We start from the raw sequence: 56017 nt of genomic DNA, 5'->3' as shown, positions 1-56017 counted from the left end.
ACCGCCTATCGCCATGCCGGAATCGAGGCATTCCTCTATGCGGGCTGCGATATAACCGACTATCCGGCCCAGATACTTGACCGGATCGAGACCTCCAAATGACCCGGATTCCGGATTTCACGACCGTATCCTTCGCGAACGCGCCGCTCGAAGCACCGGGCGATGGCGCGCTTTGGCTGACGCCGGAGGAAATCGCGGTCAAGCCGGTCTATACCGCCGCCGACCGCGAGGGGCTGGAGGCGATCGACAGTTTTCCCGGCACCGCGCCGTTCCTGCGCGGGCCGTATCCGACCATGTATGTCAACCAGCCCTGGACGATCCGCCAATATGCGGGCTTCTCCACGGCCGAGGATTCGAACGCCTTCTACCGGCGCAATCTCGCCGCCGGCCAGAAAGGGCTTTCTGTTGCCTTCGATCTCGCCACCCATCGCGGCTATGACAGCGACCATCCGCGCGTCGCCGGCGATGTCGGCATGGCGGGCGTGGCGATCGACTCGATCTACGACATGCGCACGCTGTTCTCCGGCATCCCGCTCGACAGGATGAGCGTGTCGATGACGATGAACGGGGCGGTGCTGCCGATCCTGGCGCTCTATATCGTCGCCGCCGAGGAACAGGGCGTGCCGCCCGAAAAGCTCTCCGGCACGATCCAGAACGACATCCTCAAGGAGTTCATGGTCCGGAACACGTACATTTACCCGCCGGAACCGTCGATGCGGATCATCTCCGACATCTTCGCCTATACCTCGCAGCATATGCCGAAGTTCAATTCGATCTCGATTTCCGGCTATCACATGCAGGAAGCGGGCGCGACGCAGGATCTCGAGCTTGCCTATACACTCGCCGATGGTGTCGAATATATTCGCGCCGGTCTGGCGGCGGGCCTCGACATCGACCAGTTCGCGCCGCGTCTTTCGTTTTTCTGGGCGATCGGCATGAACTTCTTCATGGAAGTCGCCAAGATGCGCGCGGCGCGGCTGATCTGGGCAAAGCTGGTGCGCGAGTTCCATCCGAAGAACGAGAAGTCCCTCGCGCTGCGTACCCATTGCCAGACCTCCGGCTGGTCGCTGGCGGCGCAGGATGTCTACAACAACGTTGTCCGCACCACGGTCGAGGCGATGGCGGCGACGCAGGGCCATACCCAGTCGCTGCACACCAATGCGCTCGATGAAGCGCTGGCGCTACCGACCGATTTTTCCGCCCGCATCGCCCGCAACACCCAGCTTTTCCTGCAACAAGAGAGCGGTACGACGCGGATCATCGATCCCTGGGGCGGCTCCTATTATGTCGAGGCGCTGACCGCGCAACTGGCGGAGCGCGCCATGGCGCATATCGAGGAAGTCGAAAAGCTCGGCGGCATGGCCAGGGCGATCGAGGCCGGCATCCCGAAACTGCGCATCGAGGAAGCGGCGGCGAAGACGCAGGCGCGCATTGATTCAGGCCGGCAGACGGTGGTCGGGGTCAACAAATATCGCCTCGACGACGAGGCTGATATCGATGTGCTGAAGGTCGACAATTCCTCCGTCCGCGCCCAGCAGATCGAGAAACTTCGCCAGCTAAAAGCCGAGCGGGATTCGACAGCCGTGGCCGCCAGCCTTGAGGCGCTCGCGAGTTCGGCCCGCTCCGGAGAGGGCAATCTTCTGGCGCTCGCGGTCGACGCTGCCCGCGCCAAGGCGACGGTGGGCGAGATCTCGTCGGCGCTGGAAACGGCCTGGAAGCGCCACAAGGCGGTGATCCAGGTCAATTCCGGCGTCTATCGCGAGGGTTTTGGCGAGCACAATGCGCCGATCGAGCGGCTTTCCGCGCTGGTTTCCGAATTCACGCATGACGAGGGCAGGGCCCCGCGCATCCTCGTCGCCAAGATGGGCCAGGACGGCCATGACCGTGGCCAGAAGGTGATCGCCACCGCCTTTGCCGATATCGGTTTTGACGTCGTCATCGGCCCGCTTTTCGCGACGCCGGAAGAGGTTGCAACGCATGCGATCTCGGAGAAGGTGCATGTCGTCGGCGTCTCGTCGCTGGCCGCCGGCCATTTGACGCTCGTTCCCGAGTTGAAGGCCGAGCTGGCGCGGCAGGGGCGCCCCGACATCATGATCGTCGTCGGCGGCGTTATTCCGCCGGGCGATTTCGAGGCGCTGATGCAGGCCGGCGCGGCGGCAATCTTCCCCCCCGGCACGCCGGTGACGGAAGCGGCGGCCGATCTTCTGGAAAAACTGCGCGACCATCTCGGCTTCGCGCAAAAGCATCCTTCCGCCTATGTCTAACCAGGCGGGGAGAGCGGCTTGATGCGTTTTCCTCCCTCCTGCCTCGCGGGACTGTTCCTCGTTGGCTCGATGCTCCTGCCGTCCTCCGTGCGAGCGGAAGAGACGACGGTGCAGACGATCTGTCGGCTGATCGAAACATCGGCCGACGCGCAGGGCCTGCCGCGTGATTTCTTCACGCGGCTGATCTGGCGCGAGAGCAGTTTTCGCCCGCATGTGGTTAGCAGTGCCGGCGCACAGGGCATCGCACAATTCATGCCCGGCACCGCCGACGAACAAGGGCTCGATGACCCGTTCGATCCGGAATTCGCCATTCCCGCCTCAGCTAAGTATCTGAGAGGTCTAAAAGATCGGTTTGGAAATCTCGGTCTCGCAGCTGCAGCATATAATGCCGGGCCGACCCGGCTGGCGCGCTGGATCGAACGCGGCGGCTATCTGCCGGCAGAGACGGAGGACTATGTCGCCTTCGTCACCGGCCGCAGCGTGCAGGAGTGGAATACGGGCAAGATCGAGCTTCTGGATCCGCCGAAGCTGGCCGATAAGGCGGACGCCGATGCCCCGGAGCCGCGACCATGGGATGCGCGCCCGGCAGAGGCGCGAAACGCGGATCCGAATCCGGCTAAGAAAATGATTGCCGCCGCCAAGGCGGGGCCAAAGACGAAGGATTGCGTCACGCTGGTGGCGATGATCCGCAGCTATCGGCCGTCGCTGATCGAGGGCGCCTATGCGCCGTTCGGCGTCCAGCTTTCCGGCAATTTCTCCAAGAGCCGGGCCATCAACGCCTATCACCGTCAGGTAGCCCGCTATCCGTCCTTGCTGGAAGGCAAGCCGACTTTGATCCTCGGCTCGCGCATCGCCGGCCGGGGCCGGCGCGCCTTTTACCGGGTGCGCCTGCCGGCCGATACGCTCGCCAAGGCCAACCAGATCTGTAACTCGCTGCAGAAGCTCGGCGGCGCCTGCGTGGTGCTGCGGAACTGAGGACTTCATGCGCTATGGCCGAAAGACCGCGGAACGCGTGATTGGATAGTAGACAGCAAGAAGCCCGCCGAAGGGCGGGCTTCTCTTTGATTTCGAACGGTTCGCCTAGTAGTAGGGCGAGACGCAGGCCCGGCGCGGCCCTTCGTTCGGCTGGAAGGTGTTGTCCGAGGCGCGGAACGACCGATAGCGATCCTCGCACCAGCGCAGGTGCTCGAACGACAGGCTGGGCGGGGCGACTTCGCGCGGCTGGTTGGCGATGGCGCCGCCGATCAGTGCGCCGACGCCAAAGGCCGCCAGCGGATACCAGAAGCCATCGTTACCGCGACGATAGCCGTTGCGCGGACCGTTGTAGCCGCGATGGCCATTCCAGTAGCCCGGGCGGTTGTTGGGTCGGTTCCAGTTCGGGCCGCCGTGACCGGGACCGCCGTTGCCACCCCAGCCGGGGCCGCCGTGGTTCGGACCGCCATTACCGGGACGGTTCGGGCCGCCATGGTTCGGACGACCCGGCCGATCACCCGGTCGGCAACCCTGCGGCGGACAGCGCCGGTCCTGGATCTGGATGACATTGGACGACTGGTTCGCGCCCGGATCGACGCGCAGCAACGGCGCTGCCTGTGCCGGCAATGCCGTGGCGGCAAATACCAGCGCCATGGCGGCAGAACTGATTCGGCTCAAACCCATTTGACTTCCTTCTCGAATGACGCCGCCTGGCGCGCTTGAAGCTCTGTTCGCGCCGATCGGCAACGACTCTGCTCCAAGACTGCGCTCAAGACCCAGATCCAACAGATGGATAAGGAGCTTAGATTTAGACTAACTGATGATCAGTATGACGGATAAAACTGCCCGTGGTGGTGTCCAACGTCACAGGCAGAGATCCGTTCCCCGGGCCCGTCTGCATTGCGTGCCACCGGCGAGGCTTCCTCGACTTCATCGTGGCGCGATTAGCGCGCTCCGTCCGAAGGGCGTCTGGTCCTGGCCCAGCCGCGCCTATTTCGCGGCGGCGCGGACGATGTCGCAGAGTCCGGCGCGAACGATGTTCTTGTCGGTAACCTGCCGCGCCTGGATGTTGAAGACAGCGTCCACGCGCGTGCCCGTGCCCCGCGCACGCGCGACGGCCCGCAACGTCTGGACCCGGCCCGAACCGGTCGTTTCCTGATGGGCGTCGACACTGGACAATTGCTTGTTGATCCGGACACCCGAAAAACCCTGGGCGGCCATCTCCTGGGCGATCCGCTTCAGGGCAACATCCACCTTGAGCTTCGGAAATTCCTGCCAAGTCTTGTAGCTGACGGCGGTCACCAACGGCACGCCACTCACCTTGAAGTTCTGCTCGCAGCTGGCGGCATGAGCGGTGGCCGAAGTGATGGCGATCGTCGATGCGATCAGGAGAAGTCGCGCTAGCATTCCCGTCTGGCTTTCATGCTGGTTGAAGAGGCCTGCCCCGGTCCGGCGTAGCAAACAATGCCGACGACGAGAAGGGCTCGGCCAGGATCGATCCCGGTTTGCTGGGCACTATCCCCGCTCACGCCAAGGAGGCGCTGCGAGTTCTTGTTTTGTTGGAAAATTGGAGCGGGCGATGGGAATTGAACCCACGACATTCAGCTTGGGAAGCTGACGTTCTACCTCTGAACTACACCCGCATTTTAAGTGACTGAGATCACTTATCTTTTCGCGTTAAAGTCCAACTGGAACGACGATTTCGCGGAAAGTTGGACACTTTGTACCCGCTTTATCCCATCTTGATCAACCATTGCCTTGCCGGCCTGCTTCTTTCGGTTGGCCTTTTTTGTGTACATTGAGGCCTGCTTCGCCGAGGTCCATCCAAAGATGGCCATGAGCTGCGCCTCGGTCGCACCGTTCTCTGCGGCGATGGTTGCGCCAGCCTTCCGGGGGCCATTGGCGGAACACTGCGGCAGCCCGGCTTCGTCGCACCAATCTCGCATTCGGTTGGACAGGCCCTGCGCTGAATAGGGCTTGTGTTCGAAACCCTGCCAGGCGGGGCGGGGGGTACGCGCATTTTCGACGAGACGGAATTGACGGATGTGCTGGCGGCCTACGGCCTTCCAGGACCGGTCCCCTGCGTCCCGGCCTCAGTATCGGCCGCTCAGGCGAAGCTCGCGCTGGATGCCGTCATTACTGTTCCGGGGGAAGAGGTCGAAGAGGGCGTTTTCGTCGGCAGGGTAAAGCTGCTCGATGCCGTCGAGGCGATGACAGCCGCGCACCCTGTCCGCGCTGTTCGCATCTGGTTCGCTGACGCCAACGTATGGGAACGGACGCAACCCTACGTCTCCGCGCTGGGCCTCGAGATGTCACTCGATGACGACGCTATCGACACGCTGTTCGTCGCGGCGGACCTTTACTAGTCTCACATCACCGGGGGCAGGACATATCCTGCTGGCTTGGCGCCCGCCGGCAGCCCTGCAAGGCAGGGGCCAGCGGGCTGTAGCAGCTACCCTACGTGAGGCACGCCGCTGATCGCGATCGGCTCAGCGGCAATGCGCTGCAACAGAGCGGACTTGTCGAGCGTCGGCTTTTCGTAAGTCTTCTTCATATCAGGCCCCCTTGGCATGTTGACGCCCGTAACCTGACATCGCCGCCCCTCGCCGTCGATGGCGACGGGGCAACACTGTTTGCGAATCGATCATCATCACTGGAGACAAGGCATGACCCGCGTAGTTTCGGGCGATGGCATTGCCATGGTCAAACGGTTCGAGGCTTTCGCGCGAAGGCCTATTTCGACGCCGGCAAGGTTCTCACCATCGCTTCCGGCCAACCGTTTTCTGCGGAACCGGCGCGGGTCGATGGCTGTTCGCTTCGCGGCGACCCATCCGAAATTGGCCTTAGCGGGAGGGATCTTCCTCGGGCTTCGGCACATCGGGAATCGGCGGCACAAAGGGGGCTGCGTCGGACTGGGGAAGGCCGTTCGAGCCGACATCCGGCTGGCGCGGATCATCGGGCTGCTTGATGTCATGCGATTTCGACGAAATCGCCGTCTTGTCGTCGCCGGGGAGATGGTCGGGTTGCGGTGCACCGGGTCCGCTGCCATGGAGCTTCGTGTCGCGATGCGCCGTATTCCGCCGGGCGGTATCCTTGTCCTCCGAATTCTTGTGCTTCGTATCGCGATCCGCGGAATGGGAGCTTGCGCGCCGCCTGGCGTCGGGCGTCCTGGCACGAGCCGATGTGGGATTGCGTTTCGCGCCGGGACCGCGCGCGTCCGGCGGATTGGAAAGGGTGGCGCTCGCCGCGTCGAGTTGGTCCGCGATCCAGTTCACATGGGCGACGACCGGGATGCGCTGCATGGTGTCCTTGGCCTGTGAAAGCTCCAGAATGTCCGATCGAAGCAACCCCATCAGGGCGGAGATTTTCTGCAGCTTGCCGTTCAGATCGCTCGATGCGTCCATTTCCGGATCCTCCTTTACGAACGGAGGATAACGCCGTCGCGCAAGGCTCGTTCCCGTTCGCGACACGCTTCCTTGCTGTCATCGCGGATACGGCCCGTGTTCGCTCCGTCTCAGAGGCCGTTCATGTCGCTGCCAGGCAGGCGACCGCGGACGAAACCGAACGAGATGCGGGAGGCTCGCGCGTCGATTGCCATCAGAAGCGTCTCGATGACGGCGTGCGCATCGCCCTGATGCGCCGCCAGGAGACTATCGACGCGCTGGTCCAGCGCGCTCTGCGCTGGGTCGACGGGGTGGGCTGGTTCGGCCATCACGCTGAAACTCCATAGGTCTATGTTCCTATTTTGTTCTCATGGCGGCAGGAGTCAATCCACGCTGGCGACTCTGTCCACGCCAATCATCAGGCCGGGTGTCGGCCGGGGCATGCCGTCCCTTCCGGAGTCGTTCCTCGCCAACAAAAAAAGCCCCCGTCGAGCGTTCGGCGGGGGCTTTCCAAGTATCCTGCATGGATCAGCAGCGGCAGTTCACGCCGACGGTGGCGGTCTGCGACGTCAGGCCGAGATCCTGCGTGCCGGGAGCTTTGGAGGACGTGCAGGTCCTGGACGCCATCGGGGCAAGCGTCAGCCTTCCGCGGCCTTTTCGAACACTTCGGCGGCGGCTTCCGTCAGCTCTTCGGCGAAGAGCGAGGCGGCGACCTTGGGCGAGAAGGTGAAGGTGTCGAGGCCGAGCCGGCCGAGCCGGACCAGGTCGTCGGCGGCGCGCAGGCTGGCAACCAGCACGCGGGTCTCGCTGCCGGAGGCGCGGATGATCTCCTGCATGGCGGCGATCTCGCCATAGCCGTCGCGGCCGGCATCGTTCATGCGGCCGAGATAGGGCGCGACGTAATCGGCGCCGATGGCGGCGGCGGAGAGCGCCTGGTGTGCGGCGTAGACGGCGGTCATGGTGATGCGGACACCTTCCGCCTTCAGCGTCGCGGCGGCGATGGCGCCTTCCCGCGTGATCGGCACCTTGACCACCATGCGCGGGTCGAGCGCAGCGATGACGCGGCCATTGTCGATCAGCGCTTCGCTGCTGCGGCCCCAGGTCTGGGCCTGGAATTCGGCGACATCGGCCTCGAAGGCGATGTGCGACAGCCGGCTCAACTCGGCCAGCGTGTTGGCGACGCCGGCATTGGCGAGGATGGTCGGGTTGGTGGTGATGCCGTGGAAGAGGCCGGTCGGCAGCCATTCGTCCCAGGCGGCCCTGTCGGCGCTGTCGAGGAAGAGGCGCGGGCGGATCGTCTGGATCATTTCGGTCATCATGGGCCTGCCGGAGGTTCGATTGGACCGGCATAGTATGGATCGCGTCGTGGATGCGAAAGCGTCAGATTGCTGCGCCGCCTTCGAAACCGTCGAAAAGCCGATCAAGCACCGTCTTCTCCAGGCTCGCGAAGGCCGGTGTGCCGCGCTGGCGCGGCCAGGCGAGCGGCACGTCGATATCGAGCGCGATGCGGCCATCCTCGATCAGCAGGATGCGATCAGCCAGCGCGATCGCCTCGGAGACGTCGTGGGTGACGAGGATCGAGGTGAAACGCTGCGCCCGCCAGACCCGCTCGACCAGCCCCTGCATCGAGATCCGCGTCAGGGCATCGAGCGCGCCGAGCGGTTCGTCGAGGGCGAGCAGGCGCGGCCGCGAGACCAGGGCGCGCGCAAGCGCGACGCGCTGCTTCTGGCCGCCCGAAAGCACGGAGGGCCAGGCGTCGCCGCGCCCGTCGAGCCCGACGTCGGCCAGCGCCTTCAGCGCTGCCTCGCGGCGCGCTTTCGCCGTGCCGGCGCGGCCAAGGCCGACGGCGACATTGCCGGCGACGCTGGCCCAGGGCAGCAAGCGCGGCTCCTGGAAGATGAAGCGGGCGGACGTCGCCGCGTTTTCGCCGACGCGGGTGATCGAGCCGCTTGTCGGCGTTTCCAACCCCATGATCAGGCGGAGCAGCGTGCTCTTGCCGCAACCGCTCTTGCCGACAATGGCAACGGATTGGCCGGCGGGGATCTCTAGGTCGATGCCATCGATCACCGGCGGGCCGTCGAACGCCTTGACCAGGCCGCGAATGGAAAGGCCCATGCCGCGTGTCCCGACATCGGCTTCATCCGTGACCTCGAAGGGGATTTGCCGGGAAGAGGGCAAATCGCGCGGCGGCGTGCGGCTGGCGGTCTCGATGAAGGCGAGTGTATCGGCGAACATGGCGTTGCTTCCCTCAAACATTCTGGAACGCCGGGTTCCAGGCCAGAGTCCGCCGCTCCAGGATCCGTGCCGTGGTGTCTGCGAGCTTGCCGAGCAGCGCGTAGATCAGGATCGTCAGCACGACGACGTCGGTCATCATGAACTCGCGCGCCTGCATCGCCATGTAGCCGATGCCGGAGGAAGCGGCGATCGTCTCGGCGACGATCAGCGTCAGCCACATGATGCCGAGACCGAAGCGCACGCCGACGAAGATCGAGGGCAGGGCGCCGGGCAGGATCACCTTCCAGAACAGATCGTTGCCGTTCATGCCATAGGTCTTGCCCATCTCGACCAGCTGCGGGTCGACGGAACGGATGCCGGCCAGCGTGTTGATGTAGATCGGGAAGAACACGCCGAGCGCGACGAGGAGGAGTTTTGCCTGCTCGTCGATGCCGAACCACAGGATGACGAGCGGGATCAGCGCCAGATGCGGCACGTTGCGCACCATCTGCAGCGTTGTGTCGGTCAGCGCCTCGCTGAAGCGCGACAGGCCATTGGCGAGCCCGAAGGCGAAGCCAACTGCGCCGCCGATGAGAAAGCCGATGCTGGCGCGCCAGAAGCTGACGCGGATGTTCTCGACCAGCTCGCCCGATTGCAGCACCCGCCAGAGCGCGATGGCGACGGCGGTCGGCGCCGGCAACACATTGGCCGGGATGAAGCCGATCCGGGCCAGCAGCTCCCAAAGAAGGAGGGCGGCGACGGGCAGGATCCAGCCGATGAGCGCGCGGGGGATCTTCATCAAGAGGCCGAGGCGAGCTTGCGCGCCGTCTCGTCGACGCCGAACTCGTTCTGGATCGCCCGGCTGACGCCGCGCCGTGCCACGTTGATGCCGAGCTCGGGGAACAGAAGCTCGGCGACGCGGTAGGATTCTTCCAGATGCGGATAGCCGGAGCCGATCACCGTATCGATGCCGAGCGCCTGGTATTCGCGCAGCCGGTCCGCCACCTGCTTCGGGGTGCCGACCAGGGCTGTGCCGGCACCACCGCGCACCAGACCGACGCCGGCCCAGAGGTTCGGCGCCACCAGCAGCTTGTCGCGGCGGCCGCCATGCAGTTCCGCCATGCGGCGCTGGCCGACCGAATCCATCTCCTTGGTGAAGCGCTTGTAGGCGATCTCGATCTGTTCGTCGGAAATGCGGCTGATCAGCTTGTCGGCCGCGGCCCAGGCCTCATCCTCGGTCTCGCGGACGATGAAATGCAGGCGGATGCCGAAGCGCAATTTGCGGGCGCGGGCCGCCGCGCGGGCGCGGGCCGCCTCGATCTTTCCGGCGACCGCTTCCAGCGGCTCGCCCCAGGTGAGGTAAAGTTCGCATTGCTCGGCGGCGAGATCGATGCCGGCCTCCGACGAGCCGCCGAAATAGAGCGGCGGCGGGTTCTGCACCGGCGGGAAATCGAGCCGGCCCTTTTCGACGCGATAATGCTTGCCGGAAAAGTCGACGCGCTCGCCGGCGACAAGACCGCTCCAGATCTTGAGGAATTCTGCCGCCTGCTCATAGCGCTGGTCATGCGGCAGGAACACGCCATCACCGGCAAGCTCGACCGGGTTGCCGCCGACCACGACGTTGAGCAGCAGCCGGCCGTTCGAAAGCCGGTCCAGCGCTGCCGTCTGCCGCGCCGCATAGGCGGGCTGGACGACGCCGGGACGCAGCGCCACGAGGAATTTGAGCTTCTCCGTCACCGTCGCAAGGCCGGCGGCCGTGACCCAGCTTTCCTCGCAGGCCTGGCCGGTCGGCAACAGCACGCCGCCGAAGCCGAGGCGATCGACCGCCTGGGCGATTTCCTTGAAATAGCCGAACTCGGGCGGGCGCTGCTGCGTCTCGGAGCCGAGATAGGTGCCATCGCCATAGGTCGGGATGAACCAGAAGAAATTGAGCGGATCGGTGGTGGTGGTGACGGTCATGGCGGCGGCCTTGTGACACGGATTCAGGAACGGAACTGCGCCGTTCGCGCCATGGCCCGAAGGTCCGGCTCGAACGGCGCCTGGTGGGAGGCCCTAGGCCTTCGGCGCGGCCCAGACCGCATCGGTCACGACAATCTGCTTGGGGATCAGGCCGAGCTTGAAGAAGCGGTCGGCCGTCACCTGCTGGCCGGCGATGATCGCGTCCGTCAGCGGCTCGATGCCATAGACGGTGCGCTCGACGGCAACGGTCTGCGGGCCGATCGGCACGCCGGTGATCTCCGACAGCGCCTTCGCGATCTCGGAACGATTGGCGTTGGCCCAGTCGGCCGTGTCCGTCAGGCCGGCAATGGTCTTGGTGACGATGGCCGGGTTGGCGTTGGCAAAGGTCTTGTTGGCGAGCAGGTAGGTGTTGACCGCGACCGTGTCGGCCGTGGTGGTCAGCTGGCGCACCGGCTGGCGGGCTTCGGCCAGCGCCAGGAAGGGATCCCAGATCGACCAGGCATCGACGCTGTCGCTGGCAAAGGCGGCGGCGGCGTCGGCCGGCGAGAGATAGACCGGGGTGATGTCTGCGAAGGCGACGCCCGCCTTTTCCAACGCGGCGACCAGCAGATTATGCGCGCTGGAGCCCTTGGTGACGGCGATCTTCTTGCCCTTTAGGTCGGCGACGGTCTTGGCCGGCGAGCCGTCCTTGACGATGATTGCCTCGCCTTTGCCGTTAGAGGGGGCGGCGCCGACATAGACGAGATTGGCGCCGGCGGCCTGTGCGAAGATCGGCGGCGCGTCGCCGGTCCAGCCGAAGTCGATGGCGCCGACATTGAGAGCTTCCAGCAGCGGCGGCCCCGCTGCGAACTCGACCCATGTGACGGTCGTGCCGTCGGCCTCGAGCCGCTTCTCGATCGATTTTTCGCGACGCGCGACGGCGAGAAGGCCGGCCTTCTGGTAGCCGATCCGCAGCGCCTTCGCTTCGGTCGCGGCGGCCGGGCGGCCTGTGAGGGTAATGGCGGCGATGCCGGCAAGGCCGGTTCCTGCCAAAAGTCCGAAATGGCGACGTGTAATCATGGTTGTCTCCGAAGCTCAGGCAGGTTGCCGGGTGCTCCCATTGGACAGAATGACGACTAGTTTGATCAAGAAAATCGATGTTGTAGATGCCGTGTTTGTTGGAAAGGAAAACCCCGCCGGGCGTCCCGCGCGCGATGGGCGTTGTTGTGTCGGTCTGAGCGGGTTTTGTGATGGTCATCACTGACGTTTCCCCAGCGTCATGATGAAAGAAGGCCATGGCAGCCGGCGTTGGGCTCGCAGCGGAAACCAGGGGGCGTCCAAGGGGACGCGGATCGAAATGGCCAAGTTCAATGCGCGTACCATCATCAGCCTTTTGGCCGCGGCAGTGATCGTCACCCTCGGCATCACGGCCTATGGCGACGAGGCGATGAGCCTCACCAGCGGCGCCAAGGACCCGACGGCCCTGACCCTGTTCGACAAGGTTTCAGTCGGTGGCCGTCAAGGCTGCGAGGTTCAGTCCTGGCCCGATATCGCGCCGGAATGCCTGCTGCCAGGCGATGGATCGGATGTGTCGGCGAAGCCGGTCCGCAGGATTTGATCGAGGCTTGAATCGGGACGCGCATGCGCACTTGCGGAAACCCGACTTTGAGGGATGGATACCCTCCTGTTAGGGGAGTACCTGATGTCCTTCGAACACTGGCTGGCCTTCGCCGCCGCCTCGGCCGTGATCCTCGCCATCCCCGGCCCGACCGTCCTGCTCGTCATCTCCTATGCGCTGAGCCATGGCCGTAAATCGGCCGGTGCGACCGTCGCCGGCGTGGCGCTGGGCGATTTCACCGCCATGACCGCATCGATGCTCGGCCTCGGTGCGCTGCTCGCCGCCTCGGCGGCGCTGTTCACGGTGCTGAAATGGGTCGGCGGCGCCTATCTCATCTATCTCGGCATCAAGCTCTGGCGCGCGCCGGTCGGCGAGCAGGCAGAAGCGCAGACGAACGAGGCGCGACCGCTGCGCATCTTCCTGCATGCCTATGCCGTGACGGCGTTGAATCCGAAGAGCCTCGTTTTCTTCGTCGCCTTCCTGCCGCAGTTCCTCATCTCCAGTGAGCCGCTGCTGCCGCAGATGATCCTGTTCGAGGTGACCTTCCTCGTGCTGGCGACGATCAATGCGGCGAGCTACGCGCTGATTGCGGCGGGCGCCCGGCGCACCATTCGCAAACCGAGCGTCCAGCGCATCGTCAACCGGACCGGCGGCGGGCTGCTGGTCGGCGCGGGCATTCTGGCGGCAGGCTGGCGCAAGGCGGCCTGAGGCTGGCCTAGTTCCGCGGGCAATCGGCGGGAGCGGGATCTTGTTGCCAGATGCCGAGCCGAAGGCAACGGGCTTCGGCCTCGGCCTGCTCGTAGCCCTCCGGCGCTTTCGCCGCCGCTTCGGCCCAGCCTTGCTCGATGAGCCATAGCCCGAGATCGGTCGTGCCGATCCGGCAGGGCGCGATGATCGGGTTGGCAGCGTCGTTGGCGGAAACGTGGCACTCGACGCCAAGCGCCCGGATGCGGCGGCGCAGCGCCGTCAGCGCGAGCTTGGCGCAGGCGACCTCGGCCGCCGGATCGCCAGCCTCGGCCGGATGGCACAGGCGATCGCCGGAAAGCGGGGCCAGACCGGCGAGGCGCACGGTCAGGTCACCGAGATCCAGCAGCCCTGCCTCCCGCACGACAACTGGCGCATAGGTTCTCCAGCGGGGCGGCGCAGGCGGTTTCTTCGGAACCGCTTCGCGTTCGATCGGGCCGTTGATGGCGGGAGCCTGGGTCATGCCGGGGCCCGTGACATTGCGCGGCGCCTGGGCGACCCGTTCGGCCGAGACCTCTGGAAGGGCTGATTCCGACGCTGCTGTCGGCATTTCGGAATCGGGCTCGTTCGATCCGGAGCCTTTTTCCTCTCGGGTCTCGCGACCGCTGAAGCGAGGCAATCCCTCCGGCTCTGCCGGGATGGATACCTGTTCCGGCGCGGGCTCGCCCATCAGTCCGGCGAGTTCGCGGCCATCGAGGCCGCCGATCTGCGAGGTAACGATCACGGCGAGGCCGATCACCGCGACAAGGCAAAGCGCGGCGAGCGCCGTTCTCACTGGCTCGCCCAGATGATCCGCGCCATCCACTCGATTTCTCGCGCGGCGATCTCGCGGTTGGGATGCTCGGGATTGATGGAGAGAAGCTCGACGGTCTTCGCCGTCTTGCGGGCAAGCACCTTGGCCATGACCTCGCCGCCCTGCGTGCGCACGACGACGCGGTCGCCGGGGTGGCAGGTCGCGGTCGGCGAGACGATGATGACGTCGCCGGCGCGATAGAGCGGCATCATCGATTCCCCGGAGACTTCCAGCGCATAGACGCCTTCGGTTGTGGCCGTCTGGGGAATGGCGACCTCGTCCCAGCCCTGTCCGACCGGGAAGCCGCCATCGTCGAAAAAGCCACCGTCGCCGGCCTGCGCAAAGCCGAGCAGGGGGACATGGCGGAACGGCCCGGCCTGCTCGGGCGGCGTCGTCCGCCGCACCATCAGCCCCATGAAGGCATCGAGCTGTTCGCCCGTCGCCTCGAGTATCTTGGAAATGCTTTCCGTCGACGGCCAGCGCGGTCTGCCGTCACTGGCGACCCGCTTCGAACGGTTGAACGTGGTCGGGTCGAGGCCGGCCTTGCGGGCAAGGCCCGAGGCTGTCAACTCATTGCGGGCGGCCAGACGATCGATCGCCGCCCAGATCCGCTCGTGCGACAACATGGCGGAAGTCTCCGCGAATGCGGGCCTGGCCCGCTGTGTGCCGCGCTTCGTTCGAGCACGGTGGAAAGGAATAAATCCCTTTCCACTAGCTTTATCCCCGCCTCCGGGGCCTGTCCAGCGGCATCGATGCATTTTGACGCTTGCGGCAAGCGGGCTCTTGTTCCGAGGCGGCGGCATGACTAGTTTCCCGCGAACTCGTCAAGGAATCCACATGACCGTCATCTTCAAGATCGCCCCCGACGCCCTTTGGAGCGAAGCCAAGGACGCGGGCGTCTTTACCGGCGCGCCGATCGATCTCGCCGATGGCTACATTCATTTCTCCACCGCCGAGCAGGCGCGCGAGACCGCCGACAAGTATTTCAACGGCGAGTCCAATCTGCTGCTGGTCGCGGTCGATGGCGAGATGCTGGGCGACAAGCTGAAATGGGAACCCTCGCGCGGCGGCGCGCTGTTCCCGCATCTCTACGGCCCGCTTGATTTCTCCGCCGTGCTCTGGACCAAGGCGCTGCCGGTCGGCACGGATGGTCAGCACGTTTTCCCTGAGCTGGCCGCGTGAGCGTTTTCGGCAGCCTCGTTCGCCCGCTGCTGTTCCGGATCGATCCGGAAGTGGCGCATGGCCTTTCGATCAAGGTGCTGTCATCGGGGTTGCACCCGAGCGTCCGCCCGGACCGCGACCCGCGCCTGTCGCGAACCCTGTTCGGGCTGAAATTCGCTAATCCGCTCGGCATTGCCGCCGGCCTCGACAAGAATGCCGAGGTGCCGGATCCGCTGCTGGCGCTCGGCTTCGGCTTCGTCGAAATCGGCACGATCACGCCGCTGGCCCAGCCCGGCAATCCGAAGCCGCGCATGTTCCGCCTCGTCGACGATCATGGCGTGATCAACCGCCTCGGCTTCAACAATGAAGGCCACGCGGCGGCGCGACGTCGGCTTGAGGCGCGGCGCGGCAAGCCCGGCCTCGTCGGCGTCAATATCGGCGCCAACAAGGACGCGGTCGATCGCGTGGCCGATTATGTCGCTGGGATCGAGACCTTCTCCGACATCGCTTCCTATTTCACCGTCAATGTCTCGTCGCCCAACACCCCCGGCCTGCGCGACCTGCAGGCGCGCGGCGCGCTCGACGAGCTTCTTTCGCGCGTTCTCGAGGCGCGCGACAGCCAGTCGCGGCGCGTGCCGGTGCTGCTGAAGATCGCGCCCGACATGGACGAGGCCGGCCTTGCCGACGTCGCCGAGGTGGCGCTGGCGCGAAAGATTGACGGCGTCATCGTCTCGAACACGACGATCAGCCGGCCGAAGCTGCTCGATGCCGCGACGGCAGAGGAAATGGGCGGCCTGTCCGGTCGCCCGCTGTTCCGCCTCTCGACCATCCAGTTGGCCCGTTTCCGCAAGCTGGTCGGCCCCGATCTGCCGCTGATCGGCGTCGGCGGCATCGAGTCGGCCGAAACCGCCTTTGCCAAGATCGCGGCCGGTGCCGACCTGGTGCAGATCTATTCCGGCTTCGTCTATGGCGGCCCCGGCCTGCCGGCTGCGATCCTGACCGGCTTGTCGCGCATTCTGGATCGTCGAGGCATTCCCTCGATCGCCGACGCCGTCGGCATCGAGACGGAGAAGTGGGCCAGCGAGACGGCCTGACCGTCTCGCCGCGCCTTTACCGGGTTACGGCTGGATCGCGATGTCGCGCAGCGTACCGGTCAGGCCTTCCAGCTTGCCGGACGACTTGGCCTCGCCGCTGGTGAGATCGACCGTGTAGAGCGTGTCTCCGGCGACCAGATAAGCGGTATTGACCAGATCCTTCGTCGAATGGATGTCGAAGGCGTAGCTCGGCGCGGCATCGATCTTCAGCTTGCCGATCGCCTTCAGCTCGCCGTCATTCGGCTTGGTCTGCTGGATCAGCGCGACGATGGTGGCGTCGATGTCGAACATCGCCGTCTTTTCCGGCTTGCCGACTGAGTTGGTATAGGCGGCGGCGACGATGGCGGGCTTTTCGCCGGCATGCATGTCGCCGGCCTCATAGGCGAGCGAGCCATCGACCGTCACCTTGCCGTCGTCGACATTGACGCGGAGATTGGTGCCGTCCGTGCCCATCAGGCGCAGACGGTCGGCGGCCGGATTGAAATCGACGATCGCCGAGACGCCATCGGGCAGCATCTGCGAAAGCTTGCTCTTGTCGGTCGCCTTGCCGGAAGCCGGGTCGATCGTGACGATGCGGCCGTCCGAGGCGACGCCATACAGCAGGCTGTCGGCGGGGCGGACGTCGATGCCGTGCAGCTTGTCGACGCCGGCGACGTCGACGGAGCCGGAAACCTTGCGCGTCTCGGTATCGAACATCACCAGCGTCTTGTCGCCGGTCAGGCCGATGGCGGGGGCGGCCGAGGCGGCGGACAAGCCGGCGACGGTAACGAAGGCGGTGGCGGCGAGGCGGATGGCGGTCTGGTTCTTGGGCACGATCATCTCCTTTGGAACGACTGCGGGTCGCAGCCCTGCAGGTCCGTTACCCGCCAGCCCCGCGGCTGGATGCAGCGGACGAAAATAATTCTCAGACCTGCATCGCGAAGCCGCTGCCGTGTGTATGAAGGGAATGAGCGCCCTAGCGATGCCGCAGGAAACGATGCTGGATCAGACACCGGACGGATTGATGCTCGCCGTGGCGCGGGGCGACCGAAGCGCCCTCGCCAGGCTGTTCGAGACTGAGGCCGGTCGGCTGATCGCGATCGCGCGCCGCATTGTGCGACGGCAGGATCTGGCCGAGGAAGCCGTGCAGGATGGCTTTGTCTCGGCCTGGCAATCCGCCGCTCGCTTCGATCCGCAGCGCGGAACCGCCCGCGCCTGGCTGACGACCATCGTCCGCAACCGCGCTCTCAACCTGATCCGCAACGATGCCCGTCTCGAATTTCACGACGCCGAGGATGTCGCCGCCATCGGCGACCGCGCGGCTGACGCCATGGCGGCGATGAACCAGCTTTCCGACCGCGACGCGCTCAAATCCTGCCTCGGCGAACTGGATGAGCCGAAGCGTCAGGCGATCCTGCTCTGCTACGTCACCGGCCTCGACCATGGCGAGGTGGCCGCGACGATGAAAGCGCCGCTCGGCACCGTCAAATCCTGGATCCGGCGCGGCGTCATCGCCTTGCAGGAGTGCCTGTCATGAGCCGCGACGAACAGATGGCCAAGGCCGGCCGCTTCGTGCTCGGGCTGATGGAAGGCTTGGAGGCTCAGAGTTTCGAGGCGGAGATGCAGGCCGATCCTGCTCTTGCCGCGATGGTCGGTAAGCTGGCCAAGACGATGCAGGCGCTGGACGACACGGCCGAGCCGGCCGCTATTCCGAAACGAATGTGGGACAAGATCGAGACGCGGATCGCAGCCCTGCCGCAGGAAGCCCCCGTGGCGGCGGGCAATGTCGTCGCTTTCGACCGCGCTGGCGGCAAACCGCGCAGGACCGTCTCGCCCTGGCGCTTCGCGGCGATGGCTGCCACCGCTGTCCTGGCGCTTGGCCTCGGCTATCTCGCCGGCGCAAGGCTCGCAGCGCCGCCCGAACCTGTCGCTTTCGCCGTCCTGCTCAACGAGTCGGATGCGATGCCCGGCGCCATCGTGCAGGCCTATGCCGACGACAGCGTCATGCTGCGGCCATTGCGCGGCTTCGACGTGCCGGACGGCAAGATATTGCAGGTCTGGACGCTGCCCGACCGCGAGACCGGACCCGTCTCGCTCGGCACGCTTTCGCGGCAGGCGGCGACAAGGTTGCAGGGACCGGACCTGCCGCTGCCGCATGAGGGACAGCTCTACGAGATCACGCTGGAACCGAGCCCCGGCTCACCGACCGGCCGGCCGACCGGCCCGATCCTCGTCAAGGGCTATGCCCGCTTCTCGCCGTCGTCCTGACGGCGAGGCTCAGGCGAAGGCGGCCCGCGTCCGGGCCCGGCAGCGCCACGCGAGCGTGAATCCGCGCGCCGACAGGAAGACGATCATGGCCAGCCACAGGCCATGCGCGCCCCAGAGCGGCTCGGCCACCGCCCATACGGCGAGATAAAGTACGACCGACAGCAGCATCATGTTGCGCATGTCGTCCGACCAGGTCGCGCCGATGAAGATGCCGTCCATCTCGAAGGCGAGCACGCCGGCAAGCGGCGTCAGCGCCGTCCAGAACAGATAGTGCCGCGCGGTTTCGCGCACGGCCGGGTTCACCGTCATCGCATCGATCAGATACGGGCCGCCGAACCAGAAGCAGAGCGCGGCGATGGTTGCCAGCACATAGCCCCAGCCGAGCGTCAGCTTCATCGAGCGCAGGAAGGCGGGCTTGTAGCGCGCACCGATGGCCCGGCCGGCATATTGCTCGGCGGCTGCGGCAAAACCGTCGAGGAAATAGCCGCCGACGAGGAAGAAGTTCATCAGGACGGCGTTCGCCGCCAGCACGACATCGCCCATCTTGGCGCCGCGCGAGGCAAAGAAGCCGAAGGCGAACAGCAGCGAGAACGAGCGGATCATGATGTCGCGATTGACCGCGACCATGCGTATGATTTGCGTCCGGTCGAGGATTTGCGCCAGCGACGGGCGATGCGCGCGGTCGAGCCGGCTGACCACCAAAGTCAGGCCGAGGATGGCGGTTACCGCCTCGCCGATCGTCGTGCCCCAGGCCGAACCGGCAATCCCCCAGCCGAGACCGAGCACGAAGACGATGTTCAGGACGATGTTGAGGCCGTTCAAAAAGGTTTGCAGGAACAGGCCGAGCGTCGAGCGGCCGAGCCCGATCAGCCAGCCGAGCATGACGTAGTTCGCCAACGCGAACGGCGTCGAAAAGACGCGCACGGAGTAGTATTCCGTCGTCGCGGCCTGCACGGCGGGACTGCCGCCGAGCGCCGCCAGCGCCACCGTCAGGATCGGGTGGGACAGCAGGATGACGCCAAGTCCGACGACGAAGGCGACGATCAGCGCCCGGTAGAACGTCGCCTGGATCTCGGCGCGGTCATCGGCGCCCAGCGCCTGGGCGACGAGGCCGGTGGTGCCGCTGCGCAGGAAATTGAACGTCGCGAAGACGAAGTCGAAAATCACCGCGCCCAGCGCCACGGCACCCAGCAGCGCCACGTCGCCGAGACGGCCGATCACGCCCATGCCGACCAGGCCGAGCAGCGGCGTTGTCAGATAGGCGAGCGTCATCGGCACGGCGATGGCGAGGATGCCGCGATGGGTGACTTCGAACGGACGGATGGCGGTCATGAATTCGCGCGTGGTGGTGTGGGAAAGAAGCGATAGCCGCTTCCCATGCCGGCGTCGACGCGATCCTTTCGAATCCCTATGTTCGTCCCATGCTGCCACCGATCGTCCATCATCCCGACTACACCGCAGAGATCCCGGCCGATCATCGCTTTCCCATGTTGAAATACAGGCGGCTGGCCGAGATCGTTTCGGCCGACGGATTGGCGCCGGCGGGCTTTGTCGTGCCGGAACCGGCCACGGCGGCGCAGCTTTCGCTGGCGCATGACCGTGCCTATGTCGATGCGGTGTTGTCGCTCAACGTTCCGCCGGCCATCGAGCGCGAGATCGGCCTGCCGATGAACGAAACGGTGGTGCGACGCGCCGCGGCAGCGACCGGCGGCACCATCCTCGCCGCGCGGCTGGCGCTGGCGCATGGGCTTGCCTGCAATACGGCCGGTGGCAGCCATCACGCGCGAAGCGATCAGGGCGCCGGCTTCTGCACCTTCAACGACGTTGCCGTGGCGATCCGCGTGCTGATGGCAGAAGGCTTGATCGGCACGGCTCTGGTGGTCGATTGCGACGTGCACCAGGGCGACGGCACGGCCGAGATCTTTGCCAATGACGCGACGGTGACGACGCTGTCACTGCATGGCGAGAAGAATTATCCGGTTCGAAAACGCCAGTCGACGATCGATATCGGCCTGGCCGACAAGACGGACGACCGCGCCTATCTCTCTGCCCTCGACGAGATACTGGCGCCGCTGCTCGACCGCACCCATCCCGACATCGTCTTCTACAATGCCGGCGTCGATCCGCATGAGGAAGACAGGCTCGGCCGCCTGTCGCTCTCGGATGCCGGGCTTGCCGCGCGCGACAAGCGGGTGATCGACGCGGTGCGCGGGCGGGGTATTCCGCTGGCTGGCGTCATCGGCGGCGGCTATGGCGCGGATGTCGAGCCGATAGCCCGTCGCCACGCGCTGCTGCACCGCGCCGCGGCGGCCTATGCAGGGTAGGGGCTCAGTTCCTGTGGAACGTGAGGTCGGAGAGGGTCGTGACCGGGCCGTTCGGCTGGGGCTGGCTCACCACCTGGATGCGCAGCACGCCATGGCCATTGTTGAATATGGTCATGCGCGCCTTGGTGCTGCCATTGACCGGCTTCGGCCAGGTCATGGTGAAGTTGACCCGGTCGCCGGTCCGTTTGCCGGAAATCGCCGCCGGCCCGGCCCGCGCGCCGACATAGGTGCCGCGATAGCTGCCGGTCGCCGCGTCGTAGCGGACATTGGCGCCGATGTTGCGGGTGAATACGACGGCGCCCCGGCAGCTGCCATCAACCGACATGCGATTGGCGCCCTGATCGCCGGCCACCGAACAACTGGCATTGATGACGGGGGATTGCGCGTTTTTGCGCACCGGCCCGCCACCGGACCAGTCGCCGGCGAAGCGGCTCAGGAAGCCCTGCTCGTCGGCGAACGCCGAAGGCGTCGGACCGACGAGTGCACAAACAAGAACGGGCCATAAACGGGTCATCGCGATCGCTCCTGCCTGCAAACGGGGCAGGGAGGCGACCGTTCCCCGCTCGAGCGGGAAATCCGATCACGATCCGTTCAAGAAAAACGGACCGTGATCTCAGTTCTTGAGGCCTTAGCCGGCCGCGAGTTCGCCCTTGAGCGCCTTGGCGATGCGGTCGCGCGTCTCGGGAATGCCGTAGATCGCCACGAACGAGCCAAAGCGCGGTCCTTGATCCTGGCCGAGCAGCACCTGGTACAGGCCGCGGAACCAATCGAGCGAGACGCCCGGCGGGTTGCCGTCCGGCCCCTTCTTGTTGGGGTCCGGGAAATACTTGCGGCCGATGTCGAAGACGATGGTCTGGATCTCGTCGGCGGTCGAGCCGGCGGGCATCTCGGCCAGCGCCGCGTCGAGGGCGACGAGCGCCTCGCGGATCGCACCTTCCGGGACGACGTAGTGCTTGTTCGACTTCAGCACGTCGTTGAAATAACGGATCGCATAGCCGGCGAGGCGGTCGAGCTTCTCATGCGTCGACGCCGTCAGGTGCGGCATGTAGCGCGAGATATAGGCCCAGAGCACGGCCTTGTCGGTGGCGTCCGAGACGCTGACGAGGTTCAGCAGCATCGCGAACGGGATCGGCGAGGCCTCGGCCGGCGGGCGGCCGGAATGGATGTGCCAGGCGGGATTGCCGAGCTGCTGCTCGACCGGCTGGCGGCCATAGGCATCGACGAAGCCGAAATACTCGTCGACCGTGCGCGGGATGACCTCGAAGGACAGGCGCTTGGCCGTCTTCGGCTTCTGGTACATGTACAGCGCCAGGCTGTCATTGTCGGCATACGTGAGCCACTGCTCGATCGTCAGGCCGTTACCCTTCGACTTCGAGATCTTCTCGCCGTTCTCAGCCAGGAAATGCTCGTAGGTGAAGCTTTCCGGCGGCTCCGAGCCGAGCGCGCGGCAGATCCGGGTCGAGAGCTTGACGCTGTCGATCAAATCCTTGCCGCTCATTTCATAATCGACGCCGAGCGCGAACCAGCGCATCGCCCAGTCGGCCTTCCACTGGCACTTGACCGCGCCGCCGGTAACCGGGACCTCGACGCGCTCGTTCGTGTCCGGGTCGATATAGGTGATCGTGCCCTTCTCGACATTACGGTCGACCATCGGCACCTGCAGCACGATGCCGCTGGTGGGCGAGATCGGCAGGAAGGGCGAATAGGTAGCGCGGCGATCCGGGCCGAGCGTCGGCAGGATGATCGCCATCACCTCATCATAGACCTCGAGCATGCGCAGCAGCGCCTTGTCGAAGCGACCGGAGGTGTAATAGTCGGTCGAACTTGCAAATTCGTATTCGAACTCGAAACCATCGAGGAAGGCGCGCAGGCGCGCATTGTTGGCCGCGCCGAACGAGGGATATTCGTTCGAGAATGGGTCGGGAACACGGGACAGCGGCTTGCCGATAAAGGCCTGCATCATCTCCTGGTTCGGCACGTTGGTCGGAACCTTGCGCAGGCCGTCCAGATCGTCCGAGAAGCAGAGCAGGCGCGTCGGGATCTTGTCTTCGGTCAGGAGGCGGAAGGCGTTGCGCACCATGGTCGTGCGGGCGACTTCGCCGAAGGTGCCGATATGCGGCAGGCCCGACGGGCCGTAGCCGGTCTCGAACAGCACCGGGCCGTCGGGGCGGCCCTGGCGCTTCAGCCGCTCGACGATCCGTCGCGCTTCCTCGAACGGCCACGCTTTCGAGACCTGCGCTGCCTGAACGAGTTCGGGCGCAAGATCGAGAACTGGAAGCGTGCCGGTCGACATCGAAAACCTCTTTGGGGAACCGCGCGGGGACGTTGGAAAGGCGCGTGGGCGCGGACCCTAGGCAGCGCCCCGCGCCGCGTCAATGGTCGCGAGCGACTTCGAACGTCGCAGAACGCCATGCCGCCCGGTTGAATGGGGGCCCAAGAGATCTTACGCTAAGGCTCGTCATTTATGGACGGCAACGCCGTTCGCGTCAGGAGCGTATCGACATGGACAAGGCCACAGGCAGCACGGTCTCCCCGCAGGAGGCTTTGATCTATGCAATGGTGACGCTTTCGGCTGTCGATAAGCAGATGACCGACCGCGAATTGCGCAAGATCGGCGACGTCGTCAACACGCTGCCGATCTTCGGCGGGTTCGATACGGACCGTCTGATCAAGATCGCCGAGGCTTGCGCCGCCATCACCCGCGAGGATGACGGCCTGCACGCCATCCTGGCGACAATTGCCACGTCGCTACCGAAGAAGCTGCACGAGACGGCCTATGCGCTTGCTGTCGAAGTCGCGGCGGCGGACCTGCATGTTGAGCAGGAGGAACTGCGGTTCCTGGAACTTCTCCGCGACGTGCTCGACGTGGATTCGCTGACGGCCGCCGCCATCGAGCGCGGCGCCCGCGCCCGCCACCGCACGCTCTGAGAGAGTTCAGAGCCGCTCCCTGAGCAGACCTTCGCGAAACGCCGAAAGGCAGTTCTGCAGCACCCCATGTCCAACATCCTGAGGAGGCTTTCGAAGAAAGCCGTCTCGAAGGACGCACGACGGAAGGGCAGGTTTCACTTGGGTTTGCACGACGGCTCTGCGGCCTTCGAGACGGCCGTGCGGGCCTCCTCAGGATATTGAGGGCGGGGTTCTGCAAAGGTCTCTGGGGGAGAGGTCGGGCCGAAGGTCCGGGGGAGGGTCGACGCCCTCTCCGGATGGCTCCCTAATCCCTCACCCGCCGTCTGCTCGTCCCTAAAAATATCCGACCGGGAAATAGCGCAGATAGAGTTCGCTGAAGACGCCCTTGTCATAGAGGCTGTCGAGCGCCCAATTCAGCGCAAGGCGAAGGTCGGTGCGGTCTGGCGGTAGCGCGATCGCCAGCCCCTGGCCGAAGAAATGCGGCTCGACATAGGCGCCGCCGACAAAATCGCAGCATCCCGCCGCCGTTTCCGATTGAAGCCAGAAGGCGAGATGCACGCCGTCGCCGAAAACGAGATCGACCGTTCCCGCCTTGAGCGCAGCTTCGGCCGCCTCGAGAGTGTCGACCGCGACGCGCGGGCTCGTCGGGAAGAAGGCGGCGAGGTAGGCCTCATGCGCGCTGCCCTTGGCGACCGCGATCTTCCGGTTGGCCGGGCCTTCGGCGTTGATCCGGGCGGCCGTCTCGCCCTTGCGGCCGATGAAGCGCGCGGCGGAGCGCAGATAGACATCTGAAAAATCAAGCTTTGCGCGGGTTTCCGGCGTGATCGCGATGCCGGCGAGCGCCGCGTCGACGCGGCCGGCTGCGACCGTATCGACGAGCCCGTCCCACGGCCGTGACTGGATCGTGCAGGGAACGCTCAGTTCGCGACAGATGGCGCGGGCGAGATCGACGTTGAAGCCGGTCAGCTTGCCGTCCGGGCCGGTGAAGTTGAAAGGCGGGAAGTCGTCGGTGGTCGTGAACCGGATGCCGGTCAGCGATGTCGTCGCCGGCCGGTCGAGGCGTCGGTTCGGATCCCAGAGATTGGGAATGACGACGGATTCGGGCGCGGCACCGGCTCGCAAACTGGCGGAAGGCTGGCTTTCGGCGCCACCGGCGGCCTTCGCCACAAGGGGCAAGCCGCCAAGTATCGCCAGCATCGTGATGCTCGCCAGAATTGCGATGCTTGCTAATCGCCGCCGCATGCCTGTATCACTCTGGTTTCTTGGTTTCCGTTACGTAAGCCAATCCTCCGTGGCGTAAGTCATGGGAAGTGGCGCGGACGGACTATAGACGAATTGTTTGTGGGCACGAACCCGGACAATCGGGCACCCCGGACAGTCAGGGGCGGGGGTGGAGAACGCAAGAAATCCGCCATACGGTGCGGCGTCGGATGAAAAGCTGCGCTACGCGATCCTCGCCGCGCGCCTTCGGCTGCCATTCGATCCATGGCCAAAGCAAAACGTCGAGACCGTCGTCTGGCATGAGGAAGGCGCTGGCGACGTTGCCAGACTGGCTGCCGCCATTCGGGCCGGCCGGGTCGCCATGCTCGACAATGGCGCATCTCGCCGCCTCCTGATCGCCCCTCGCGCGGAAGATGCCGACAAGCTTGCCCTCGCGCTGGCGCAGGCGCCGGATCTCGCGTCGCGGCTGACAGTGACGACGCCGGCAGCCATCCGCCGCTATCTGACCGAGGCGGGCGCTGCCCAATTGGTCGAGCAGGCGGTGTCGGGCCTGGACCGGGCGCATCCCGACTGGTCGGCGCGCCGTCTGCTGACCCCGGCGCAGTCGATTTTCGGACTTGGCCTGCTGGTGTTGACCGGGATTGCGCTGTGGCAAACGGGCTGGCTGGTCGTGCAGGTGTTCAACATCGTCGCCAGCCTGCTGTTCCTGGCGCTTGTCATGCTCCGGCTGCTCTCGATCAGCGTCGCGCTGGAGCGAACCTTTCGCCCCGCACCGTCGCTCGACGTCGATCGCGACAGCTTGCCGATCTACAGCGTCCTCGTGCCGCTTTACGACGAGGCGCATATGGTGGCGGAACTGGCGCGGGCGCTGGCTCGCCTCGACTGGCCGAAGGATCGGCTCGATATCAAGTTCATCGTCGAGGCACGCGACCGGCCGACGCGACGGGCGCTGGAAGCGCTCGATCTGGCGCCGTGCTTCGAGATCCTCGTGGTGCCCGATCGCGCGCCGCGCACCAAGCCGAAAGCGCTGGATTTCGCGCTGCCTCTGGCGCGAGGTCGCTTCGTCACCGTCTATGACGCCGAGGATCGCCCGGATCCGGGCCAGTTGCTGGAGGCGTATCTCGCGTTTGAGGCGGGCGACAGCCGGCTGGCCTGCATCCAGGCGCCGCTGCTGATCGACAATGACGATGTCAACGGGCTGACCGCCTTCTTCGCCATGGAATATTCCATGCAGTTCGACGGCGTGCTGCCAACCCTGGCGGCGCTCGACATGCCGCTGCCGCTCGGCGGCACATCGAACCACTTCCGTGTCGAGGCGCTGCGCGCGGTCGGCGGCTGGGACCCCTACAATGTGACGGAAGACGCCGATCTCGGCATCCGGTTCACCCGTTTTGGCTATCGCTCCGGCACGATTACCCGTCCGACCTATGAGGAAGCGCCGCGAACGACGTGGCTCTGGCTGAAGCAGCGAACCCGCTGGCTAAAGGGATGGATGCAGACATTCCTTGTCCATACCCGTCATCCGATCCGCCTTTGGCGCGCCATCGGTACGCGGCGGACGATCGGCTTCCTGCTGACCGGCTTCGGCACCCTCGTCGCGGCGGCGATCCATCCGGTTTATATCGTCACCGCCTTCGCCATGGTGCTCGACCCCGGCATCATCTGGCGGGCCGGCAGCCCGCTCGCCGCCGCGGTGATCTTCCTGAATGTCTTCAATTTCGTTGCCGGCTATGTCGCGTTCGCGCTGCTTTCGCGAGCGACATTGCGGCTGCGCCACAAGAAGCGCCGGCCGGGCGTCCTGCCTTTCCTGCCGGGCTATTGGCTGCTGCTGTCGCTCGCCTGCTATCGCGCTTTCTTCCAACTGATCGTTGCGCCGCATCGATGGGAGAAAACCCGGCATCACGGTCAGGAACGGTCGGCGCGCCAGCTTGCCGGCCCGCGCCCTGAACCGCCTCCTGCGCCTCGTCGTCGGCTTGGACCGCCGTTGGCGCAACTTCCCTTGCGCTCACCGTCGAGGTGAATTCCGCGTTGGGATCGTACAAAAAGGACACCTGGCCGGATAGGGACGTCCAACGGGCGACATCCAAACGGCTGCCGGGCCGCCGCTCAAGCGCCCGGCCGGACGGCGATCCAGATGACGTGCTTGGCGCCGCTGCGGCCGCGATGAGCCTTGACCTTAACCTCTTCGACCGTGAAGCCGGCCTTGCCCAGCCTTTGCGTGAAGGCGGCGTTCGGGCCGGATGACCAGACGGCGAGCACGCCACCGGGGCGCAAGGCTGCGAAGGCAGCCCCGAGCCCGCGCATCGTATAGAGCCCGTCATTCGACTCGCGCGTCAGCCCCTCGGGACCATTGTCGACATCGAGTAGGATGGCATCGAAACCCTTGCGGCCGGCGAGGATGAGCTTGCCGACATCGCCCTCATGGATCGCTACCCGCGAATCGTCGAGGCAATCGCCGAACACCGGCTGCATCGGGCCGCGCGCCCAGGCGACGACAGCGGGTACCAGTTCGGCCACCGTGATCGTGGCATCGGCGCCAAATTCGGTGAGCGCCGCGCGCAGCGTAAAGCCCATGCCGAGCCCGCCGATGAGTACGTTCGGCTTCGCGCGGCCGGCGAGCTTCGCCGCCGAAAGCGAGGCGAGCGCTTCTTCCGATCCGCTCAGGCGGCTGTTCATCAGCTCGTTCGAGCCGATCATGATGGAGAACTCGGCGCCGCGCTGCATCAGCCGCAACTCGCCGCCGCCATCGGGAATATTTGCCGTGTCGAGCCGGACCCAGGGTATCAAGCGCGCGCTTCCATGGTTTTGTGAAAATCGCCGGCACCATACACGTTCGGACGCCTGCGGCGCAGGCGGCAAGACGTCGTCGATAGCGGCATCATGGGTAGAAGTTCTTCTTCGCCCATTCCGAGTGCGGCACATGGCGCTTCACATGCACGTCGAGCGCGGTCGTCTGCATGTGGTCCGGCGTGACGGCGCAGCGATAGGAGAACTCGAACCATTCCCCCTTGCGCCGGAACGAGCCGCCATCGCCCTTGGCCACGTCGCCATGGATTTCCGGACGATGCAGCGCGTCGATGAAGGCGCGGTCGGCAACGCCTTCCTTGCCGGACATCTTGTCCATCACGGCGAGATCGCAGACCTGAATCAGGCGCGTCGCGGAATCGAGGTCGTGCAGGCTGGCCTCCAGTCGGGCGTCGGTGGCGAGCGCTGCGCCGGGCAGGGCGGCAATCAGAATGGACAGGATGAGGCCGCATTGGCGCATCGTGGCGTTCCTTTCGTTTTGGGTCGGCGCCGCCCGATCCGCCGCGACATATGTCGTCGGCAAGGGTTCGGCACCGTAGCGACGGACGGGTCAGGCTCCGTGTCGCGCGAGATGTCCGGCTCGGGGAGAGCGCAGCAGAATAGGGGAAAGAAGCGGGAAACCGTCCTTTTGCATTTCAAGAAGACCAGTCAGCCGTCGACGAGACGGCGGCCGGCGATGGCGTGGACGGTGTCGCCCAGCATCCAGGCGTGGAAGGCGCGCCCGTCGAACAGCGGCCGGAAGGCCATGTCGAGAACGTTGAGGCCGCCGGCGAGCGCGCCGAAGGCGGGAAGGATCAGTCGCTTGCCATCGCCAGCGAAGCAACGCCGCCGGATCGAGCGGCCACGGCCGACAAGGCGCGCGGCGGGGTGGAGATGGCCGGCGATCTCGCCCGGCTGGTCACCCGGACGCGGTTCGTGGCGAAAGGTGAGCGGACCGATGGATAGCTCGCTGGTTGCCCATCCGCCAAGTTCGCGCGGTGGATCGGGGTCGTGGTTGCCGGCGATCCAGATCCATTCCGCCGAGGCGGTCATGGCGCGAAGGGTCGCGCGGTCGGCCCCGTTCAGCCGGTCGCCGCCATTTCGGTCATGAAAACTGTCGCCAAGCGCGATCACCCGCGCCGGCGCCAGGAGGGTCATGACGGCGGCGAGCCGCTTCAGCGTGGCGATCGTGTCATAGGGCGGCAGCATCTGGCCGCGCCGCGCGAAGGATGAGCCTTTTTCGAGATGCAGGTCGGCGACGACGAGCGTGGATTCGTCCGGCCACCAGAGCGCGCCCTCGACGAGCGGGATGAGACGAACCGAGGCGACCGAAAGTCCGGCTTGCACCCCTTCCGCTTCGCTCTTTGCCGTTGCCGCGCTTTGCATTCCAGCCTTCGTCTCAAGGGCCGTTTCGCCCGAGCTTCCGATTCAATTGCCAGTTTAGCACCCCAAGCGGCTTCGGAAACCCCGCGCTCACGTTTCCATCGCCGCACCCGGCCCCGGAAAGCGCGATATAATCGTTTCCGCCGGGAACCCTATTGTCGGGCCCGCGTCCAATGGATGCCGTTTCCCTCGCGTCGCGCGCGGGGCAGGCAGCCAGGAGGCAAACCATGGCAGGTCAGGAACTTGCACGCATCGAACTCGGGGAGGCCGACCTGATCCTTCGGGCGCTCCGGCACGAAGAAGAGGCGGTGCGAACGATCATCCGTCAGAACAACCGCCGGCTGTTTCGGCTGGCGCGCGGCCTGATCGGCAGCGATCACGAGGCCGAGGATGTCGTCCAGGCGGCCTATGTCCGCGCCTTCACGAAGCTCGCCAGCTTCCGTCGCGACGCCAGCCTCGGCACCTGGCTTTCCCGGATCGTCATCAACGAGGCGCTCGGCCGTCTTCGCCGCCGCCATCCGACCGTCGAATGGACCGAGGCGGTGGAGGCGGCGGCAACGGTCGCCGACATCATCCCGTTTCCGCAGCAGGGAGCCGGTCCCGATCCGGAGAGAAGCATGGCACAGCGCGAAATCCGCCAATTGGTCGAGGACGCGATTGACGCGCTTCCCGAGCCATTCCGCATCGTCCTGATCGCGCGGCTGGTCGAGGATCTTTCCGTCGAGGAGACGGCGGCGCTGTTCGAGCTCCAGCCGGAGACGGTGAAAACGCGTCTGTACCGGGCACGGCGGCTGCTTCGACAGGCGCTGGAAGCCAAGGTCGGCGACGTTCTTGGCGATGCCTTCCCCTTCGGCGGCGCCCGTTGCGAACGCATGGCGGACCGGGTCGTCGCTATCCTCGCCAGCGCGGGAACCTTTGGGGAGAGGTGACATCTAACGATCGTCACGGCCCGGATGGCCGCGCACCGACAAGGAGACGATCATGAAATCGCTGAACAGATTGGGCATCGCCCTCGCCGGGCTGATGCTGACGACCGGCCTTGGCGTGGCGGCCGAGACGGCGAAGCTGACCGATCCGCAGATCGCGCACATCGCCTACACCGCCGACAACGTCGATATCGAGGCGGCAAAACTCGCCTTGAAGACGTCGAAGACCAAGGCTGTGCAGGATTTCGCCGAGAACATGATCCGCGACCATGAGGCGGTCAACAAGCAGGCGCTCGCGCTGGTGGCCAAGCTCAAGGTGACGCCGGAGGACAACCCCACCAGCCAGGCGCTCACAAAGCAGGCCGCCGCCACCCAGGCCCATCTCGCGACCTTGAAGGGCGCCGCCTTCGACAAGGCCTATGTCGACAACGAGGTCGCCTATCACCACGCCGTCAACGGCGCGCTGGAGACGACCCTGATCCCGGCGACGCAGAGCGCGGAGCTGAAGGATCTTCTCACCACCGGCCTGAAGATCTTCAAGGGCCATGAGGAGCATGCACGCATGGTCGCCGGAAAGTTGAAATGACGGGTGGCGAAGGACGCCGGCGAGCGTGCATGTTGGCGCTCGTCGGCGGGCTGCTGCTGCCGGGCGTCTTTCTGCCTGTCGCGGCATCGGCGGAGACGATCACCGTCAAGGTGAGCAAGCTCGCCTTCGTTCCGGCCAGCGTGACGGCGAAAATCGGCGACACCATCGAATGGGCGAACGCCGATTTCGTCGACCATACCGCGACCGCGACCGACAAGGCTTTCGATGTGAAGCTGCCGGCCGGCAAGACCGGCAGCGTGACGCTGAGCCAAGCGGGGACGTTCCCGTATTTCTGCCGGGTCCACCCGATGATGAAGGGGACGATTGCCGTCACGGAGTAGGGGCGGTCGGTTTCCGCCGGAGATGGCGATCCGCTGATCCTTGCGGGAAGCGAACGGGGATGCCTTGGCTCCGCCGTCCCCAAACCCTCGCCGTCATCCCTGCGAAAGCAGGGATCCATTTAGCCGAAGCACTGGCAGTGCGAGCCTCCCAAAAGCCCGGCTGAATGGATCCCGGGTCAAGCCCGGGGTGACGGCGAGGGTGGGGTGATCAGGGAGCCATGCGGGCGAGGGAAGAGGCCCGCAGACTACGCGCGACCCTCACTCCACGGCTGATTTTTCCACCACCTCGCCCATCGCCTCGCGGACCAGGTCATCCGCATTCTCGCGCAGGATTTCTTCCTGCGCCTGACCGCCGACCGGTTCCTTGCCGATGTCGAGCATCACCGGCACGGCGAGCGGCGAGATGCGCTCGAGCGGCTGGTGGCGGATATGGTCCTTCACCCGCGCCAGCATGTCGGAGAGCCGGCGCACGTCGAGCAGGCCGGTGGCGGCATCGGCCCAGGTCGCCTGCAGCAGGATGTGGTCTGGCTCGTGCGAGCGCAGCACGTCGTAGATCAGGTCGGTCGAGATCGTCACCTGCCGGCCGGTCTTCTCCCTGCCGGGGTGACGGCGCTCGATCAGGCCGGAAATCAGCGCGCAGTTGCGGAACGTCCGCTTCAGCAGGTGGCTTTCGGCCAGCCAGGCGTCGAGGTCGTCGCCGAGCATGTCCTGGTCGAACAGGTCGCCGACCGATGGTTTCTGCTTCGCGAACGCCGCGCCCATGTCGCCGAGGCCCCAGACGGCGAGCGCATAATCGGAGGCGACAAAACCCATCGGCTTCAGCTTGGCCCGTTCCAGCCGCCGCGTCAGCAGCATGCCGAGCGTCTGGTGCGCCAGCCGACCCTCGAAGGGGTAGGCGACCATGTAGAAGCGGTCACCACGCGGAAACGTCTCGACCAGCAACTCGTCGCGCTTCGGCAGCACCGACGCCCATTGCTGTAGCGCGAGCCAGTCCGAGACCTGATGCGGCAGCCGACCCCACGCGCCTTCGTCGGCGAGCAACCCGCGCACGCCATCGGCGAGATAGGTCGAGAGCGGGAACTTGCCGCCCTGGTAGGACGGCACCTTGGGCGCTTCATTGATCGTGCGGCTGACGATCGCCTCGCTGTCGCGGATGCCTTCGAAGCGCAACACCAGGCCGGAGAACAGGAACGTGTCGCCCGGCACTAGCGTCTCGAGGAAATACTCCTCTACCTCGCCGAGCACCCGCCCGCCCATGCCGAGCGGTCCGCCGCGCTTTCGCGAGGCGAGCCGAACCTTCAGCATCGGATCGGCGACGATGGTGCCGACATTCAGCCGGTATTGTTGGGCGACCGAGGGGTGTGTAATGCGCCAGAGATCGTCAGGCCCGCGCCGGATCTTGGCGAAGCGCTCGTAATTCCGCAGCGCATAGCCGCCGGTCGCGACGAAATCGATGACCTGCTCGAACACTTCGCGCGGCAGGTCCGTGTAGGGCGAGGCCGAGGCGACCTCGTCATGCAGGTCGTCGACCGAAAACGGCGCGGCGCATGCCATGCCCAGCACATGCTGCGCCAGCACGTCGAGCGAGCCGGATTTGAGGCGCGGCGTATCCTGCGCGCCAATCGTGCTCGCCTCCAGCGCGACGGTGCATTCCATCACTTCAAAACGGTTGGCCGGCACCAGAAGGGCGCGCGAGGGCTCGTCCATGCGGTGGTTGGCGCGGCCGATGCGCTGCGCCAGCCGACTGGCGCCCTTCGGCGCGCCGATATTGATGACGAGATCGACATTGCCCCAGTCGATGCCGAGATCGAGCGTCGAGGTACAGACGACGCAGCGCAGGCTGCCCGCCGCCATGGCGCTCTCGACTTTGCGTCGCTGGCCGGCATCGAGCGAGCCATGATGCAGCGCGATCGGCAGCGCGTCCTCGTTGATCTGCCAGAGTTCCTGGAAGATGCGCTCGGCCTGGCTGCGCGTGTTGACGAAGACGAGCACCATGCCGTTCTGCTGGATCGCCGCGTAGATCTCGCCCATCGCATGCACGGCCGAATGCCCGGCCCAAGGCAGGCGTTCTTCCGTGTCGAGGATCGAGATTTCCGGCTTGGCGCCGCCGGCAACCGTGACGAGGTCGGCAAGCCGGGGCGGCGCGTCGGCCACCTGCGGCATCAGCCAGGCGCGCAGGTCGTCGGGTTCCGAGACGGTAGCCGAGAGGCCGACGGCGCGCAGGTTCGGCGCCAGCTTCCGCAGCCGGGCGAGGCCGAGCGACAGCAAATCGCCGCGCTTTGCCGTCACCAGAGCGTGCAGTTCGTCGAAGATGACGGTGTCGAGATCGCCGAAGAAGCGGCCGGCATCAGGATTGGAGATCAGCAGCGCCAGCTGTTCCGGCGTCGTCAGCAGGATTTCCGGCGGCTTCAGCTTCTGGCGCTGCCGCTTGTGCGACGGCGTATCGCCGGTGCGGGTCTCGATCGCGATCTTGAGCCCGATCTCGGCGACCGGGGCTTCCAGGTTACGGGCGATGTCGACGGCGAGCGCCTTCAGGGGCGAGATGTAGAGCGTGTGCGGCCCGCGCCCGCCTTTTCCCGCCGGTGGCCGGGTCGCGAGGTCGACGAGGCTCGGCAAAAATCCGGCCAGCGTCTTGCCGGCGCCGGTCGGCGCGATCAGCAGCGCGGATCGGTTGTCCCGTGCCTTTTCCAGCAGCGCGAGCTGATGCGGCCGCGGCGCCCAACCGCGACGGGCGAACCAGTCGAGAAAGGGGGCGGGCAAAAGGTCGGGGGAGGTTCCGGCGTCGAGGCTCTCGGTCACGACGTAGAGGTAGGAGCGACGAGGGCGGAAGTCGAGTGTGCTGACCATCGGGCGCGAACTGGTACGGCCACGCCCTCCGCCATCGGGGTTGTCTGGACCCTCCTTCGAGGCCCGGCTTTGCCGGGCACCTCAGGATGAGGGTGGAGTTTGAACGGCAAAGAGAAGAAGGGCGTTTGAGGCCGATCCACTCCCTCGTTCTCTTTGGAGATCTAGGCGGCCGAGGGGCTTTCATTGCCAGCTTCCATCCCTATCCTAAGGAGATGATCCGCCCCGAAGACCTCCTCTGTCCCATGCCGGATGGTCTCTGGTGCCCGCTCGGCGGGTTCCATATTGATCCCGTGCGACCGGTGGCGCGGGCGCTGATCACGCATGGCCATGCCGATCACGCCCGCCCCGGCCATGAAGCCGTGATGGCAACGCGCGAGACGCTGAAGATCATGGCCGCCCGCTATGGCGAGGGCTTTGCCGGCAGCCAGACGGTGGCGCATTTCGGCGAGGCGGTGCGGATCGGCGATGTCACCGTGCAATTTCATCCGGCTGGCCACGTACTCGGCTCGGCGCAGATCGCCGTAGAGGCGAAGGGAATGCGCATCGTCGCTTCCGGCGACTACAAGCGCCGGCGCGATCCGACCTGCGCGCCGTTCGAGCCGGTGAAATGCGACGTGTTCATCACCGAGGCGACCTTCGGCCTGCCGGTGTTCCGCCATCCCGACGACGGCCACGAGATCCACAAGCTGCTGTCTTCGCTCGCCGCGTTTCCAGAACGGGCGCATCTCGTCGGCGCCTATGCGCTCGGCAAGGCGCAGCGGGTGATCAAGCGGCTGCGCGAAGAAGGCTACGACCGCACGATCTACATCCACGGCGCACTGGAAAAGCTTTGCCGTCTCTATGAGGAAGAAGGCATCGATCTCGGTCCGCTGGAGCAGGCGACGGTCGAGACCGGGCGGAAGTCGAGCGGCGGAGTGGATTTTGCAGGCGCGATCGTCGTCGGGCCGCCTTCCGCCTTTGCCGATCGCTGGGCGCGGCGCTTCCCCGATCCGGTTTCGTGCTTCGCGTCCGGCTGGATGTCGATCCGCCAGCGCGCCAAGCAGCGCGGTGTCGAGCTGCCGTTGATCATCTCGGATCATTGCGACTGGGCCGAGCTGACCGAGACCATCGCCGAGATCGCTCCCGCCGAGGTCTGGGTCACGCATGGCCGCGAGGAAGCGCTGGTGCGCTGGTGCGAACTCGCCGGCATCCGCGCCCGTCCCCTGCACATGGTCGGCTATGAGGACGAGGCGGAATAGGGCGGTTTTCTCACCTCTCCCTCAGGGAGAGATGAAGAATCGCAGTTTCGCTTTCACTGGCGTCGCGTTTCTCGCCAGAGCAGGAACATCGACGCGCCGACGATCAGCGCCGCTCCGAGCCAGAGTTGGCTCGATGGAACCCAGCCGAAGACCAGCCAGCCGGCAAGCACGTTGAGCGGCAGCTTCATATGATCGAAGGGCTGCACATAAGCTGCGTCGGCCTTGGCATAGGCCAGCGCCAGGAAGCCTTGCGCCGCGGCTGTCATGATGCCGACCGCGACGATCGCGATCCATGCATCACCGGAGGGCATGACGATGCCGGACGGCAGCGCCAGCACCAGATTGACCGGCGCGAGCAGCAGGAGCAGCCAGGCGGTGACCGCCTCGGGACTGTCCACGGCCAGCAGCTTCTTCTGGATCAGCGAAACGCCGGCCCAAAGCACCGAAGCTGCCAGCGGATAGAGGATGGAGGTCGTGAATTCGGCCGAGAACGGATCGAGGATGATCAATCCCCCGGCAAAGCCGACGAGGACGGCGAGCCAGCGTTCGAGCGAGACCTTTTCGCCGAGGAACAGCCCGGCGCCGAGCGTGACGATGAAGGGCGAGGTCATGACCAGCGCGATGGCCTGGCCGATTGGCACGGCGTGCGAAAGCCCGAGCACCCAGAACTGCACGCCGACGGCGGCGAGCAGCACGCGCAGCGCCTGCAGGCCCGGTCGGCGGGATTTGAGCGAGGGCAGGCCGCGTCGAGCGGCCCAAGGCAGGATGACGACGAGGGCGACGGCATATTGCAGGAAGGCCGCCGTCGACGCCGGCAGGTGCAGATTGACGGTGGCGATCTGTTCGAGCGTGTTGACGCCGGTGAACGCGACGCCGGCGAGGATCATCCAGAAGGCGCCTGCGACGGGCGCTCCGAGAGCGGATGGTTTTGTGAGGGTAGACTGACTCATGTTGGTTCCCATCGGGTTCGACAACACGAAATCAGGGCATAGCAAATACGCGCATACCGGCCGCAAGGGGCCGGTTCGCATCGTCTTCGCCGTTCTCTTCCATCCGGACTATGACCGTCGGCTTCGGAATTTAACCGAATCTGCTGACCCTTCCCGCTGGAACGGAAAGGCGCTCGCGGGCTTGAAGGAGACCTTCTTACCGCCGGTGGGGAGTTACACCCCGCCCTGAGAACGAGTCCCGGCCGCAAGGCCGAGCCGCCGATACTTAGGCGCTTGGCCGCGTCATCGCAACCCGGTCGGGGCAGGGGCTTTTCGTGGGCGACGGCAAAACCTAGATTGGCGCCATGCAGGATTTCGCCGCTCTCCTCGACCGCCTGATCCTGACGCCGTCGCGCAACGCCAAGCTGCGGCTGATGGCGGAGTATTTTCGGGTGACCCCAGATCCCGATCGCGGCTGGGCGCTGGCGGCGCTGACCGGCGGGCTCGACGTACCCTCTGTGAAGCCCGCCATGCTGCGGGCGCTGGTGGCCGAGCGCATCGACGAGGTGCTGTTCGCCTATTCCTATGACTATGTCGGCGACCTCGCCGAGACGATCGCGCTGGTCTGGGACGAGCGCGGCGGGCCGACGATGCGCCCCGCCCCGGCCCCACAAACCGGCAGCAACATTCCGTCGCTCTCGGCGATTGTCGAAACTCTGCTCGCCTCGTCGCGCGCCGACGGGCCGAAGCGGGTGGCGGCCTTTCTCGACGCGCTCGATTCCGATGGTCGCTGGGCGTTGCTGAAGCTGGTCACCGGCGGCTTGCGCATCGGCGTCTCGGCCCGTCTCGCCAAGCAGGCCCTGGCCGATTTCGGTGCCGAGAAGGTCGAAGGGTTGCAGGTCAACGAGATCGAGGAACTCTGGCACGGGCTCAAGCCGCCCTATCTGGCGCTGTTCGCCTGGCTGGAGGGGCGGGAGGCAAAGCCGGTCTCCTCGGCGCGCGGCCCGTTCCGGCCGGTCATGCTGGCGCAGCCACTAGAGGAAAACGACCTGCCGCGCATCGTGCCGGAGGTCTATGCGGCGGAATGGAAATGGGACGGCATCCGCGTGCAGGCGGTGTCGGACGCTGGCGTGCGCCGGCTTTACACCCGCACCGGCGAGGATATCGGCGACACCTTCCCGGACATGCTCGACGCGCTCGATTTCGAGGGCGCGATTGACGGCGAATTGCTCGTCGGCCGCCGCGAGGGCGAGGCGATCGAGCCGGGCTCGTTCTCCGAACTGCAGCAGCGCCTCAACCGCAAGACGGTTTCCGGCAAGCTGATCGCCAGTCACCCCGCTTTTATCCGTGCCTATGATTGCCTCGTCGATGGCGCCGAGGATGTCCGCACGCTGCCGTTTCGCGAGCGCCGGGCGCGGCTGGAGAAGCTGGTTGCCGGCTCACTGGCGGGCCGCATCGACCTGTCGCCGCTGGTTGCCTACGAGACATCAGACGATCTGATGCAGAAGCGCAGCCTGCCGCCGGTCCCGATTATAGAGGGGCTGATGCTGAAGCGCTGGGATTCGGTCTATGAGCCGGGACGCCCGAAGGGGCCGTGGTTCAAGTGGAAGCGCGATCCCTACACGGTCGATGCCGTGCTGATGTATGCGCAGCGCGGCCATGGCAAGCGCTCGTCCTTCTATTCCGACTACACTTTTGGCGTCTGGAAGGCGGGCGAGGGCGGCGATGAACTCGTGCCGGTGGGCAAGGCCTATTTCGGGTTCACTGATGAGGAACTGGTCGAGATCGACCGCTTCGTCCGCCGCAACACGCTGAACCGCTTCGGCCCGGTGCGCGAGGTGACGCACAATGCCGAGGTCGGGCTGGTGCTGGAGGTGGCGTTCGAGGGGCTGAACCGCTCGACCCGGCACAAGTCCGGCGTCGCCATGCGCTTTCCGCGCGTCAGCCGGCTGCGCTGGGACAAGCCGCCGCGCGAGGCTGACCGGATCGAGACGCTGGAGGCGTTGCTCGAGCCATAAGCGGGATGAAACAACAGCCGCTATTTTAGCCCGTTTTCCCGCCGCACTGATCCGCTATCATCCGACCGAATCGAACGCCGGGCCCGTGTCGGGTGCGGCGTCACAGGAGATGACGATGAACGGCCTTCAACGCTTCATGGGCGGCTCGCCCGGCCAGGTTCTGCTTCGGCTGATCGTCATCTCGCTGATCGTCGGTATCGTGCTGTCGGCGCTCGGCATCTCGCCCTACGACATCGTCCAGAAGGCTCAGCAGCTGGTCTGGCGCATCTGGAACATGGGCTTTGGCGCGATCGAATGGGTCTGGCAGTATTTCCTGCTCGGCGCGGTCATCGTCATCCCGGTCTGGATCGTCATCCGCCTGCTCAATCTGGGCAAGGGCGGCAACTGATTTCGGTCCAGTGCTGAGGCTCAGTCCCTGCGGAAGATGACGCCGGCGAGCCAGCCGGTGAAGACCGCAAGGATGACGCAGATCAGGCCGTAGATCAGGCCCTGATTGTGGGCGAGGTCGAAGGTGAACTGCTCGAACCCCATTTTCGAGATGCGGATCTCCGACTGGTCGGAAGCGAGCATGGCGCCGTCGCGGAACAGATAAACGGTCACGACATAGCGTCCGACCGGCACGTTGGCCGGGATCTGCACCGCTGTCTGGAAGATCTCTGTCCCGGGAAACTTCACGCCATATGCTTCGCTTCGATAGAGCCCGTCCTGCTGCTTCAGCCGGATGAAGGCCTTGCGGAAATCGTCGTCCGGCCCGGCCCTCTCTGCGCCGTCGTCGGCCGAGACCGGAAAGACGAGGTTGTCGGAGCCGATCTGGAAGCGCTTCAGGATCTGCGGCGTGGTGACTTCGGAAAGCGGCCGCGACGCGTTCACCGCATAGAAGGACGGGATGTTGACGAAGGTGCGCGAGGCATTGTTCAGCCAGATGCCGACGAAGCGGTCCTTGCGCCGGGTGACGACGGTCTCGGCCGGTCCCTTCACCGAAACCACGACATCATAGAATTCCGCTCGCGACACGGTCGCCGCATCGCGCTCGATCGCGCCGAAGACGGTGATGCTGGTGCCGGTGAAGTTGGAAGTGATCCGCACCTCCTCGGCCGAAAGGGCGACAATCAGCTGTTCGGCGCGGACCGGCGCAGTCGCGAACGCCACGCCCCAGAACACCAGAAGGGCCGCGAGCCGTGTCACCGCGTGTCGCCCGCCAGCGTCGCCAGCGAGAACAATTCCGCCGGCGTATGCACTAGATCGACGAAAAAGCGGATGCCGACGCCCAGCACCAGAATGGCCAGCATGGCGCGGAGCTGGTCGCCGCGAACATGCGCGCCGACGCGGGCACCGAATTGCGCGCCGATGACGCCGCCGACCATCAGGATCAACGCCAGAACCCCATCGACGGTGTGGTTGCTGGTTGATTGCAGCACGGTCGCCACGGCCATGGTGCCGGTCATCTGGATCAGCGAGGTGCCGATGACGATGTTGGTCGGCACGCGCAGCAGGTAGATCAGTGCAGGCACCAGAATGAAGCCACCGCCAATGCCCAGCAGCGAGCCCAGTATGCCGATGCCGACGCCGATGGCGATGATCGGGATGACGCTGACATAGAGCTTGGAGCGCTTGAAGCGCATCTTGAAGGGCAGGCCATGCGCCCAGTTATGCTGACCCGGCCGGCGCAGCGGGGCGGGGCGGCCCTTGCGCGCATTGATCATGGCGCGGATCGATTCGGTCAGCATCAACCCGCCGACGAGACCGAGGAAGGTCACGTAGCAAAGCGCGATGACAAGATCGAGCTGGCCCCAGCGCCGCAGCAAACTGAAGATGCCGACGCCGATCGACGAGCCGACGACACCGGAGGCGACCAGCACGCCGGCGAGCTTCATGTCGATCATCCGGCGGCGATAATAGGTGATCGCGGCCGAAGAGGAGGAGGCGACGACCTGCGCCGTCGTGCTGGCGACGGCGACCGCCGGCGATATGCCGGAAAAGATCAGCAGCGGCGTCAGCAGGAAGCCGCCGCCCACCCCGAACAGGCCCGAAAGAAAGCCCACGGCGCCGCCCATGCCGAAGATGATGAACATGTTCACCGGCATCTCGGCTATGGGGAGGTAGATCTGCACGACGACAGAACCGCTGAGTAGGGTGGCGTGGAGGTCAAGGCCGCCCGGAAGTCTGAGCGGGCAACTGTCCGGTCAGACCACAGATGGCGTCGCTGGCGAAACCATGGCGAAGCATAGCCAACGGCGCCGATAAAGCCGCTTGTCCCCGCCCTGTCAACGCATGTTGCGGCGGCAGCGGATATCGCGCCGTCCGCTATTCAGCTGGCTACCCGCGCGTGGCACTCGGTCGGACCACGCGCAGCGACGTCTGAGCGCTGGATGGCTTCCATTCCGCTTTGATAGCCGGCTCGGAATTGGCCGTGGTATCGAGCGGTTTCGCCTTGAAGGTCTGAACGTCGGCACGAGCGGCGGCGAGCGCCTCCGGCTTCATCGCCTTGGCGACTTCGTCGCGGCGCTTGCCGGCGTCGCGGTCGCCCTGTTGGGCCGCCAGCGCGAACCATTTGTAGGACTGCACCAGGTCGACGCTGACGCCGAGGCCCCGGGCATAGAGCACGCCCAGATTATACTGGCTGTCGGCGACGTTGAGATTGGCGGCCAGGGTGAAATACTGCGCGGCGCGGATATAGTTTGGCTCCGCCGTCGCGCCCTCGCTGAGCAGGACGGCGAGGTTGTGGGTGGCGCGGGCGTTGCCCTTGTCGCTTGCCTGGATATACCAGGACTGGGCGGCGGAAAGGTCGCGCGGGACACCTTCGCCGCGCTCATACAGGCTGCCAATGCGATACTGCGCGATGGCGAGGCCGGCCTTCGCGGCGCGCTCGTACCATTCGGCGGCGAGGCGCACGTCCGGCGTCCCCTGGCTCGAATCGGCGAAACGGCGCGCGATTTCAAACGCTGCGATCGGGTCTCCCGCGTCCGCCGCGGACTGCAGTGTCGAACCGGGAGACACCGCGCTGTTGAAGCTGGAGGCCGATGGCGGGGTCGTGGCAAGCGCCGCGATCTGGTTGTCCTCGGCATCGGGCGGCGAGAAGGCCAGCGCGCTGGTGCTGTCGGTCGACGGCGCGACCATGCCTTGCGGCCCGGGCGTGCGCAGGGGAGGCAGAGCCGGCGACGGATTCGTGCCTTGGACGGGCTTGGCCGGGATCGAACCGGTGGAGACGGGGTCGGTCGGCGTCGTATCCCTCTGGGCCTGGCGCGAGGCCGGCGGCGTCAGCTGCATCGCGCCAATGGCCAGCACGATGGCAGCGATTGCCAGCACGATCGGCCGGCGGCGCGAGCGCAGAGCATCGCCGATCCGCGAAAGCGTGCTCGGACGGCCGTCGCTCTCTTCGGGCGCCGTCTCGGCGGATTCGCTGTGGGCTGCCTGTGCGGCGCGACGGGCGGCGGCGATGAAGTCGGCCTTGCGGTCGCCTGGCCGGGAAGATTGCGTCGCGGCCGATGTCTGGGTGCGGGCAATGCTCGCATCGGGCTGGACGATGGGCGGCAGAACGGGCCGGCCTGAGCCGGGCGCCAGCGGGCGGTCGGCTTCGGGCAGGCCGGCGGGGAGCGAAGAGGCGGGCGCACGAGTTTCGCGCGGCGCCGGCGCGCGCGTCGCTGCCAAGGCGCTGGGCGGCGCTTCGTCGGTTTCCAGCTGCGCGATGCGGCTGACTACCTTGGCAAGCGTGTCGTGCACAGCTTCCAGCGTGTCATGCGTCTGGCGGCCGGAACGGTCGGCGGCCTCCTGCAGCTGGCGCATATCCTCGCGCAGCGCCTGGATCAGCGAATCGTCGCTGCGTGCGGGCAGGGTGTCTGCGAACTCGCGGAAGGTTGAGCGGGCAGCGTCGCGGGCCGCGTCGATCGTGTCCTGGCGGGTGTTGCCGAGCAGTGATTGCAGCCGGTCGAGGTTCTCCTCGACGCGCGTCAACGCGGCGTTTCCTGGTGCCGACGAAAACTGCTCGGCGAGCGCGCCAACCTGCGCCTCAAGCTGGGCCAGTGCCTGGCTGTCGTCGTTGCGTGTCGTGGCGTCGAGCCGGCGGACAAGCGCCTGCATCTGCTCCTCGATGGCGTCGAAGCGAGCAGGGCGCGCAAAGTCTTCGCGCAACTGCGTGATTTCGGAGCGCAATCCGTCCAGCGCGTCGGGAGCCGTCGGCGCACGCAGTGTCGGCAGTTCGGCAAGCGCATCAAAGCGGCCCGCCAGCGCATCGATCCGGTCTTCCAGCCGCGACAGCGCGGTCGAATCGAGGCCGGCCGGGCGCGGGTCGATGTCGTCGATCGTCGCGCGAATGCCGGCGATCTGCTTTTCCAGCCGGATCAGCGCCAGCGGATCGGCACCGCGCGAAAAGCCGTCCATATCCCGCCGCAGGGCGTCGATCTCGCGCTCGATGCTGGAGAGGTCGATGGCGGGAGCCGGGCGCGAGGCCAGCGTGTCGATGGCGGCGTGCAGGCTGGAGATCTGACGCTCGACCGCGGCGCTGACCGCATCGGAGCGGGAAATCGACAGCGACGCGACGGCGTTGCGGATGTCTTCCAGCTCGGTCTCGACTTCGCGCGAGGGCGCGCTGGTTTCGATCGAATTGGCGAGTTGAGCGATTTCATGCGCCAGACGGTCGAAGCGGTCGGCTTCCGGCGCGCGGCGAACGATGTCGTCGAGCCGCTCGATGATGTGGCCATAGCCGGATTCAATGCTGGCGAGCGTCGTCTCGCGCGCGGCCAGATCGAGCGACTGCCGGATCTCGGCGAGATCTTGCCGCAGCAGGCCGAGGACGTCGGAAGCGGGAGCCCTGGAATCTGCCAGAGCCTCGATGCGAGCGGCGAGCTCGTTCTTGAGCGTCTGGCTGCTCTCGTCTGTGCGGCGGGCTTCGGCGCTGACGCGCCGGCCGAGCAGGGCGATGTCGTCGCGCAGCGCCGCGATGGCGTCTTCAATGGCGATGGCGTCGAAATGGTTCGCCGGCGCGCTCGTCTCGAGGTCGATTGCCCGTTGCCGGCTCGAAATTTCGGCGATGGCTGCCTGCAGGCCGCTCAATTGTTCGGCGCGCGGGCGCGGCGGTGTCTCGGTCGAAAGGTGGGTGGCAGGGCGCTCCGGTGCGGGAGCGGCAGTCGGAGCCAGATTCGACTTGGCGGCAGCGAGTTGGGACGCGATCGCCGCGAGCCGGGTCTCGATCCCGCTCAGCCTATCCGACTGGCGGTCGTCAAGCTGGCGGCCGAGCGCGTCGAACCGGCCTTCAAGTGCGGCGTGCGGATCGGGCTCTCTCGTGGACGGCGCGGGTTTGGCGACGGGCGCGGCGGCACGCTGGGGATGCGTCGAGGCGTCCTCGATGACTTCGATCTGCTGGGAGAGGCTGTCGACGAGCGCGGAGAGCGCGGCCAGCCGCTCGGCCGCATCGGGTTCCGCACGGCGCGGGTGCTCGGCCGCAGAATGCGGAGGCACGTCCGAGCCCGAATGGCCCGTTCCATAGCCCGACCTGCTGCCCGTCTTCATGAATACCGACCCCCAGATGCCCGGCTCACCAGCATCGTCCCCATTGTCATCACCGCGCCGCTTCCGTGGCCGTCGTACCCGGTTGCGGCGACGGGTGATTCCACGCCCGCGTGTCCCATGGAGCTTCGGCGCATCATGGTAAACAACGGGTTAACCATGATGGCGATCCGCAAGGCTTCGGTAACGAGATTGGCGATTTCCCCCGGATTGCGCGCTTTCGTCGCGCATTTCGCCATTTTTGAAGTCCCACTTAACAGTTATGAGGAACAAGATTTCCGTTAGGTGACGCTAAAGCGCTTTACCTGACGCTGCGACACCTGCATGACTGAGGAACGCATTTCGGCAACCTTCCCTCGGTTCGCCGGTTTACGACGATCTAGAATAAGGATGACACAATGAGCATGGCCCACCTCGCGGGGATTTCCCGTGATGATCTCGACGGTGCCGGCGCCTCGGATGGCAACAAGCAGACCACCTTCACAATCGGCGACCTGTCGCGTGAGTTCGATGTCACGCTTCGCACGCTGCGTTTCTACGAAGACAAGGCCCTCCTGAACCCCCGCCGGGAAGGCCTCAACCGGATTTATTCGCGCCGCGACCGTTCGCGCCTCAAGCTGGTGCTGATGGGCAAGAAGGTTGGCTTCTCGCTGACCGAGATCAAGGAGATGCTCGATCTCTACGATCTGAAGGACGGCCAGGTGCTGCAGATGCGTTTGGCTCTGCGCAAGTTCAACGAGCAGATCGACGTTCTGGAGCGTCAGAAGGTCGACATCGAGCAGGCGCTCGACGAATTGCGCCGCACCGTGGATGTCGTTGCCGGGCTGCTCCGCCAGAAGGAAGCCGGCGCCGCCTGAGCGGTCCGCAAAGAGGTTGGCAGGCGCGCCGTCGTTTCGGCGCGCCACCGAGGTCGGTACCCGGAAATCTCCTCCCGCGGGTACCGGCCTTGGAATTCGGGCCTTGAAATCAGGGCTTCGGATTTCAGGCGTTGGAACCCGGGCCCTCCCGACCGGGTTCGCGCCGTCCGCTCGGCGTGCTAACATGGCGCGGGGGACAATCGAGGAGGAAGCCGATGCGGGTACCAGACACCCTCAGGCGCGCCGGACTGATCCTGTGCTGGCTGGCGCTTTTGCCGGTGAGCGGGGCAGCGCTGGCGGAAACCGCCAATCAGGCTCCTGCCACGACGCCATCTGCGCCAGGCCCTTCGGATTCCGCGCGCACCGGCCGCTACACCATGGTGCCGGCCGAGGGCGGTTTTGTCCGCCTCGACACGGAAACCGGCACGGTGTCCCATTGCCGCCGCGGTGACGCCACCACCGGCTCGGTCTGGACCTGCGCCGCCATCCCCGAAAATGTGCTCTCCCGACCGGATCCGGCCGTCGCCCTCAGCGACAAGGTCGACGCGCTGTCGCGCGAGGTCGCGGCCTTGCGCTCCCGTCTCGACGACGTCGACGGACGGATGAAAACACGTGCTGTCGCGCCGCCCACGGGAGATCCCGAGCTAGATCGCGCGCTCAATTTCAGCGAGGAGCTGATGAGCCGCTTTTTCGGCATGGTTCGCGAGATGAAGCGCGAAGCCGACGACAACAAGACCTGATCCGCCTGGAGCAAGATCCATCTGGGTCGATTGCGACTTCTCACCTCTCCCTGAGGGAGAGGTCGGCTCGAAGAGCCGGGTGAGGGTTTAGGGAACCATCCGGTGAGGCCGTAAACCCTCACCCGCCGGCCTTTGGCCGTCGACCTCTCCCTCAGGGAGAGGTGAAGAAGGATGTTTCAAAGAAGGTGGATCCTGCTCTAGCGGGCCTTGAAGCGCTCGGTCGCGGTGATCAGTTCGTGGATATTTCCCGGCTCCGACATCGCATGGCCGGCGTCGGGAACGATGTTGAGTTCGGCCTTGGGCCAGACTTTTGACAAATCCCAGGCGATCGCCGCCGGAGTGCAGAGATCGTAGCGGCCATGCACGATGACGCCGGGAATGTCGGCGATGCGGCCGGCATTCGCCAGCAGGTAGTCGTCGCGGTCGAAGAACCCCTTGTTGACGAAATAATGCGCCTCGATGCGGGCGAAGGCGCGCGCATAGTAGGGCGAGCCAAAGGCCGAGACGCGCATCGGATCCGGCAGCAGCGATAGCGCGTTGCCTTCCCACATCGCCCAGCTGCGGGCGAACTGGATCTGCGATGCTTCATCGCCGGAAATCAGGCGCCGGTGATAGGCGCCGACCATGTCGTCGCGCTCGTCCTCGGGAATGATGGACTGGTACGCCTCAAACGCTTCCGGCAACAGCCAGGAGGCGCCTTCCTGATAAAACCAGCGAACCTCGCGCTCGCGCAGCGTGAAGATACCGCGCAGCACCAGTTCCGTGACGCGCTCGGGATGCGTCTCGGCATAGGCGAGCGCCAGGCACGAGCCCCACGAGCCGCCGAGTAGCTGCCATCTGTCGATACCGAGATGGGCCCGGATCGTCTCCATGTCGGCAACCAGATCCCAGGTGGTGTTCTCGCGAAGTTCCGCATGCGGCGTCGAGCGGCCGCAGCCGCGCTGGTCGAACAGGATGATCCGATAGGCGTCGGGATCGTGATAGCGCCGCATGTTGGGACCGCAGCCGGCGCCCGGTCCGCCATGCACCATCAGCACCGGCTTGCCGTTGGGATTGCCGCATTCCTCGACATGGATTTCGTGCAGATCCGAGACCTTGAGCCGGTGGACCGCATAGGGCTCGATGGTGGGGAACAATTGCAGGCGGATCTGGGCGGATGCATCGGGGGGCATGTCAAACTCCGGAAAGGCGCAGGGTCGGTCGTGGATCATCGGGAGTGCCCGAATCCTTGATCTCCGGGAACGGCCCGAACATCGGTGTCTCGGCGGCTGGCGGCGGGGGCGCTGCGGCCACTTCCGGTCCGGCGCTGACGTTGGCCGGGGCAGTTGCGGTGAGCGGCCGTGTGCGGGCGGGGAATTTCCGCTTCAGCCGTCGGGCCATGTAGCGCACGCGCAGCCATAGCAAAGGCCAGTGCACACGCGGCAGCCAGGAGACGGCAAGCAGCGTCGCCAGTCCGCCGCCAATTCCGATCAGGCCGGAGAGGCCGACGGGAAGTCCAAACCAGCCGGTGGGGCCGAGAACCGTCGGCATCACGACGCCCATGCCAAGATAAGAACCGGAAAACTCCGGCGCGAAGCGGGCGAGCAGCACGTTGACGACCGTCAGCCACAGGCCGACCGCGATGGCGGCGAGCACCGCGAGCTGCGTGGTGGTGCGAAGGCGCCATCCGATCAACAGTGCCGGGCCGAGGCTTGCGGCAGCGATCGACAGCGAGACTCCCGCCAGCATGGCGGCGCTGCCCAGCGCCATGCGGTTGATGCCGAGGATCGCGCCGACGACGAGGATCATGCCGAGCCGGGTGACGAAGATGCGCCGCCCTGCCGGCGCCTTCCGCTCGATCACCCCGCCATAGATATCGTGTCCCAGGGTCGTCGCGGTGGTTGCCAGCGCCATGGCGATGGTGATCAGCGCGGCGGAGAGCAGCCCGCCGATCAGCAGGACGGCCGGCATGGCGGGTAGCCCGACGCGGTCGGGAAAATTGACGACGAGGCCAAGCGGATCGATGGCGGGATCGATACCGGCCAGCCGGCCATAGACGGCATAGCTCGGCGCTGCCAGCAGGATCACTGCCGCGAAGGCCACGCCAAACAGCATGTTTCGCCGGGCGGGGGGCTTGCTCGAAGCGGTCCAGGCCGGGAAGAGCAGGGCTGGCATCACCGCCACGCCAACAATCAGCGAAACGGAGAAGGCGAGGGCGACGACATTGGGAATGCGGGTCGTCGTCGTGAGGGTTTCAGGCTCGAGCAGCCCGATCCACGGCAAGGGCAGCCAGGTCTCGCCGAGCGATACGGCGGCGACCGGAACGAGATAGGCCAGCGCGACGACCGGCCCCAGCACGGCCGCGAGCGCGATGGCCGCGCGCATGCCGCCGGCGATGCAGCCGATGGCGACCAGGCCGAGGATGATGTCTTCGGCCAATTGCGGCGACAGGCCGAGCATGCGCGAGGCAACGGTGCCGGCGAGCGAGGTTTCGGCCGCGAGCAGCGGCAGCAGGATCAGCACGACGGTGATTGCCACGAGTGTCCGCGCCGGTGCGCCATATTTCGCGCCAAATGCCTCGGCGAGCGTCGTCGCGCGCATGGCGCGCAGGGCCGGCGCGACAAGGAAGGTTGCCAGGGCGAGGCCGATCACGAAGGTGGCGATGAGGATGAGCCCGCGTATGCCGCCGAGCGCCGTCCCGACGGGGCTGGCGACGAGCACGACCGTCGACAGCGCCGTTCCGCCCAGCGCCCAGCCCAGGCTCGACGAATGGATGTTGCCGCCGCGCAGGATGTCGTTGAAATCGAGCGAGCGCATGGCGATGGCCACTATGGCGGCGATCCCCAGCGGCACGACCGGGAACAGCGCCGGCAACACCGGCCATGCCCCGAAGCGATCGAGCGCATCGACCAGCCCCAGGCTTGCCAGCACGACGACCATCGAAATGGCCGCCATGGTTCCCAGACGTACTTCTCCGACCACGAAAGCCTCGCTGTTCTGTCCCCGCCGGATCGGACAGGAGCCCACCCGCCTTGTCAATGTGCGAGGCTATCGGGAGAGGGAGGAGGACACGCTCAGGGGCGGATCAGGCGCGCGGCGGCGCGCTCGAACGTCTGGATGCCGCGCTTGAAGCCGATCAGCGGCTGCGCGATTTCGGCGACGGCATGGGCGGGGTCGGTCGCATCCATGACGACGAAATCGGCGGGGTTGCCGATGGCGATGCCATAGTCGGTGCAGCGCATCAGCCTGGCCGCGCTCGCCGTCACCATGTCGAGGCAGCAAAGCATCTCCGCTCGGCGTCCCAGTTGCGCGACATTGGCATACAGATTGGCCATGCGATTCAGCGATCCGTCGCCGAACGGCGTAAACGGGTTCAGGACGTTGTTGGTGGCGAGCGAGCAGGTGACGCCCAACTCGGCCAGACGGTGCGCTGGCGCGACGCCGCGCGGCACGCTGTGGGCGTGCTTGCGTCCCATCAGGAACAGATCGGTCGCCGGCAGCACGGTGACGGCGATACCGGAAGCCGCCAGCCGATTGCCGATGGCGGTCAGCGCCTCGGGTGGCAGGACGGAGAGCTTTGTCACATGTCCGACGGCCACGCGGCCGCTCCAGCCGGTCCTGTCCGTCGCGTCGAGAACGGCGTCGAGATGCATCCAGCTCGGATCGAGATCAAAATCGAGGTGGAAGTCGATATCGAGGTCGAAGCGCGCCGCGATCGCGAAGATGCGGTCGATATGCGCGTGCGGGTCGCTGTCGGTATAGGGGCAGCCGCCTATGAGATCGGCGCCAACTTCGCAGGCCTCGACGAGAAGTTCTTCCGTGCCGGGGTCGTTCAGCAGCCCTTCCTGCGGAAAAACGCAGAGTTCGAGATCCACCGCCCAGGCGTAGTCGCGCTTGAGGCGCTGGAGCGCCGTGAACGAGCGCAGGCCGATGCGCGGATCGATCTCGACATGGGTGCGGATGCGCATCGTGCCCTGCAGGATCGCCTTCACCAATGTGGTCTCGGCGCGGGCGTAGACGTCATCCTCGCTGAAATCGTGCTTCAGCCGCGCCACTTCGGCGATCGCCTCGGAGAGCGCTCCCTTGGCCGTGCAGCGCTCGAGAATGCAGGATTTGTCGAGGTGGATATGGCTGTCGACGAAGCCGGGCAGCACCAGCCTGCCTCCGGCCTCCACGTTCCGCGCGGCGGGGCCGAGATTGGCGCCGATAGCGGCGATGCTGCCTTCGATCACGCCGATATCGACCAGGGCCGGCCCGTATTCGGGCAGGCTGGCGTTGCGCAGGACGAGATCGAAAATCATGCGGATTCCGGGGCTTGGGATGCGACGCAGCCGAACGCGTGGCGGGATTTCACGCGTCGCGGCCGGGTCTTTCCAAGCAAGTCCCACGCCATGACGAAGCAAGCTGCGGGTGGTGTCGCGGCAGGCGGTTGCGGCGGCTCTCCCGGGCAAGGTGAGGTTGTAGGCGGTGCTGCCGCGACAGACTATGCGTTGAACCAGCGGCCGATTCGGTCAGCGCAGGGAGGCGACATGCAGATCTTCGCTTATGATCCGGCGCTGATGTTTCTGGCGCTCATGGCGCTTTACAGTCCGCTCGCGGCGCTTTCGTCCTATCTGCCGGTCGTTGGCCCCTTCGGCCCCAAGGATCAGCTCCGCCTGGCTGTGGGGCTGACCGTCAATGTCGCGATCTTCGTGCTCGCGGCCATCTGGATCGGCGAACCCCTGCTGCGCCTGCTCGGCATCACGACGGCGGCGCTGTCGGTAACGGGTGGCATCGCGCTTCTCTATGCTGGCGTTCCGATGATGCGCGGTGTGGACGAAGTCGTGCTGGAGCAGGTCGCGGCCGAAACGCCGGATGTGGCCGAGGTGTCGGAGAGCTGGCGCTCGGTCCTGTTTACGCCTTTGACCTTTCCGCTGACGGTCGGCGGAACGACCTTTGGCCTCATCGTCGCCTTCGCCTCGCGTTCGAACGGCCTTGCCGACGAATTGCGGTTCACGCTTGCCGGCCTGGCCTATGCCGTCGTGACCGGCGTCACGCTTTACATGGCCGGGCATCTGCATCGTCGTGTTTCGCCGCGGATGCGGATGATCTTGTCGCGTGTCGCCGGCATCCTGTTGACGGCGATTGCCGTGACCCTGCTTGCCACGGGTGGCACGCAACTGGTCGTCGCCACGCTTCGAGATCTGCGCGTTCTCTGAGCGGCGCAGGCGCCTCCGGACGGACCGAAGGGCGACAGCCCGCCAACCACTATCCAAGGTTGCTCTGCGCGGCGCAGCGTCCATGGCGCGAATTCAATATGACGTAGACGTAAAGCGGCGTTACAATGGTACCATCAGACTAGACTTGGGATTCCTCGCTCATGTCTCACCTTCGGGAAGCAGGCATAAGGAATCTCGGGCTATCGGGATTTTGTGGAGGGGGATGCGATGGCGTCGTCGACGACTGGCAAGTTGTCTCTCGGGGCGTTGACCGCGATGGTCGTCGGCTCGATGGTTGGAGCGGGCATCTTCAACCTGCCCGGAAGGTTCGGAACGGCCACGGGGCCGTTCGGCGCCATCATCGCCTGGCTGATCGCCGGTACCGGCATGTACATGCTGGCCCGCGTGTTCCAGGCGCTGGCCGAGAAGCGGCCCGATATCGACTCCGGTGTGTTCGCCTATGCCAAGGCCGGTTTCGGCGATTACATGGGCTTCCTGTCCGCCTTCGGTTACTGGCTCGGCAGCTGCCTCGGTAACGTCTTCTACTGGGTGCTGATCGGCTCGACGCTCGGCCGCTTCTTCCCGGAGATCTTCGGTGACGGCAGCTCGCCGACTGCGATCATCGTTTCGCTCGCCGGCATCTGGCTGTTCCACTTCATGATCCTGCGCGGCGTCGAGCAGGCAGCCTTCATCAACACGATCGTGACCATCGCGAAGATCGTGCCGATCCTCGTCGCGATCCTCCTCTTCATCTTCGCCTTCAACTATCACCAGTTCTCCGAGAACTTCTTCGGCGGTGTCGGCATGCCGGAGAAGACGCTGGTCGCGCAGGTGCGCGACACGATGCTGATCACGGTGTTCGTCTTCCTCGGCATCGAAGGCGCGAGCGTCTATTCGCGCTTCGCCAAGACCCGCGCCGATGTCGGCACCGCGACGATCCTGGGCTTTGTCGGCGTGACCGGCCTGATGGTCGCCATCACGCTGTTGCCCTACGCGACTGCGCCGCGCGCGGCGATCGCCGGCGTCACCAACCCGTCGCTGGCCGGTGTGCTCGAACTGGTGGTCGGCCATTGGGGCGCGGTGTTCATCTCGATCGGCGTGCTGATCTCTGTGCTCGGCGCCTATCTCGCCTGGTCGCTGATCTGCGCCGAAGTACTGTTCGCCGCCGCCAAGTCGAAGGACATGCCGAAACTGTTCGCGGCCCAGAACGGCAACCGCGTTCCTGCCAACGCGCTGTGGCTGACCAACATCGTCGTGTCGCTGTTCGTCATCTCGACCTACTGGTCGCGCGATGCCTTCAACTTCATGCTCGACATGACCAGCGTCACGGCGCTGCTGCCCTATCTGCTGGTTGCGGGCTATGGCGTGCTGCTCGCCCGTCGCGGCGAGGGCTACGAGGCGACCCCCAACGAGCGCCGTCGCGACCAGATCTTCGCCTGGATCGCCGTGTTCTACACGCTGGTCATGTTCGTGGCCGCTGGCCTCAAATATGTGCTCCTCGTTGCCGTCCTCTTCGTGCCGGGCACTATTCTCTACGTCTGGGCCCGCCGCGAGCAGAAGGCCCAGCTGTTCACGTCCACCGAACTCATCGTTTTCGCCGTCACGCTGGTCGCTGGCCTCATCGGAGCCTACGGCCTGCTGAGCGGCGCCATTACACCTTGAACGAAAAGGCAGTCACATCATGGCAACTGACATCCCGTTCGGCGTCCACTCCGAAGTCGGCCAGCTCCGCAAGGTCCTGGTCTGCGCTCCTGGCCGCGCGCATCAGCGCCTGACGCCGAGCAATTGCGACGATCTGCTGTTCGACGACGTGCTCTGGGTCGAGAACGCCAAGCGCGACCATTTCGACTTCATGACCAAGATGCGCGATCGCGGCATCGAAGTGATCGAAATGCACAATGCGCTCGCCGAGACGGTCGCGATCCCCGAGGCGAAGGCGTGGATTCTCGACCACCAGATCATTCCGAACCAGGTCGGCCTCGGACTGGTCAACGAAGTGCGCTCCTATCTCGACGGGCTGGCGCCGCGCGCGCTGGCCGAAACGCTGATCGGCGGCCTTTCCACCGAGGAGTTTCCCGAGACGCTGGGCGGCGAGATGCTGGCGCTCGTGCGCGACGCGGCCGGCGTCAACGAATATCTGCTGCCGCCGCTGCCGAACACGCTCTATACCCGCGACACCACCTGCTGGATCTATGGCGGCGTCACGCTGAACCCGCTCTATTGGCCGGCACGGCATGAGGAGACGATCCTCACCACCGCGATCTACAAGTTCCATCCGGACTTCGCCGGCAAGGTCAATGTCTGGTACGGCGATCCCACGAAGGATCATGGCCTTGCGACGCTCGAAGGCGGCGACGTCATGCCGATCGGCAAGGGCAACGTCCTGATCGGCATGAGCGAGCGCACCTCGCGCCAGGCGATCAGCCAGGTCGCGCAGGCCCTCTTCGACAAGGGAGCCGCCGAGCGTGTCATCGTGGCCGCCATGCCGAAGCTGCGCGCCGCCATGCATCTCGACACGGTGTTCACCTTCGCCGATCGCGATTGCGTGCTGCTCTATCCCGATATCGTCAACGGCATCGAGGCCTTCTCGTATCGTCCGGACGGCAAGGGCGGCGTCGAACTGCACAAGGACAAGGGCACCTTCGTCGAGACCGTGCGCGATGCGCTCGGCCTCAAGAAGATGCGCGTCGTGGAGACCGGCGGCAACGCCTACATGCGCGAGCGCACGCAATGGGATTCGGGCGCGAACCTCGTCTGCGCCTCGCCCGGCGTCGTCTACGCCTATGACCGCAACACCTACACCAACACGCTGCTGCGCAAGGAAGGCATCGAGGTCATCACCATCACCGGCGCCGAGCTCGGCCGTGGCCGTGGCGGCGGTCACTGCATGACCTGCCCGATCTCGCGCGACGCGGTCGATTACTAGACGAACCCAAAGTCGCCCCGCATTCGGATGTTCCGATGCTATGCCCGTCCCCATGCGGGGGCGGGTTTTTTGTGGCCGGGACGAAATGCCGCTCGCGGTTGCGCCAAATGCAGTTGTCGCGCATGGATGGTGGCGGGTGATTTGGGCGATCCGCGCGGAACAGACGCTGCGCGTCGGGCATGAAAATCACGCTTGAAAAACGGAAGATATCGAAACGATGGGACGCTGGTTTCTGCGGAATTTGAAACGGGCGGTCGTCCTCGTCGCCGTCATCGCCCTGACGCTGCTGGCCGCGCGCATCTACAATACGGTGGGTGGCCCGCCGCTGGAACCTTGGCACACCCACGTTCCCCACGAACTGACGGTCAAGCAGTTCGATCGGGCGAGTTGGGCCGATTCCATGAAGGCCGAGGGGGCAATCTTTGACGACGTCCGCAGCCAGGTCTCGGAGAAGCTCGCCCCGGACGAGCAGGTGCCCTTCAATCGCTATTTCGAAGGCAGCCCGGTCTATCCCGGCCATTTCAAGCAGGACTGGAACCGTTCCTACATCTTGCAGCCGGACGGCGTGCCGGTCGGGGCCGCTGTGTTCCTGCATGGCCTGACGGATTCGCCCTACAGCCTGCGCCATATCGCCGAGCGCTATCGCGAACGGGGGTTCGTTTCGGTGGTCATCCGCCTGCCGGGCCATGGCACCGTGCCGGCGGGCCTGACCGATGTCCATTGGGAAGACTGGATGGCGGCGACGCGACTGGCTGCCCGCGAGGCGCGGCGCCTCGCCGGGCCGGCAACGCCGCTGCACATGATCGGCTTCTCGAATGGCGGCGCGCTGGCGCTGATGTATGCCCTCGACGCCATCGAGGATAAATCGTTGGCGCGGCCGGACAAGCTGGTGCTGATCTCTCCGATGGTCGGGGTCACGCGCTTTGCCCGCTTCGCCGGTCTGGCCGGCCTGCCGGCAATCTTCCCCGCCTTCGCCAAGTCGGCCTGGCTTGGGATCGTGCCGGAATTCAATCCGTTCAAGTACAACTCATTCCCGGTCAATGGCGCGCGCCAGTCCTATGAGCTGACGGATGTCCTGCAGCGGCGCATCTCCACCTTCGCCCGCGAAGGCCGTCTCGCTACGCTGGCACCCATTCTGACCTTCCAGTCGGTGATTGATTTCACGGTGAGCACGCGAGCCGTCATCACCGCGCTCTACGATCACCTGCCGGCGAACGGCAGCGAACTGGTTCTGTTTGACATCAATCGCAATGCCAAGCTTGGCCCGTTGCTGAGTGCGTCCACGGATACGGTGCTGGCGCGCATCCTGCCGCCGGCGGAGCGGCGCTTTCGGACGACGGTGATCGCCAATATTTCGCCGGCCGCCGGCGAGGTCGAGGCAAGGACCGTCGAGCCCGGCCAGACCGTCGAACAGAAGCGAAGCCTCGGGCTGTACTATCCAACGGACGTCTATTCGCTTTCGCATGTGGCATTGCCGTTTCCAACCAGCGACGGCCTTTACGGCACAAATCCAGACCCGAAAGACGATTTCGGTATCAATCTGGGAGCGATTGCCTTGCGTGGCGAGCGGGGGGCGCTGATCGTCAGCCTCGATACGCTGATGCGGATATCGTCGAACCCGTTCTACCCCTACCTGATCGAGCGGATCGAAGGCCTGATGGCGCCCGTGTCGACTTCGCAAACCGCGCCGACACCGTAGCGTCGGCGCATGGACACCGTCAGGAGGCGGATGGCCGATGGTCAGCCGCCTCGCTGATCCTTTCAGTTGCCAGGCTTGTTACGAATGGCGGCGTCGATCTGCTTTTTCACGGCATCAAGATTGAAGGACGCCGGATCCTGCATGGGCGGATAGTCGATGGCTGTCATCGCAAGCTTGGCCACCACGTCCTGTACGCTCACGAAACGCCAGAACTCGCGCGCGTAGAAGTCGTTCATGTAGCCGCCCCCCAGGTCGTTGAGGCTCTGTCCGCCAATCGACGGCGTGCGTTCGAACGGGTCCTGGCGAATATTGACCATGATCGGCATATCCGTCGTCACCTTGGCTCCCGGCCAACCGCCCGGCTGCTGGTAGAACTGGTATTTGAAGTTGTCGATGCGAACGGCACCGAGTTGCGGCCCGCCAAAATAGAAGAACTCGTGCCGCGCGGACGGCCCGTTCCCAAGGAGGAGATCCGTCTGGTTATATCCGTCGAGATGGTTCTTATAGGTCCGGTCGCCGAGCTGTACGCCCTTCAGCAACTGGTTGGTGATGTCGGTATTGCCAGCCGACGCCAGCAGCGTCGGGAACCAGTCGAGCGCCGAGAAGATGCCGTTTTCGACGGTGCCTGGCTTCACTTTCCCCGGCCAGCGAATGATAGCCGGAGCCCGGAAGCCACCTTCCATGACGGTGCCCTTGGTGCCCTTGAACGGGGTCATGCCGCCATCAGGCCAGGTGAACACCTCGGCGCCGTTGTCCGTGGTGAAAACGACGATGGTGTTGTCGGTCTCTCCGGCTGCGTCGATGCATTTCAGGATTGAACCGACGCTGTCGTCGAGTTGCGCCATGCCGGCTTCTTCAAGGCCATAATTGGTGTCTGCGTTCATGAGGGCCTGATATTTCGGCGACAGGAAGGTCCATACATGCATGCGGGTCGTATTGTGCCAGACGAAGAAAGGTTTCTCCTCTGTCTTCGCCTTGTCCATGAAGTCGCATGACGCTTTCACCAGCACCTCATCGAAGGTACCCATCTCGTATTTCGCCTTCGGCATGATGTCGTGCATGTTTGGCACGTTGGTCATGTCGGGATACGGCGCCAGTGGCCCCTCGTCGACGATCCGTTGCTTGCCGATCTTGCCCCAACGCGGCATTTCAGTGGTGTCGTCGGTCTCTGTCGCGAAGCTATG

At 65.5% G+C, this 56017-nt stretch carries 54 protein-coding genes, 1 tRNA gene and 1 riboswitch (2 of these 56 only partly in view); of the genes, 26 read left to right on the top strand and 29 right to left on the bottom strand.

Annotated features, from left to right (window positions below):
• The 3 genes in view from OSH12_RS18885 to OSH12_RS18875 are tightly spaced (at most 21 nt apart) and all read left to right on the top strand, a layout consistent with a single transcriptional unit that may run on beyond the window.
• On the top strand, positions 1 to 102 hold the 3' portion of the coding sequence (locus OSH12_RS18885; RefSeq protein ID WP_266345159.1) for a methylmalonyl-CoA mutase subunit beta. 1776 nt of this gene lie to the left of the window's left edge; 102 of the gene's 1878 nt are visible here — the last part of the coding sequence; its start codon lies beyond the left edge, outside the window; it ends in the stop codon at positions 100 to 102.
• On the top strand, positions 99 to 2264 hold the full coding sequence (scpA, locus tag OSH12_RS18880; protein ID WP_266345158.1) for a methylmalonyl-CoA mutase: 2166 nt from the start codon (positions 99 to 101) through the stop codon (positions 2262 to 2264). The genes OSH12_RS18885 and scpA overlap by 4 nt, the downstream gene beginning before the upstream one ends.
• 21 nt (positions 2265 to 2285) lie before the next feature.
• Positions 2286 to 3239 carry a lytic transglycosylase domain-containing protein gene (locus OSH12_RS18875; RefSeq protein ID WP_266345157.1) on the top strand — a complete coding sequence of 318 codons (954 nt, stop codon included), beginning with the start codon at positions 2286 to 2288 and terminating at the stop codon, positions 3237 to 3239.
• A 105-nt stretch (positions 3240 to 3344) separates the two neighbouring features.
• Here the strand turns inward: OSH12_RS18875 and OSH12_RS18870 are convergent, their stop codons facing one another.
• The 3 genes from OSH12_RS18870 to OSH12_RS18860 all read right to left on the bottom strand — a co-directional run bounded on the left by OSH12_RS18870 (position 3345) and on the right by OSH12_RS18860 (position 4879).
• Positions 3345 to 3920, bottom strand: coding sequence for a BA14K family protein (locus OSH12_RS18870; protein ID WP_266345156.1), 576 nt, complete (start codon positions 3918 to 3920; stop codon positions 3345 to 3347).
• Positions 3921 to 4226: 306 nt separating this feature from the next.
• Positions 4227 to 4643 (bottom strand): hypothetical protein, encoded by a 417-nt coding sequence (locus OSH12_RS18865; RefSeq protein ID WP_266345155.1) that lies wholly within the window; start codon positions 4641 to 4643, stop codon positions 4227 to 4229.
• A gap of 161 nt (positions 4644 to 4804) precedes the next feature.
• Positions 4805 to 4879, bottom strand: a tRNA-Gly gene (locus OSH12_RS18860).
• Positions 4880 to 5272: 393 nt separating this feature from the next.
• On the opposite strand from OSH12_RS18860, the gene OSH12_RS18855 reads away from it, so the two are divergent.
• Entirely contained in the window at positions 5273 to 5602 is a 330-nt protein-coding gene (locus OSH12_RS18855) for a hypothetical protein (RefSeq protein ID WP_266345154.1), read from the top strand.
• 477 nt (positions 5603 to 6079) lie between these two features.
• Here the strand turns inward: OSH12_RS18855 and OSH12_RS18850 are convergent, their stop codons facing one another.
• The 7 genes from OSH12_RS18850 to OSH12_RS18820 all read right to left on the bottom strand — a co-directional run bounded on the left by OSH12_RS18850 (position 6080) and on the right by OSH12_RS18820 (position 11851).
• A complete protein-coding gene (locus OSH12_RS18850) occupies positions 6080 to 6640 on the bottom strand; it encodes a hypothetical protein (protein WP_266345153.1) in 561 nt (186 codons plus the stop codon).
• Positions 6641 to 6750: 110 nt separating this feature from the next.
• A complete protein-coding gene (locus tag OSH12_RS18845) occupies positions 6751 to 6948 on the bottom strand; it encodes a hypothetical protein (protein ID WP_266345152.1) in 198 nt (65 codons plus the stop codon).
• Between the two features lie 309 nt (positions 6949 to 7257).
• Positions 7258 to 7938, bottom strand: a complete 681-nt coding sequence (locus tag OSH12_RS18840; RefSeq protein ID WP_266345151.1) for a transaldolase family protein — start codon at positions 7936 to 7938, stop codon at positions 7258 to 7260.
• A 61-nt stretch (positions 7939 to 7999) separates the two neighbouring features.
• A complete protein-coding gene (locus tag OSH12_RS18835) occupies positions 8000 to 8854 on the bottom strand; it encodes an ABC transporter ATP-binding protein (RefSeq protein ID WP_380224889.1) in 855 nt (284 codons plus the stop codon).
• A 13-nt stretch (positions 8855 to 8867) separates the two neighbouring features.
• The gene (locus OSH12_RS18830; RefSeq protein WP_266345150.1) at positions 8868 to 9632 is read right to left on the bottom strand and encodes an ABC transporter permease subunit; all 765 of its coding nucleotides are present in this window, start codon (positions 9630 to 9632) and stop codon (positions 8868 to 8870) included.
• A complete protein-coding gene (gene ssuD / locus OSH12_RS18825; RefSeq protein WP_266345149.1) occupies positions 9632 to 10792 on the bottom strand; it encodes an FMNH2-dependent alkanesulfonate monooxygenase in 1161 nt (386 codons plus the stop codon). The genes OSH12_RS18830 and ssuD overlap by 1 nt, the downstream gene beginning before the upstream one ends.
• A 93-nt stretch (positions 10793 to 10885) precedes the next feature.
• Positions 10886 to 11851, bottom strand: coding sequence for an aliphatic sulfonate ABC transporter substrate-binding protein (locus OSH12_RS18820; protein ID WP_266345148.1), 966 nt, complete (start codon positions 11849 to 11851; stop codon positions 10886 to 10888).
• A gap of 277 nt (positions 11852 to 12128) precedes the next feature.
• Here OSH12_RS18820 and OSH12_RS18815 point away from each other — a divergent pair, with 277 nt between their 5' ends.
• The gene (locus OSH12_RS18815; protein ID WP_266345147.1) at positions 12129 to 12389 is read left to right on the top strand and encodes a hypothetical protein; all 261 of its coding nucleotides are present in this window, start codon (positions 12129 to 12131) and stop codon (positions 12387 to 12389) included.
• An 84-nt stretch (positions 12390 to 12473) separates the two neighbouring features.
• Positions 12474 to 13097 (top strand): LysE family translocator, encoded by a 624-nt coding sequence (locus OSH12_RS18810; protein WP_266345146.1) that lies wholly within the window; start codon positions 12474 to 12476, stop codon positions 13095 to 13097.
• A 7-nt stretch (positions 13098 to 13104) separates the two neighbouring features.
• On the opposite strand, the gene OSH12_RS18805 is transcribed toward OSH12_RS18810, so the two are convergent.
• Positions 13105 to 13938, bottom strand: a complete 834-nt coding sequence (locus tag OSH12_RS18805) for a thermonuclease family protein (RefSeq protein ID WP_266345145.1) — start codon at positions 13936 to 13938, stop codon at positions 13105 to 13107.
• The gene (locus OSH12_RS18800; RefSeq protein WP_266345144.1) at positions 13905 to 14552 is read right to left on the bottom strand and encodes a S24 family peptidase; all 648 of its coding nucleotides are present in this window, start codon (positions 14550 to 14552) and stop codon (positions 13905 to 13907) included. Before OSH12_RS18800 ends, OSH12_RS18805 begins: the two co-directional genes overlap by 34 nt.
• A 211-nt stretch (positions 14553 to 14763) precedes the next feature.
• Between OSH12_RS18800 and OSH12_RS18795 the strand changes: the two genes are divergently transcribed.
• Together OSH12_RS18795 and OSH12_RS18790 are read left to right on the top strand one after the other, a co-directional pair.
• Positions 14764 to 15108, top strand: coding sequence for a DUF952 domain-containing protein (locus tag OSH12_RS18795; RefSeq protein WP_266345143.1), 345 nt, complete (start codon positions 14764 to 14766; stop codon positions 15106 to 15108).
• Positions 15105 to 16181 (top strand): quinone-dependent dihydroorotate dehydrogenase, encoded by a 1077-nt coding sequence (locus OSH12_RS18790; protein ID WP_266345142.1) that lies wholly within the window; start codon positions 15105 to 15107, stop codon positions 16179 to 16181. Before OSH12_RS18795 ends, OSH12_RS18790 begins: the two co-directional genes overlap by 4 nt.
• Before the next feature lie 24 nt (positions 16182 to 16205).
• Here the strand turns inward: OSH12_RS18790 and OSH12_RS18785 are convergent, their stop codons facing one another.
• On the bottom strand, positions 16206 to 16994 hold the full coding sequence (locus OSH12_RS18785) for a DUF4394 domain-containing protein (RefSeq protein WP_266345141.1): 789 nt from the start codon (positions 16992 to 16994) through the stop codon (positions 16206 to 16208).
• Positions 16995 to 17157: 163 nt separating this feature from the next.
• Here OSH12_RS18785 and OSH12_RS18780 point away from each other — a divergent pair, with 163 nt between their 5' ends.
• Together OSH12_RS18780 and OSH12_RS18775 are read left to right on the top strand one after the other, a co-directional pair.
• Complete coding sequence (locus OSH12_RS18780; RefSeq protein WP_266345140.1) at positions 17158 to 17697, top strand: sigma-70 family RNA polymerase sigma factor; 540 nt, start codon at positions 17158 to 17160, stop codon at positions 17695 to 17697.
• Positions 17694 to 18428, top strand: a complete 735-nt coding sequence (locus tag OSH12_RS18775; protein WP_266345139.1) for an anti-sigma factor — start codon at positions 17694 to 17696, stop codon at positions 18426 to 18428. The genes OSH12_RS18780 and OSH12_RS18775 overlap by 4 nt, the downstream gene beginning before the upstream one ends.
• Positions 18429 to 18437: 9 nt before the next feature.
• On the opposite strand, the gene OSH12_RS18770 is transcribed toward OSH12_RS18775, so the two are convergent.
• Entirely contained in the window at positions 18438 to 19760 is a 1323-nt protein-coding gene (locus OSH12_RS18770) for an MATE family efflux transporter (RefSeq protein WP_266345138.1), read from the bottom strand.
• Between the two features lie 89 nt (positions 19761 to 19849).
• On the opposite strand from OSH12_RS18770, the gene OSH12_RS18765 reads away from it, so the two are divergent.
• Positions 19850 to 20752 (top strand): histone deacetylase family protein, encoded by a 903-nt coding sequence (locus tag OSH12_RS18765; protein ID WP_266345137.1) that lies wholly within the window; start codon positions 19850 to 19852, stop codon positions 20750 to 20752.
• 4 nt (positions 20753 to 20756) lie between these two features.
• Here the strand turns inward: OSH12_RS18765 and OSH12_RS18760 are convergent, their stop codons facing one another.
• Positions 20757 to 21266 carry a hypothetical protein gene (locus OSH12_RS18760; RefSeq protein WP_266345136.1) on the bottom strand — a complete coding sequence of 170 codons (510 nt, stop codon included), beginning with the start codon at positions 21264 to 21266 and terminating at the stop codon, positions 20757 to 20759.
• A gap of 114 nt (positions 21267 to 21380) precedes the next feature.
• Entirely contained in the window at positions 21381 to 23045 is a 1665-nt protein-coding gene (locus OSH12_RS18755) for a lysine--tRNA ligase (protein WP_266345135.1), read from the bottom strand.
• 209 nt (positions 23046 to 23254) lie between these two features.
• Between OSH12_RS18755 and OSH12_RS18750 the strand changes: the two genes are divergently transcribed.
• Positions 23255 to 23680 carry a tellurite resistance TerB family protein gene (locus OSH12_RS18750; protein ID WP_266345134.1) on the top strand — a complete coding sequence of 142 codons (426 nt, stop codon included), beginning with the start codon at positions 23255 to 23257 and terminating at the stop codon, positions 23678 to 23680.
• A gap of 312 nt (positions 23681 to 23992) precedes the next feature.
• Here OSH12_RS18750 and OSH12_RS18745 read toward each other — a convergent pair whose 3' ends face one another.
• Positions 23993 to 24856: a transporter substrate-binding domain-containing protein gene (locus tag OSH12_RS18745; protein WP_266345133.1), complete on the bottom strand. Its 864-nt coding sequence runs from the start codon at positions 24854 to 24856 to the stop codon at positions 23993 to 23995.
• A gap of 193 nt (positions 24857 to 25049) precedes the next feature.
• On the opposite strand from OSH12_RS18745, the gene OSH12_RS18740 reads away from it, so the two are divergent.
• Positions 25050 to 26900: a glycosyltransferase family 2 protein gene (locus OSH12_RS18740; RefSeq protein WP_266345132.1), complete on the top strand. Its 1851-nt coding sequence runs from the start codon at positions 25050 to 25052 to the stop codon at positions 26898 to 26900.
• Positions 26901 to 26986: 86 nt separating this feature from the next.
• Here OSH12_RS18740 and OSH12_RS18735 read toward each other — a convergent pair whose 3' ends face one another.
• The 3 genes from OSH12_RS18735 to pdeM all read right to left on the bottom strand — a co-directional run bounded on the left by OSH12_RS18735 (position 26987) and on the right by pdeM (position 29050).
• Complete coding sequence (locus tag OSH12_RS18735; protein WP_266345131.1) at positions 26987 to 27667, bottom strand: polyamine aminopropyltransferase; 681 nt, start codon at positions 27665 to 27667, stop codon at positions 26987 to 26989.
• Between the two features lie 91 nt (positions 27668 to 27758).
• Complete coding sequence (locus OSH12_RS18730; RefSeq protein ID WP_266345130.1) at positions 27759 to 28145, bottom strand: DUF930 domain-containing protein; 387 nt, start codon at positions 28143 to 28145, stop codon at positions 27759 to 27761.
• Positions 28146 to 28333: 188 nt separating this feature from the next.
• The gene (gene pdeM, locus OSH12_RS18725; RefSeq protein ID WP_266345129.1) at positions 28334 to 29050 is read right to left on the bottom strand and encodes a ligase-associated DNA damage response endonuclease PdeM; all 717 of its coding nucleotides are present in this window, start codon (positions 29048 to 29050) and stop codon (positions 28334 to 28336) included.
• Positions 29051 to 29274: 224 nt separating this feature from the next.
• On the opposite strand from pdeM, the gene OSH12_RS18720 reads away from it, so the two are divergent.
• The 3 genes from OSH12_RS18720 to OSH12_RS18710 are packed head-to-tail and all read left to right on the top strand — an operon-like array spanning position 29275 to position 30900.
• Positions 29275 to 29976, top strand: a complete 702-nt coding sequence (locus OSH12_RS18720) for an RNA polymerase sigma factor (protein ID WP_266345128.1) — start codon at positions 29275 to 29277, stop codon at positions 29974 to 29976.
• Between the two features lie 52 nt (positions 29977 to 30028).
• Complete coding sequence (locus tag OSH12_RS18715; RefSeq protein WP_380224877.1) at positions 30029 to 30559, top strand: DUF4142 domain-containing protein; 531 nt, start codon at positions 30029 to 30031, stop codon at positions 30557 to 30559.
• Between the two features lie 29 nt (positions 30560 to 30588).
• A complete protein-coding gene (locus OSH12_RS18710; protein WP_266345127.1) occupies positions 30589 to 30900 on the top strand; it encodes a cupredoxin domain-containing protein in 312 nt (103 codons plus the stop codon).
• A 258-nt stretch (positions 30901 to 31158) separates the two neighbouring features.
• Here OSH12_RS18710 and OSH12_RS18705 read toward each other — a convergent pair whose 3' ends face one another.
• Positions 31159 to 33699, bottom strand: coding sequence for a ligase-associated DNA damage response DEXH box helicase (locus OSH12_RS18705; RefSeq protein ID WP_380224972.1), 2541 nt, complete (start codon positions 33697 to 33699; stop codon positions 31159 to 31161).
• A 263-nt stretch (positions 33700 to 33962) separates the two neighbouring features.
• On the opposite strand from OSH12_RS18705, the gene OSH12_RS18700 reads away from it, so the two are divergent.
• Positions 33963 to 34985 carry a ligase-associated DNA damage response exonuclease gene (locus tag OSH12_RS18700; protein ID WP_266345323.1) on the top strand — a complete coding sequence of 341 codons (1023 nt, stop codon included), beginning with the start codon at positions 33963 to 33965 and terminating at the stop codon, positions 34983 to 34985.
• Between the two features lie 53 nt (positions 34986 to 35038).
• Here OSH12_RS18700 and OSH12_RS18695 read toward each other — a convergent pair whose 3' ends face one another.
• On the bottom strand, positions 35039 to 35935 hold the full coding sequence (locus OSH12_RS18695) for a DMT family transporter (protein WP_266345125.1): 897 nt from the start codon (positions 35933 to 35935) through the stop codon (positions 35039 to 35041).
• A gap of 87 nt (positions 35936 to 36022) precedes the next feature.
• Positions 36023 to 36172: riboswitch (FMN riboswitch) on the bottom strand.
• A 107-nt stretch (positions 36173 to 36279) separates the two neighbouring features.
• On the opposite strand from OSH12_RS18695, the gene OSH12_RS18690 reads away from it, so the two are divergent.
• Positions 36280 to 37932 (top strand): cisplatin damage response ATP-dependent DNA ligase, encoded by a 1653-nt coding sequence (locus tag OSH12_RS18690; RefSeq protein ID WP_266345123.1) that lies wholly within the window; start codon positions 36280 to 36282, stop codon positions 37930 to 37932.
• A gap of 115 nt (positions 37933 to 38047) precedes the next feature.
• Positions 38048 to 38320, top strand: a complete 273-nt coding sequence (locus OSH12_RS18685) for a DUF6460 domain-containing protein (RefSeq protein ID WP_323180691.1) — start codon at positions 38048 to 38050, stop codon at positions 38318 to 38320.
• A gap of 20 nt (positions 38321 to 38340) precedes the next feature.
• On the opposite strand, the gene OSH12_RS18680 is transcribed toward OSH12_RS18685, so the two are convergent.
• From OSH12_RS18680 to OSH12_RS18670, 3 genes are all read right to left on the bottom strand, one after another.
• The gene (locus OSH12_RS18680; protein WP_266345121.1) at positions 38341 to 39117 is read right to left on the bottom strand and encodes a TIGR02186 family protein; all 777 of its coding nucleotides are present in this window, start codon (positions 39115 to 39117) and stop codon (positions 38341 to 38343) included.
• Positions 39114 to 40043 carry a sulfite exporter TauE/SafE family protein gene (locus OSH12_RS18675; protein ID WP_266345120.1) on the bottom strand — a complete coding sequence of 310 codons (930 nt, stop codon included), beginning with the start codon at positions 40041 to 40043 and terminating at the stop codon, positions 39114 to 39116. Before OSH12_RS18675 ends, OSH12_RS18680 begins: the two co-directional genes overlap by 4 nt.
• Before the next feature lie 205 nt (positions 40044 to 40248).
• On the bottom strand, positions 40249 to 43386 hold the full coding sequence (locus tag OSH12_RS18670) for a hypothetical protein (protein ID WP_266345119.1): 3138 nt from the start codon (positions 43384 to 43386) through the stop codon (positions 40249 to 40251).
• A gap of 12 nt (positions 43387 to 43398) precedes the next feature.
• On the opposite strand from OSH12_RS18670, the gene OSH12_RS18665 reads away from it, so the two are divergent.
• The 3 genes from OSH12_RS18665 (at position 43399) to OSH12_RS18655 (ending at position 45031) form a co-directional block, all read left to right on the top strand.
• Complete coding sequence (locus OSH12_RS18665) at positions 43399 to 43719, top strand: hypothetical protein (protein WP_266345118.1); 321 nt, start codon at positions 43399 to 43401, stop codon at positions 43717 to 43719.
• Between the two features lie 113 nt (positions 43720 to 43832).
• A complete protein-coding gene (locus OSH12_RS18660) occupies positions 43833 to 44291 on the top strand; it encodes a MerR family transcriptional regulator (RefSeq protein ID WP_266345117.1) in 459 nt (152 codons plus the stop codon).
• Positions 44292 to 44506: 215 nt separating this feature from the next.
• Positions 44507 to 45031, top strand: coding sequence for a hypothetical protein (locus OSH12_RS18655; RefSeq protein WP_266345116.1), 525 nt, complete (start codon positions 44507 to 44509; stop codon positions 45029 to 45031).
• A gap of 197 nt (positions 45032 to 45228) precedes the next feature.
• On the opposite strand, the gene pip is transcribed toward OSH12_RS18655, so the two are convergent.
• The 3 genes from pip to OSH12_RS18640 form a co-directional block, all read right to left on the bottom strand.
• Entirely contained in the window at positions 45229 to 46203 is a 975-nt protein-coding gene (pip, locus tag OSH12_RS18650) for a prolyl aminopeptidase (RefSeq protein WP_266345115.1), read from the bottom strand.
• A 1-nt stretch (position 46204) separates the two neighbouring features.
• A complete protein-coding gene (locus OSH12_RS18645) occupies positions 46205 to 47992 on the bottom strand; it encodes a sodium:solute symporter family transporter (protein WP_266345114.1) in 1788 nt (595 codons plus the stop codon).
• Between the two features lie 92 nt (positions 47993 to 48084).
• Positions 48085 to 49311 carry an amidohydrolase family protein gene (locus OSH12_RS18640; RefSeq protein WP_266345113.1) on the bottom strand — a complete coding sequence of 409 codons (1227 nt, stop codon included), beginning with the start codon at positions 49309 to 49311 and terminating at the stop codon, positions 48085 to 48087.
• A 228-nt stretch (positions 49312 to 49539) separates the two neighbouring features.
• Here OSH12_RS18640 and OSH12_RS18635 point away from each other — a divergent pair, with 228 nt between their 5' ends.
• The 4 genes from OSH12_RS18635 to OSH12_RS18620 all read left to right on the top strand — a co-directional run bounded on the left by OSH12_RS18635 (position 49540) and on the right by OSH12_RS18620 (position 54833).
• Entirely contained in the window at positions 49540 to 50208 is a 669-nt protein-coding gene (locus tag OSH12_RS18635; RefSeq protein ID WP_266345112.1) for a MarC family protein, read from the top strand.
• Positions 50209 to 50436: 228 nt separating this feature from the next.
• Positions 50437 to 51870, top strand: coding sequence for a basic amino acid/polyamine antiporter (locus OSH12_RS18630; protein WP_266345111.1), 1434 nt, complete (start codon positions 50437 to 50439; stop codon positions 51868 to 51870).
• 19 nt (positions 51871 to 51889) lie between these two features.
• A complete protein-coding gene (arcA, locus tag OSH12_RS18625) occupies positions 51890 to 53134 on the top strand; it encodes an arginine deiminase (RefSeq protein ID WP_266345110.1) in 1245 nt (414 codons plus the stop codon).
• A 217-nt stretch (positions 53135 to 53351) separates the two neighbouring features.
• The gene (locus OSH12_RS18620) at positions 53352 to 54833 is read left to right on the top strand and encodes an alpha/beta hydrolase (RefSeq protein ID WP_266345109.1); all 1482 of its coding nucleotides are present in this window, start codon (positions 53352 to 53354) and stop codon (positions 54831 to 54833) included.
• Positions 54834 to 54895: 62 nt separating this feature from the next.
• Here the strand turns inward: OSH12_RS18620 and OSH12_RS18615 are convergent, their stop codons facing one another.
• Positions 54896 to 56017: the 3' portion of an arylsulfatase gene (locus tag OSH12_RS18615; protein WP_266345322.1), read on the bottom strand. 558 nt of this gene lie beyond the right edge of the window; the window shows 1122 of its 1680 coding nt (coding positions 559-1680); its start codon lies beyond the right edge, outside the window; it ends in the stop codon at positions 54896 to 54898.

The organism is Kaistia terrae (assembly GCF_026344005.1).
Taxonomy (GTDB): domain Bacteria; phylum Pseudomonadota; class Alphaproteobacteria; order Rhizobiales; family Kaistiaceae; genus Kaistia; species Kaistia terrae.
This window is presented reverse-complemented; position numbering and strand designations above follow the sequence as displayed.

Coding starts and splice junctions, on each gene's coding strand:
- OSH12_RS18765 (WP_266345137.1), top strand. CDS start 19,850: ATGCTGCCACCGATCGTCCATCATCCCGACTACACCGCAGAGATCCCG.
- pip (WP_266345115.1), bottom strand. CDS start 46,203: ATGCCCCCCGATGCATCCGCCCAGATCCGCCTGCAATTGTTCCCCACC.
- ssuD (WP_266345149.1), bottom strand. CDS start 10,792: ATGACCGTCACCACCACCACCGATCCGCTCAATTTCTTCTGGTTCATC.
- OSH12_RS18865 (WP_266345155.1), bottom strand. CDS start 4,643: ATGCTAGCGCGACTTCTCCTGATCGCATCGACGATCGCCATCACTTCG.
- OSH12_RS18815 (WP_266345147.1), top strand. CDS start 12,129: ATGGCCAAGTTCAATGCGCGTACCATCATCAGCCTTTTGGCCGCGGCA.
- OSH12_RS18780 (WP_266345140.1), top strand. CDS start 17,158: ATGCTGGATCAGACACCGGACGGATTGATGCTCGCCGTGGCGCGGGGC.
- OSH12_RS18750 (WP_266345134.1), top strand. CDS start 23,255: ATGGACAAGGCCACAGGCAGCACGGTCTCCCCGCAGGAGGCTTTGATC.
- OSH12_RS18630 (WP_266345111.1), top strand. CDS start 50,437: ATGGCGTCGTCGACGACTGGCAAGTTGTCTCTCGGGGCGTTGACCGCG.
- OSH12_RS18870 (WP_266345156.1), bottom strand. CDS start 3,920: ATGGGTTTGAGCCGAATCAGTTCTGCCGCCATGGCGCTGGTATTTGCC.
- OSH12_RS18850 (WP_266345153.1), bottom strand. CDS start 6,640: ATGGACGCATCGAGCGATCTGAACGGCAAGCTGCAGAAAATCTCCGCC.
- OSH12_RS18695 (WP_266345125.1), bottom strand. CDS start 35,935: ATGAGTCAGTCTACCCTCACAAAACCATCCGCTCTCGGAGCGCCCGTC.
- OSH12_RS18775 (WP_266345139.1), top strand. CDS start 17,694: ATGAGCCGCGACGAACAGATGGCCAAGGCCGGCCGCTTCGTGCTCGGG.
- OSH12_RS18800 (WP_266345144.1), bottom strand. CDS start 14,552: ATGTTGTCGCACGAGCGGATCTGGGCGGCGATCGATCGTCTGGCCGCC.
- OSH12_RS18770 (WP_266345138.1), bottom strand. CDS start 19,760: ATGACCGCCATCCGTCCGTTCGAAGTCACCCATCGCGGCATCCTCGCC.
- OSH12_RS18660 (WP_266345117.1), top strand. CDS start 43,833: ATGAGCATGGCCCACCTCGCGGGGATTTCCCGTGATGATCTCGACGGT.
- OSH12_RS18755 (WP_266345135.1), bottom strand. CDS start 23,045: ATGTCGACCGGCACGCTTCCAGTTCTCGATCTTGCGCCCGAACTCGTT.
- OSH12_RS18620 (WP_266345109.1), top strand. CDS start 53,352: ATGGGACGCTGGTTTCTGCGGAATTTGAAACGGGCGGTCGTCCTCGTC.
- arcA (WP_266345110.1), top strand. CDS start 51,890: ATGGCAACTGACATCCCGTTCGGCGTCCACTCCGAAGTCGGCCAGCTC.
- OSH12_RS18845 (WP_266345152.1), bottom strand. CDS start 6,948: ATGGCCGAACCAGCCCACCCCGTCGACCCAGCGCAGAGCGCGCTGGAC.
- OSH12_RS18690 (WP_266345123.1), top strand. CDS start 36,280: ATGCAGGATTTCGCCGCTCTCCTCGACCGCCTGATCCTGACGCCGTCG.
- OSH12_RS18640 (WP_266345113.1), bottom strand. CDS start 49,311: ATGATTTTCGATCTCGTCCTGCGCAACGCCAGCCTGCCCGAATACGGG.
- OSH12_RS18745 (WP_266345133.1), bottom strand. CDS start 24,856: ATGCTGGCGATACTTGGCGGCTTGCCCCTTGTGGCGAAGGCCGCCGGT.
- OSH12_RS18835 (WP_380224889.1), bottom strand. CDS start 8,854: ATGTTCGCCGATACACTCGCCTTCATCGAGACCGCCAGCCGCACGCCG.
- OSH12_RS18665 (WP_266345118.1), top strand. CDS start 43,399: ATGGCCCGTTCCATAGCCCGACCTGCTGCCCGTCTTCATGAATACCGA.
- OSH12_RS18720 (WP_266345128.1), top strand. CDS start 29,275: ATGGCAGGTCAGGAACTTGCACGCATCGAACTCGGGGAGGCCGACCTG.
- OSH12_RS18795 (WP_266345143.1), top strand. CDS start 14,764: ATGACCGTCATCTTCAAGATCGCCCCCGACGCCCTTTGGAGCGAAGCC.
- scpA (WP_266345158.1), top strand. CDS start 99: ATGACCCGGATTCCGGATTTCACGACCGTATCCTTCGCGAACGCGCCG.
- OSH12_RS18715 (WP_380224877.1), top strand. CDS start 30,029: ATGAAATCGCTGAACAGATTGGGCATCGCCCTCGCCGGGCTGATGCTG.
- OSH12_RS18830 (WP_266345150.1), bottom strand. CDS start 9,632: ATGAAGATCCCCCGCGCGCTCATCGGCTGGATCCTGCCCGTCGCCGCC.
- OSH12_RS18820 (WP_266345148.1), bottom strand. CDS start 11,851: ATGATTACACGTCGCCATTTCGGACTTTTGGCAGGAACCGGCCTTGCC.
- OSH12_RS18655 (WP_266345116.1), top strand. CDS start 44,507: ATGCGGGTACCAGACACCCTCAGGCGCGCCGGACTGATCCTGTGCTGG.
- pdeM (WP_266345129.1), bottom strand. CDS start 29,050: ATGCAAAGCGCGGCAACGGCAAAGAGCGAAGCGGAAGGGGTGCAAGCC.
- OSH12_RS18710 (WP_266345127.1), top strand. CDS start 30,589: ATGTTGGCGCTCGTCGGCGGGCTGCTGCTGCCGGGCGTCTTTCTGCCT.
- OSH12_RS18760 (WP_266345136.1), bottom strand. CDS start 21,266: ATGACCCGTTTATGGCCCGTTCTTGTTTGTGCACTCGTCGGTCCGACG.
- OSH12_RS18875 (WP_266345157.1), top strand. CDS start 2,286: ATGCGTTTTCCTCCCTCCTGCCTCGCGGGACTGTTCCTCGTTGGCTCG.
- OSH12_RS18840 (WP_266345151.1), bottom strand. CDS start 7,938: ATGATGACCGAAATGATCCAGACGATCCGCCCGCGCCTCTTCCTCGAC.
- OSH12_RS18730 (WP_266345130.1), bottom strand. CDS start 28,145: ATGCGCCAATGCGGCCTCATCCTGTCCATTCTGATTGCCGCCCTGCCC.
- OSH12_RS18810 (WP_266345146.1), top strand. CDS start 12,474: ATGTCCTTCGAACACTGGCTGGCCTTCGCCGCCGCCTCGGCCGTGATC.
- OSH12_RS18685 (WP_323180691.1), top strand. CDS start 38,048: ATGAACGGCCTTCAACGCTTCATGGGCGGCTCGCCCGGCCAGGTTCTG.
- OSH12_RS18635 (WP_266345112.1), top strand. CDS start 49,540: ATGCAGATCTTCGCTTATGATCCGGCGCTGATGTTTCTGGCGCTCATG.